Annotated in this window: 56 protein-coding genes and 1 pseudogene (1 of these 57 running past the window's edge); 31 read left to right on the forward strand and 26 right to left on the reverse strand. The window is 43.9% G+C overall.

Translation table 11 applies throughout. From position 1 onward, the window contains the following. Positions 1-3,130 carry the 3' portion of a pullulanase-type alpha-1,6-glucosidase gene (pulA, locus tag OCT63_RS00930; protein ID WP_161685094.1) on the forward strand. It extends 533 nt beyond the left edge of the window, so 3,130 of the gene's 3,663 nt are visible here — the last part of the coding sequence; its start codon lies beyond the left edge, outside the window; the stop codon is at positions 3,128-3,130. A gap of 534 nt (positions 3,131-3,664) precedes the next feature. Here pulA and OCT63_RS00935 read toward each other — a convergent pair. Continuing rightward, positions 3,665-4,495, reverse strand: a complete 831-nt coding sequence (locus OCT63_RS00935) for a MalM family protein (protein WP_269983024.1) — start codon at positions 4,493-4,495, stop codon at positions 3,665-3,667. A gap of 165 nt (positions 4,496-4,660) precedes the next feature. Continuing rightward, entirely contained in the window at positions 4,661-5,869 is a 1,209-nt protein-coding gene (lamB, locus tag OCT63_RS00940) for a maltoporin LamB (protein ID WP_017057851.1), read from the reverse strand. Between the two features lie 434 nt (positions 5,870-6,303). Here lamB and glgX point away from each other — a divergent pair, with 434 nt between their 5' ends. The 3 genes from glgX (at position 6,304) to OCT63_RS00955 (ending at position 11,134) form a co-directional block, all read left to right on the forward strand. Beyond that, entirely contained in the window at positions 6,304-8,277 is a 1,974-nt protein-coding gene (gene glgX / locus OCT63_RS00945) for a glycogen debranching protein GlgX (protein ID WP_269983025.1), read from the forward strand. A gap of 228 nt (positions 8,278-8,505) precedes the next feature. Then, positions 8,506-10,248, forward strand: a complete 1,743-nt coding sequence (locus OCT63_RS00950; RefSeq protein ID WP_269983026.1) for a sensor domain-containing diguanylate cyclase — start codon at positions 8,506-8,508, stop codon at positions 10,246-10,248. Positions 10,249-10,405: 157 nt separating this feature from the next. Beyond that, the gene (locus OCT63_RS00955) at positions 10,406-11,134 is read left to right on the forward strand and encodes a tRNA (adenine(22)-N(1))-methyltransferase (protein ID WP_269983027.1); all 729 of its coding nucleotides are present in this window, start codon (positions 10,406-10,408) and stop codon (positions 11,132-11,134) included. A gap of 104 nt (positions 11,135-11,238) precedes the next feature. Here OCT63_RS00955 and OCT63_RS00960 read toward each other — a convergent pair whose 3' ends face one another. Beyond that, positions 11,239-12,183: an acyltransferase gene (locus OCT63_RS00960; protein ID WP_269983028.1), complete on the reverse strand. Its 945-nt coding sequence runs from the start codon at positions 12,181-12,183 to the stop codon at positions 11,239-11,241. A gap of 329 nt (positions 12,184-12,512) precedes the next feature. Between OCT63_RS00960 and OCT63_RS00965 the strand changes: the two genes are divergently transcribed. Together OCT63_RS00965 and OCT63_RS00970 are read left to right on the forward strand one after the other, a co-directional pair. Next, positions 12,513-13,316 (forward strand): ferredoxin--NADP reductase, encoded by an 804-nt coding sequence (locus OCT63_RS00965; RefSeq protein ID WP_269983029.1) that lies wholly within the window; start codon positions 12,513-12,515, stop codon positions 13,314-13,316. A 327-nt stretch (positions 13,317-13,643) separates the two neighbouring features. Beyond that, positions 13,644-14,636, forward strand: coding sequence for a 2-hydroxyacid dehydrogenase (locus OCT63_RS00970; protein WP_269983030.1), 993 nt, complete (start codon positions 13,644-13,646; stop codon positions 14,634-14,636). Between the two features lie 118 nt (positions 14,637-14,754). Here the strand turns inward: OCT63_RS00970 and OCT63_RS00975 are convergent, their stop codons facing one another. The 3 genes from OCT63_RS00975 to OCT63_RS00985 form a co-directional block, all read right to left on the reverse strand. Further along, on the reverse strand, positions 14,755-15,627 hold the full coding sequence (locus OCT63_RS00975; RefSeq protein WP_269983031.1) for a patatin-like phospholipase family protein: 873 nt from the start codon (positions 15,625-15,627) through the stop codon (positions 14,755-14,757). 215 nt (positions 15,628-15,842) lie between these two features. Next, a complete protein-coding gene (locus OCT63_RS00980) occupies positions 15,843-17,294 on the reverse strand; it encodes a catalase (protein ID WP_161671815.1) in 1,452 nt (483 codons plus the stop codon). 199 nt (positions 17,295-17,493) lie between these two features. Further along, a complete protein-coding gene (locus OCT63_RS00985; RefSeq protein ID WP_269983032.1) occupies positions 17,494-18,663 on the reverse strand; it encodes a glycerate kinase in 1,170 nt (389 codons plus the stop codon). 425 nt (positions 18,664-19,088) lie between these two features. Between OCT63_RS00985 and yiaK the strand changes: the two genes are divergently transcribed. The 13 genes from yiaK to OCT63_RS01050 all read left to right on the forward strand — a co-directional run bounded on the left by yiaK (position 19,089) and on the right by OCT63_RS01050 (position 30,453). Next, entirely contained in the window at positions 19,089-20,090 is a 1,002-nt protein-coding gene (gene yiaK / locus OCT63_RS00990) for a 3-dehydro-L-gulonate 2-dehydrogenase (RefSeq protein WP_161684904.1), read from the forward strand. Positions 20,091-20,114: 24 nt separating this feature from the next. After that, a complete protein-coding gene (locus OCT63_RS00995; protein WP_269983033.1) occupies positions 20,115-20,603 on the forward strand; it encodes a TRAP transporter small permease in 489 nt (162 codons plus the stop codon). Further along, the gene (locus tag OCT63_RS01000) at positions 20,603-21,883 is read left to right on the forward strand and encodes a TRAP transporter large permease subunit (protein WP_065679222.1); all 1,281 of its coding nucleotides are present in this window, start codon (positions 20,603-20,605) and stop codon (positions 21,881-21,883) included. Before OCT63_RS00995 ends, OCT63_RS01000 begins: the two co-directional genes overlap by 1 nt. Positions 21,884-21,904: 21 nt before the next feature. Then, the gene (locus OCT63_RS01005) at positions 21,905-22,879 is read left to right on the forward strand and encodes a DctP family TRAP transporter solute-binding subunit (protein WP_161684909.1); all 975 of its coding nucleotides are present in this window, start codon (positions 21,905-21,907) and stop codon (positions 22,877-22,879) included. Positions 22,880-22,975: 96 nt separating this feature from the next. Then, positions 22,976-23,686: an L-ribulose-5-phosphate 4-epimerase gene (locus OCT63_RS01010; protein WP_269983034.1), complete on the forward strand. Its 711-nt coding sequence runs from the start codon at positions 22,976-22,978 to the stop codon at positions 23,684-23,686. 10 nt (positions 23,687-23,696) lie between these two features. Next, complete coding sequence (locus OCT63_RS01015; RefSeq protein WP_161684913.1) at positions 23,697-24,524, forward strand: Cof-type HAD-IIB family hydrolase; 828 nt, start codon at positions 23,697-23,699, stop codon at positions 24,522-24,524. Between the two features lie 43 nt (positions 24,525-24,567). Beyond that, on the forward strand, positions 24,568-25,056 hold the full coding sequence (locus OCT63_RS01020; protein ID WP_161684915.1) for a YhcH/YjgK/YiaL family protein: 489 nt from the start codon (positions 24,568-24,570) through the stop codon (positions 25,054-25,056). Further along, positions 25,056-26,549, forward strand: coding sequence for an FGGY-family carbohydrate kinase (locus OCT63_RS01025; RefSeq protein WP_161684917.1), 1,494 nt, complete (start codon positions 25,056-25,058; stop codon positions 26,547-26,549). The genes OCT63_RS01020 and OCT63_RS01025 overlap by 1 nt, the downstream gene beginning before the upstream one ends. Then, positions 26,542-27,186 (forward strand): 3-keto-L-gulonate-6-phosphate decarboxylase UlaD, encoded by a 645-nt coding sequence (locus OCT63_RS01030; protein WP_161684919.1) that lies wholly within the window; start codon positions 26,542-26,544, stop codon positions 27,184-27,186. Before OCT63_RS01025 ends, OCT63_RS01030 begins: the two co-directional genes overlap by 8 nt. A gap of 7 nt (positions 27,187-27,193) precedes the next feature. Continuing rightward, positions 27,194-27,952, forward strand: a complete 759-nt coding sequence (locus tag OCT63_RS01035; RefSeq protein ID WP_161684921.1) for an IclR family transcriptional regulator — start codon at positions 27,194-27,196, stop codon at positions 27,950-27,952. Between the two features lie 9 nt (positions 27,953-27,961). Continuing rightward, a complete protein-coding gene (locus OCT63_RS01040) occupies positions 27,962-28,831 on the forward strand; it encodes an L-ribulose-5-phosphate 3-epimerase (protein ID WP_161684924.1) in 870 nt (289 codons plus the stop codon). Between the two features lie 10 nt (positions 28,832-28,841). Continuing rightward, on the forward strand, positions 28,842-29,165 hold the full coding sequence (locus OCT63_RS01045) for a hypothetical protein (protein WP_009845890.1): 324 nt from the start codon (positions 28,842-28,844) through the stop codon (positions 29,163-29,165). Between the two features lie 88 nt (positions 29,166-29,253). Further along, positions 29,254-30,453, forward strand: a complete 1,200-nt coding sequence (locus tag OCT63_RS01050; protein WP_161684926.1) for an MFS transporter — start codon at positions 29,254-29,256, stop codon at positions 30,451-30,453. A gap of 196 nt (positions 30,454-30,649) precedes the next feature. Here OCT63_RS01050 and OCT63_RS01055 read toward each other — a convergent pair whose 3' ends face one another. The 3 genes from OCT63_RS01055 to OCT63_RS01065 form a co-directional block, all read right to left on the reverse strand. After that, on the reverse strand, positions 30,650-30,787 hold the full coding sequence (locus tag OCT63_RS01055; protein ID WP_248402117.1) for a hypothetical protein: 138 nt from the start codon (positions 30,785-30,787) through the stop codon (positions 30,650-30,652). Positions 30,788-31,025: 238 nt separating this feature from the next. Next, entirely contained in the window at positions 31,026-31,697 is a 672-nt protein-coding gene (gene rpe / locus OCT63_RS01060; protein ID WP_161684928.1) for a ribulose-phosphate 3-epimerase, read from the reverse strand. Between the two features lie 37 nt (positions 31,698-31,734). Further along, positions 31,735-32,334: an HAD family hydrolase gene (locus OCT63_RS01065; protein ID WP_161684930.1), complete on the reverse strand. Its 600-nt coding sequence runs from the start codon at positions 32,332-32,334 to the stop codon at positions 31,735-31,737. 246 nt (positions 32,335-32,580) lie between these two features. Here OCT63_RS01065 and OCT63_RS01070 point away from each other — a divergent pair, with 246 nt between their 5' ends. Continuing rightward, positions 32,581-32,790, forward strand: a complete 210-nt coding sequence (locus tag OCT63_RS01070) for a hypothetical protein (protein WP_017092753.1) — start codon at positions 32,581-32,583, stop codon at positions 32,788-32,790. Positions 32,791-32,958: 168 nt separating this feature from the next. Here the strand turns inward: OCT63_RS01070 and OCT63_RS01075 are convergent, their stop codons facing one another. The 6 genes from OCT63_RS01075 to OCT63_RS01100 all read right to left on the reverse strand — a co-directional run bounded on the left by OCT63_RS01075 (position 32,959) and on the right by OCT63_RS01100 (position 38,500). Further along, positions 32,959-33,840 carry an L-ribulose-5-phosphate 3-epimerase gene (locus OCT63_RS01075; RefSeq protein WP_161684933.1) on the reverse strand — a complete coding sequence of 294 codons (882 nt, stop codon included), beginning with the start codon at positions 33,838-33,840 and terminating at the stop codon, positions 32,959-32,961. A gap of 8 nt (positions 33,841-33,848) precedes the next feature. Continuing rightward, positions 33,849-34,496 (reverse strand): 3-keto-L-gulonate-6-phosphate decarboxylase UlaD, encoded by a 648-nt coding sequence (locus OCT63_RS01080; RefSeq protein ID WP_161684935.1) that lies wholly within the window; start codon positions 34,494-34,496, stop codon positions 33,849-33,851. Positions 34,497-34,500: 4 nt separating this feature from the next. After that, positions 34,501-35,322: a pyridoxal phosphatase gene (locus OCT63_RS01085; RefSeq protein WP_269983035.1), complete on the reverse strand. Its 822-nt coding sequence runs from the start codon at positions 35,320-35,322 to the stop codon at positions 34,501-34,503. A 97-nt stretch (positions 35,323-35,419) separates the two neighbouring features. Continuing rightward, entirely contained in the window at positions 35,420-36,118 is a 699-nt protein-coding gene (locus OCT63_RS01090; protein ID WP_269983036.1) for an L-ribulose-5-phosphate 4-epimerase, read from the reverse strand. A gap of 10 nt (positions 36,119-36,128) precedes the next feature. Then, positions 36,129-36,596: a PTS sugar transporter subunit IIA gene (locus OCT63_RS01095; RefSeq protein WP_269983037.1), complete on the reverse strand. Its 468-nt coding sequence runs from the start codon at positions 36,594-36,596 to the stop codon at positions 36,129-36,131. 65 nt (positions 36,597-36,661) lie between these two features. Then, positions 36,662-38,500 carry a PTS ascorbate-specific subunit IIBC gene (locus tag OCT63_RS01100; RefSeq protein WP_269983038.1) on the reverse strand — a complete coding sequence of 613 codons (1,839 nt, stop codon included), beginning with the start codon at positions 38,498-38,500 and terminating at the stop codon, positions 36,662-36,664. A gap of 340 nt (positions 38,501-38,840) precedes the next feature. Between OCT63_RS01100 and ulaR the strand changes: the two genes are divergently transcribed. The 3 genes from ulaR (at position 38,841) to OCT63_RS01115 (ending at position 41,095) form a co-directional block, all read left to right on the forward strand. After that, positions 38,841-39,596, forward strand: coding sequence for an HTH-type transcriptional regulator UlaR (gene ulaR / locus OCT63_RS01105; protein WP_019827029.1), 756 nt, complete (start codon positions 38,841-38,843; stop codon positions 39,594-39,596). A gap of 120 nt (positions 39,597-39,716) precedes the next feature. Continuing rightward, the gene (gene ulaG, locus OCT63_RS01110; protein ID WP_269983039.1) at positions 39,717-40,784 is read left to right on the forward strand and encodes an L-ascorbate 6-phosphate lactonase; all 1,068 of its coding nucleotides are present in this window, start codon (positions 39,717-39,719) and stop codon (positions 40,782-40,784) included. Between the two features lie 68 nt (positions 40,785-40,852). Beyond that, entirely contained in the window at positions 40,853-41,095 is a 243-nt protein-coding gene (locus OCT63_RS01115; protein WP_269983040.1) for a hypothetical protein, read from the forward strand. 54 nt (positions 41,096-41,149) lie between these two features. Here OCT63_RS01115 and OCT63_RS01120 read toward each other — a convergent pair whose 3' ends face one another. The 5 genes from OCT63_RS01120 to OCT63_RS01140 all read right to left on the reverse strand — a co-directional run bounded on the left by OCT63_RS01120 (position 41,150) and on the right by OCT63_RS01140 (position 44,221). Beyond that, entirely contained in the window at positions 41,150-41,488 is a 339-nt protein-coding gene (locus tag OCT63_RS01120) for a Fis family transcriptional regulator (protein ID WP_161684950.1), read from the reverse strand. A 292-nt stretch (positions 41,489-41,780) separates the two neighbouring features. After that, positions 41,781-41,906 carry a hypothetical protein gene (locus OCT63_RS01125; RefSeq protein WP_269983063.1) on the reverse strand — a complete coding sequence of 42 codons (126 nt, stop codon included), beginning with the start codon at positions 41,904-41,906 and terminating at the stop codon, positions 41,781-41,783. A 34-nt stretch (positions 41,907-41,940) separates the two neighbouring features. Then, positions 41,941-42,588: a DsbA family oxidoreductase gene (locus OCT63_RS01130; protein ID WP_161684952.1), complete on the reverse strand. Its 648-nt coding sequence runs from the start codon at positions 42,586-42,588 to the stop codon at positions 41,941-41,943. Between the two features lie 197 nt (positions 42,589-42,785). Then, a complete protein-coding gene (locus OCT63_RS01135; RefSeq protein WP_161684954.1) occupies positions 42,786-43,583 on the reverse strand; it encodes a Cof-type HAD-IIB family hydrolase in 798 nt (265 codons plus the stop codon). Positions 43,584-43,660: 77 nt separating this feature from the next. Then, positions 43,661-44,221: a TetR/AcrR family transcriptional regulator gene (locus OCT63_RS01140; RefSeq protein WP_161684956.1), complete on the reverse strand. Its 561-nt coding sequence runs from the start codon at positions 44,219-44,221 to the stop codon at positions 43,661-43,663. 140 nt (positions 44,222-44,361) lie between these two features. Here OCT63_RS01140 and OCT63_RS01145 point away from each other — a divergent pair, with 140 nt between their 5' ends. The 3 genes from OCT63_RS01145 (at position 44,362) to arsB (ending at position 46,521) form a co-directional block, all read left to right on the forward strand. Then, positions 44,362-44,895, forward strand: a complete 534-nt coding sequence (locus OCT63_RS01145) for an HPP family protein (RefSeq protein WP_060469227.1) — start codon at positions 44,362-44,364, stop codon at positions 44,893-44,895. Positions 44,896-45,020: 125 nt separating this feature from the next. After that, positions 45,021-45,356: an ArsR/SmtB family transcription factor gene (locus OCT63_RS01150; RefSeq protein ID WP_161685096.1), complete on the forward strand. Its 336-nt coding sequence runs from the start codon at positions 45,021-45,023 to the stop codon at positions 45,354-45,356. 109 nt (positions 45,357-45,465) lie between these two features. Further along, positions 45,466-46,521: an ACR3 family arsenite efflux transporter gene (arsB, locus tag OCT63_RS01155; RefSeq protein WP_161684958.1), complete on the forward strand. Its 1,056-nt coding sequence runs from the start codon at positions 45,466-45,468 to the stop codon at positions 46,519-46,521. Positions 46,522-46,620: 99 nt separating this feature from the next. On the opposite strand, the gene OCT63_RS01160 is transcribed toward arsB, so the two are convergent. Continuing rightward, positions 46,621-47,508: a LysR family transcriptional regulator gene (locus OCT63_RS01160; protein ID WP_161684960.1), complete on the reverse strand. Its 888-nt coding sequence runs from the start codon at positions 47,506-47,508 to the stop codon at positions 46,621-46,623. Positions 47,509-47,635: 127 nt separating this feature from the next. On the opposite strand from OCT63_RS01160, the gene OCT63_RS01165 reads away from it, so the two are divergent. The 5 genes from OCT63_RS01165 (at position 47,636) to glpD (ending at position 53,847) form a co-directional block, all read left to right on the forward strand. After that, complete coding sequence (locus OCT63_RS01165; RefSeq protein ID WP_161671826.1) at positions 47,636-48,067, forward strand: PACE efflux transporter; 432 nt, start codon at positions 47,636-47,638, stop codon at positions 48,065-48,067. A 448-nt stretch (positions 48,068-48,515) separates the two neighbouring features. Then, a complete protein-coding gene (locus tag OCT63_RS01170; RefSeq protein ID WP_060469222.1) occupies positions 48,516-49,370 on the forward strand; it encodes an MIP/aquaporin family protein in 855 nt (284 codons plus the stop codon). A 59-nt stretch (positions 49,371-49,429) separates the two neighbouring features. After that, positions 49,430-50,956, forward strand: a complete 1,527-nt coding sequence (glpK, locus tag OCT63_RS01175; RefSeq protein WP_017057823.1) for a glycerol kinase GlpK — start codon at positions 49,430-49,432, stop codon at positions 50,954-50,956. A 260-nt stretch (positions 50,957-51,216) separates the two neighbouring features. After that, positions 51,217-52,008: a DeoR/GlpR family transcriptional regulator gene (locus OCT63_RS01180; RefSeq protein ID WP_029627181.1), complete on the forward strand. Its 792-nt coding sequence runs from the start codon at positions 51,217-51,219 to the stop codon at positions 52,006-52,008. A gap of 279 nt (positions 52,009-52,287) precedes the next feature. Continuing rightward, positions 52,288-53,847, forward strand: a complete 1,560-nt coding sequence (gene glpD / locus OCT63_RS01185) for a glycerol-3-phosphate dehydrogenase (protein WP_269983041.1) — start codon at positions 52,288-52,290, stop codon at positions 53,845-53,847. 228 nt (positions 53,848-54,075) lie between these two features. Here the strand turns inward: glpD and OCT63_RS01190 are convergent, their stop codons facing one another. From OCT63_RS01190 to OCT63_RS01210, 5 genes and pseudogenes are all read right to left on the reverse strand, one after another. Further along, entirely contained in the window at positions 54,076-54,312 is a 237-nt protein-coding gene (locus tag OCT63_RS01190; RefSeq protein ID WP_017057820.1) for a YdcH family protein, read from the reverse strand. A 300-nt stretch (positions 54,313-54,612) separates the two neighbouring features. Then, positions 54,613-54,983: pseudogene (locus tag OCT63_RS01195) on the reverse strand (radical SAM protein); the annotation flags it as partial. Positions 54,984-55,032: 49 nt separating this feature from the next. Continuing rightward, entirely contained in the window at positions 55,033-55,416 is a 384-nt protein-coding gene (locus OCT63_RS01200) for a hypothetical protein (protein ID WP_060469219.1), read from the reverse strand. A gap of 311 nt (positions 55,417-55,727) precedes the next feature. Next, entirely contained in the window at positions 55,728-56,423 is a 696-nt protein-coding gene (locus OCT63_RS01205) for an aspartate/glutamate racemase family protein (protein WP_161684964.1), read from the reverse strand. A 203-nt stretch (positions 56,424-56,626) separates the two neighbouring features. Next, complete coding sequence (locus OCT63_RS01210; RefSeq protein ID WP_269983042.1) at positions 56,627-57,610, reverse strand: HAD family hydrolase; 984 nt, start codon at positions 57,608-57,610, stop codon at positions 56,627-56,629. Positions 57,611-57,671: the final 61 nt, after the last annotated feature.

Below are 57,671 nucleotides of genomic sequence, written 5' to 3' on the forward strand. Positions count from 1 at the left end.
GGAACAACCAGTCAATATTGATGGTCAAAAAGCACACTGGCTAAATGCAACCACGATTGGTTGGGAAGCAGCGAGCAATGCTGATTCTGTAAAACTCTTCTATGCACTAGACAACAGCATCACAATGAACGATGACAAAGAGATTGTCGGCGGAACTGCAATTGAACTCAGCAAAGACGGAGAACTATCTTCTGAATTAAAAGAACGTTTCCGCCACCTTGCAAGCTTACCAGCAGTCGCGATTGATGTTGATAACACAACACTGCGCACCATTTTGAAGTCTCAGATAGTTCTTGTTGCCTACAACGCGAATGGCGACGTTACCTCTTCAACTGAGGTTCAAAAGCCGGGTGTGCTTGATGCGGTGTTTGCAAGTGAAGATGCTGGTAATGCGATAAGTGAAACACTCGGCGCTATTGTGGAAGGCAGCGCAGCGACCTTCAAACTGTGGGCCCCTACAGCGCAAGATGTTGAGCTCGTCCTATACAGCGAAGATCTACAAAGCTCACAAGTTATTCCTATGACGGAAAACACTGAAACGGGCGTTTGGGTAACAGATGCAGTGTCGAATGCAGTGAACAGTTATTATCGTTACCAAGTGAAGGTCTACCATCCAACTACAGGCAGCATTGAAACGCGCCTTGTAACGGATCCTTACTCACTCAGCTTATCTAAAAATTCAGCTTACTCTCAGGTCATCGACCTTGATGATTCAGCCTTGATGCCTGAAGGCTGGGTTGGATATGAGCGCCCGACTGTAGAAAAAGACGAAGACCACGTACTTTACGAATCTCACCTTCGTGACTTCAGCTTCAGCGATAAGCTAGGTACAGCGAACCTAAATGGAAAATACCTCGCTCTCACAGAAGCAGATCGTGAGTCGGTCAAACACCTACAAGCGTTGAAAGATGCGGGGTTAACTACGCTGCATATCTTACCGGCATTCGATATCGCTACCGTTAATGAAGACGAAGCGAGCCGTGTCGATATTACCGATACGGTCGGTAAGCTGTGTAATGTAAAACCGACTGCCACCTTATGTGATAAAGAAAATGAAAATAGAGTCATCGAAGAAGTACTCGATGGTTATGATCCTTCAACAGGCGATGCGCAAGCGTTAATGAACGATCTACGTATGCTCGACAGCTTCAACTGGGGTTACGACCCATTCCATTACACAGTGCCTGAGGGAAGTTATGCGACGGATCCAAATGGCTCTAAGCGTATTCTCGAATTCCGTCAAATGGTCAAAGCCACACACGACATGGATCTTAAGCTGATCATGGACGTGGTATACAACCACACTAATGCATCTGGTGTGAACGATAAGTCAGTACTGGATAAGATTGTTCCTGGGTACTACCACCGTCTTAACGTGAACACAGGTGGCGTCGAAAACTCAACCTGTTGTGACAACACCGCGACCGAAAACCTAATGATGGGTAAGTTAATGGTCGATTCACTCAAGGTGTGGGCTGATGATTATAAAGTGGATGGTTTCCGTTTTGACTTAATGGCCCACCAACCAAAAGACGTGATGGTTGAAGCATTGGAAGAAGTGCGCAAAATCGACCCAAATACCCTGTTCTACGGTGAAGGCTGGGACTTTGGCGAAGTAGCAAACAATGCCCGCTTCGACCAAGCGAACCAAATCAACATGGCAGGCACAGAGATCGGCACCTTCTCAGACCGTTTGCGTGACGCCGTGCGTGGAGGCAGCCCGTTCGATGGTGGCGTCGACTCTGAGGGCAACCACCCACTTCGATTTAACCAAGGTTTTGGTAACGCAGCGATTGCCAACGAAGAAACCAAAGTCGACCAAAACTCTATCAATGGTCGTTTACATAACCAAGATCTTGTTCGTTTGGGTATGGCAGGTAACCTCGCAGAATACGTGCTGATTGATTACAAAGGCGATACCAAACTGGGTAAGAACGTCGACTACAACGGTGCACCTGCGGGTTACACCAAGATGCCTTCAGAAAACATCTCTTACGTTTCAAAACACGATAACCAAACGCTTTGGGATAACAACGCCTATAAAATCGCTGCAGGTACGAGCTCTGCAAACCGCGCGCGTATGCAGTCTGTATCGCTCTCCACTGTGATGTTGGGCCAAGGCATACCATTCATCCACATGGGTTCTGAACTACTTCGTTCTAAGTCTATGCAGCGTGACTCTTACGATTCTGGTGACTGGTACAACCGAGTCATGTTCGATGGTACTGACAACAACTGGAACGTCGGCTTGCCACGTGAAGACAAAGATGGTGCCAACTGGGAGCTGATTAAAACCATCATTGCTGACAGCACCGCTAAACCAGACGCAGGAGACATTGACCTGACTAAACAGCAATTTCTAGAGCTATTAAAAATCCGTAGTTCAAGTGAGCTGTTCCGTTTAGACACAGCGGATGAAGTCATGAAGCGTGTCGACTTCCGCAATGTAGGCCAAGATCAAGTCGAAGGCCTGATTGTCATGTCTATCGATGATGGCGTGTCTGCAGGCGAAGACCTTGATCCTGCAAATGATGCGATTGTGGCAGTTGTAAACTCAACGAATGAATCTCAATCGTTCACAATCACAGGAGCAACAGGCTTTACACTACACGACGTTCAACAAAACTCTGCTGATGATGCTGTAAAAGGTGCAAGCTTCGCCACTGAAACCTTCACGGTACCGGCATTAACCACCGCTGTATTTGTACAAGCTCAAGGTGACGCACAAGGTACTGGTTTGCCGGTTGATAACTCAGGAAAAGATGTGTCTAGCATTCCACCATACGGTCAAACAACCGTGTATGTTCGTGGTGATATGAATGGATGGGGCGCAACTGATGATTGGGCAATGAGCTTTGTTGCTAATGGGGTTTACTCTTTGACAATGCAGGTACCTATGCCTGAAGAGGGTAAGAATGGACACAGCTTTAAGTTTGCAGATGCTGATTGGGTATCACCTAACTTGGGTTGTGACTCCGTTGAACTTGCTGATGGGTCAATCGACCTAGGTACTGATGGTAACTGCCAACTAAACGTAACAGAAGCTGGCAGCTATACCTTTACTCTGAACTCGATTCACGAGCTGGATGACAATGTGGAGAAAGCCGTAGTTTCAGTAACCAGGAATTAAGCCATAAAGCTTAGATTCTAATAAACAGATAATAAAACCAGCGAAAGCTAGCCTTTTGGGAGACGTCAGTCTCCCTTTTTTGCGCTCAAGAAACTCCAATCCAAATGCACAACATCATTCACTAACCGTCAATGTGAAGCGATCAACGAGCGGTCTTAGTTCTTAGTTCTTAGTTCTTAGTAGAAAGCATAACGACTTCGTGTAAGCGGCTAATTTAAGTGTGTTCAAATTTACGAAACCAAGTCTAGATCTGCAAATAGAATGACTACTAGTCAATAGAAATCGTATTCAGCTATTCAAGAAGAGTCAAAGAGACGAGAGTGTTTTTAATTAACACATGATCACCCAGAACTATAAATAGCCAATAAATTCCACTTATACTCGCTATTGATAATTATGTGTCATTCAGTAGTCATCTTAAAATCAAATATTCTGTGGATATAACTATTCTTATTCCATTTATCACAGGCAATAAAAAAGCTCCTATTTAGGAGCCCTTGTTCAAGTATCAATCAGTATTGACCAACTATCCGACTACTTTTTATTGACGGCTTTGACAAACACTTCTTGTGCGCCTTCAATACCAAGTGCTTTTGCTTCATCTAATAGGCTCAGAGCTTTTGGAATATTATCTGCGTCTACTGCCGTTTGAATCGCGTTGTGGTAGTAAGTTTGCGTCTCTGGTTGAATTGTCTCAACCTTAGCTGCTGCCGCTGGTTTAGCGTTAGATTCACTGTTTGATGAACCAATTGAGAAGAAGCTCGCTTGATCGATTGTAACTTCTATCTTACCCACGTTCGCATTTGGAATCGGGATATCTTTCACTTCAGGTAAATAATTACCACGGCCTTCCGCGTCCAAACGAGCAGGGTGGATAACATCAGTAAAGCCTTCCAGATCGTTTTGATCTGTATAGATAACTAAGTAAACCGATTCAGCCGTTGTTGGTGGGTAAAAATCATTTTCAGCAACCAAACGGTTCCCCAAGTGTAGTCTTGGTTTAGCGTATTCGAAGCTCTCTTTACCGTAACGCTCGAGCTCACGGCCGTTTTCGTCATAGATAACCGCATTAGGAACAAACGCTGTGTCGCCGATAATGCTAGTGATATTAATCGAGTACTCACCGCGATCTGCAGGCAGTTCAATCGCGACTACAGGGCTGTTTATGCCTTGATAGTTTAATACTTGGCTATCGGGTGTCACATCGAAAATAGCTGAACTTGGCAGCTTCATCGGAGCAAATTGAAGACCAGCAATAGAGTTAACTTGTTCAGCTTGTGCCACTTGCACTTGCTCGACAACTTGCGCAGATTGACAACCGGCCAACGCAACACAGCCACTCAACATTAGAGCTTTAAAATACATAACCCTTCCTTCTTGTTATTTTTTTAAGAAATTTACTCACTTTAATTACCACAAAGAGAACTATTCACCTAGGGAACGATCAACTTAATCGTACATTCCTTAAAAAAATAGCCGACGCGAGCCGGCTATGAATTAGGACAGTTTAGGATTTTTTACACTAAGTGTTTACCACCAAGCTTCAACTTGGATACCAACAACGAAATCGTTGTCTGCACCTTGACCAGTCACAACACCGTTTGCATCTTTAACCTCACCGAATGAATCACCTTCTAGATCCATCAAGTAGCTACCGTATACACGGATTTCAGGACGAGCCCAGAAGCTGTCACCCATTGCCCATGCTTGAGCAACAGTAAATTTAGCGCCACCGAAGTCAACGTCATCTACTTCACCAGCGTTATAGCCGGCTTCGAAGATAGTACGCATTGTGTCGTTCCACTTATACATTGGACGAGCCACGATAGAGTATTGGCTTGAATCATGCTTATCAACACCTAAGTCAGAACCTGCTAGGTATGCAAGTTGGTGACCCATTTCCCAAGATTCGCCTAGGTTCATTACACCCCAGTTCAGAATACGGTAACCAAAACCATCATCTTGCTCACCAGAGCGATCATAGTACGCACCTGAACCCCAGAAGTTAGCCATTTGAACGCCGTAACCAGCAGTACCTAGCTGAACAACAGTTTGGTTAAAGCCATTGCTCATATTTTGATGGATAATACCTGTAGCAAGAAGGCCATCATCGCCATCGTATTTGCCATTTTTGTTTTCAGTACCGAAGTTGTAAACAACACCAAGCTCTAAACTAGCATCTTCCCATAAACCGATATTAGCTAAACGAGCATCAGCCATGTAACCAGCACCGTTCTCATCTTCGCCATCTTGAATAATTGCTAAAGAAAGTTTTTGGTTACCAACTGAAATATTTTCAATACCACCACCAGTACCAGATGTATTTAGGAAGTAGAAGTCAGTGATGTGGATATCTTTACGTTGGTAGTATGTTTTACCAGCCCAAAGCGTCGCTTCTTCATCAAAAGATAGAACGCCTTTTGCTTTAACAGCAAACTGAGCGACGTTGAAGTCGCCGTCTTCCCAGCCATTTGCGCCATCAGCACCAGAAGCAATCATTGACTCAACTCGCCAAGTTTGCTCACCAGTTTTTAGCTCTTCAGCCAAGCCAAACTCAGAATAGTTGTCGCTTTCATTACCTAAACGGCCAATACCGTTCTTCATGAATGCAACATCACCACCGTCATTACCACTAATACCAGTACCAGCACGCATGTAACCATTAAAATCTACAGCGAACGCAGAGCCAGCAGCTAATGTAGTTGCCACTGCAGCAGCAATTAAACTTACTTTTTTCATTCTTAACTCCATTAAGGACGATTTATTTTAGGTTTTTATATTTTTGCTCTCTTGCGGCAACCAAAGGCAGTAATGGCGGACGTAAGATAGAGAGGTTTAGGGTTTCCCCTGATTCGTTTCAACGGGGTTTATATTAAGAGGGGATGACAAGTTTGGCTTCCTCCACCCTTAACTAAATTAAGGGGGATGAGAAGGGAGTAGAAAACATACAGAACGGTGTTTTAAAGAGGTAGATCACTTAATCTAGGAGGAGTAGACAGCACACAGATCTAATTATTCACCTTAAGTGAGATCTACTTCAAATATATAATTTGAACTTCATCGATGAATTATTTTTATAACCGTAATTATTTTATGAAGTTTCTTGACCTTACTGGGACAAAGCTTTTTACTTATAGTTCACTGATGTTGATCAACGAACAAGAAATCAATCAATGACTAGAACGCTCGCTCGCCCATACCCGCTAGGCGCAACGCTAGGTAACACTGGCTGCAACTTCTCTATTTATTCTCCTGACTGTGAATCCATCTCGCTCGCGCTTTTTGACGAGAGCGATGAATTCACCACTTATAAATTGGAATATGAATACGCTGATATTCGATATGTATTTATTGACGGAATCAAAGCGGGACAAAAATACGGTTTTGTCGCTGAAACTGAAGATGGACCTATCCTACTTTCAGACCCGTACGCGAAAGCAATCAGCGAACCGCTCGATTATGCAACGCCCTATACCAACGAAAAGAGCTTTTCGATGGCGAAATGTGTCGTTGTCGATGACTCGTTCGATTGGCAAGACGTAGAAAAACCGCGTATTAGCCGCGAAGAGACCGTTCTTTTTGAAACTCATGTAAAAGGCTTATCTCAGCTTCACCCAGAAGTCGAAGCCAACACCAAAGGTCGTTATTTGGGATTAGTTAGCCCTGAAATGCTTACGTTCTACAAACAGCAAAACATCAACTCGTTGCAACTTTTACCTATTGCGGCGTGTATGCATGAACCACACCTATTAGATATGGATAAGGTGAACTATTGGGGTTACAACCCTTATTTGTTCATGGTGCCAGACCCTCGCTACGCAGAAAAAGACGCAGTCTCTGAACTTAAGACTGCGATTCGTGAGCTGCACCGCAATGGCATCGAAGTTATTATAGACGTTGTATACAACCACACGGCTGAAGGCGGAGAAGGCGGTGCCACCTTCAACCTAAAAGCGCTAGATAGCCGCTACTACATCAAACATGGCAGCCATTATGCGAACTTCACTGGTTGTGGCAATACGGTTGACCTCACTCACCAACCAGCCTTGAACTTAGTGATGGATACGCTTCGCTATTGGGTGAGTGAGTTCCAAGTCGACGGCTTCCGTTTTGATTTGGCTGCGACACTGGGACGCGAAGGTGACAACTACAACCCTGAGGCTGCTTTCTTTAAAGCCGTTGCTCAAGATCCGGTACTCAAAGAGACCAAACTAATCGCAGAACCGTGGGATATCGGCCCCAATGGCTACCAAGTTGGTAATTTTCCGTTGGGTTGGAATGAGTGCAACGACAAGCTCAGAGACATCACACGCAGCTTCTGGCGGGGTGACCAAGGTTACTTAAAAGAGTTTGCAACGCGCTTGATGGGATCGCGTGACATCTACAGTGCAGCGCATTGGCCACACAGATTAACGGTCAACTACATCACTTACCATGATGGCTTCACCATGCAAGATCTTGTCTCTTACAAGCATAAGCACAATGAAGAAAATGGTGAGAATAACCGCGATGGACACGGTGACAATCGCTCTGAAAACTACGGTGTTGAGGGCGAAACTGAAAATCTGTTAGTTATCGCGACGCGTGAAAAGCAGAAACGCAACTTCATGGCGAGCCTGCTGTTTGCCTTTGGTATCCCGCATATCCTGACAGCAGACGTCTTATCCCATACTCAAAAGGGTAACAACAACGCCTACTGTCAAGATGGTGTGACAAGCTGGCTAAATTGGGAAGACTCTGAGCGCAAGACGTATTTCAAGACTTGGCTATCGGAAATGATCTCTGCTCGTCAACAATACATGGTGCCATTTATTAAAGCATTCAGTGGTGAAAAACGTAACTCTAATCGCATCTTCTGGAGCCGTGTTGATGGCACTTTAATGGGACATGATGATTGGAACCGTTTAAGCTCGGTTGCATTGCACTTGGGAATTGGTAAAGATGGAGACGAATTGATTTATCTAATCAATCAAACCAATGCTCCAGCTCGTTTTTCATTACCTAACGACCGTAAGCAAAGCTGGGTCACTATCTGTGATACCAACTTACGAAACGTAAAACCAGGTCATGCAGAAGGTGAAATGCTACTCTCTCCAACTTCAATGGCTATTTTGCACTATTCGCCAAAAAAGACGAATCCAGCTTAGTACAATATCGAAAACCTAAAAAGCCAGTCGTATTGAACACTGGTTTTTTAGGTTGAATATCACAAAACCCTTTTATTTATATGGAATCATTTGCATTGATGTGATTTTGAAAACTGTTTAGTATGGCCGTACTATAAAAATGAATCTATAACGTCTTTGGATATCATGGCTTTACCTAAAACACTTATTCGGCTTTTCAAACCATACATACTCTTGTTAACTGGAGGCATGTTTTACCTTGTAGTCGTTCAATTGGAAAAAGTTGAGAAAACTGCAGCTAATCAATCATCATCAAATATTCGAATCGCCAACTCCACCATTCGCTCTAACATCGAAGCGGTGTTTGGCAAGCTCTACCTCCTAGAAGCCAGCTTAGCCTTACCTAAAATTACTAGCATTGATGACAAAAGATTTCGCGAACTCAGTGACAATATTCTAAAAAGCACACCAAATTTCTCCGATATCATTCGATATCGACCTCAATCTAAGCGTTATATTTCCGCTCGAGGCCTTCCTCTTTCGAATGAACGAATCGCAGCAATACAGTGGCGTTCAATAGACAGTGTCGTTGAGGAATTTTACCTCTCTTCGGTTTATCAAAAGGCTGATGGTCGTTGGGTTTTCGCTGTCAAACACACAGCGGAAAGATTGAACGAAGAAATATGGATTGAATTTGACCTATTGCACACCACACAAGAGTTGAGTGATCTTAAAACACTAAACAACGGCTATGTATTCATTGTCGATCGAGCAACTGAAAGATTGGTATTCCATCCCAACCCTAAACGCATAGGCTCCAAGTCTATCAGCTACCATGCGGGCATAAGCCACCAACTTTCACAAGGTGAAACCAACGGTCAGAGTGAATACTACTATCAAGACAGCTTCAAGATATCGGAATTTGATGCGAACAACCGCTTAAATTGGGTATTCATTGCGAGCACTGATCGCCGCGATATTCTCACCAGCTCCCATCAATTTACGCTGACAGGCATCGTACTTGGCTCAATGCTTCTATTATGGATTGGAGCCCACTATCTCACTTATCAACTAAACATTTCACTTTCACGACTCAACAAGGTTGATGAGCTAGCGAGCTTCAAGCGTGAGCTAAAGTCCATATTTGATAGCTTTACGCACCACAAAGGCATCCAATTCTGTCTGTATCAGCCTGAAAATCACTCATTCAGTACCATCGACTATCACGGAAACAAATCAACAGTACATTGTGATGATGCCCTCGCCGAGCGTTTTTCACCAGACACCATAGCTTACAGATCTGGAAAATACGCCGATCCATTGGCGTGTAAACTAAAAATACACCAACGCCATTACTGCATTCCTCTGTACTCTCGTAAACAATTGATCGCGGTGATCTACGTAAACGTTACCTTACCAATCAGCCAGAGCATTCTGAGAATGATCAGAGATTACGCTGAGGTCTCGTTATCTAACTTGCTACTTCAGCAGCAACTGAACAGCAAAGACTTGATGACACAGCTAGACAATAGAAGCAGTTTCAACATTGCGATCGAGAGTTACGCAAGCGAGGCCGGTACCTATGTTGCTCTGCTTGATATCGACAACTTTGACCACGTAAACCGAGCTTACGGTGAAGCGGTTGGCGACAAGATGATCAAGCTGACGGCAGAAGCAATACACTCTTATTTTCCTATGCCAAAAGGGCTTTGTCTTGCTCGTATAGGGGGGAAAGAATTCGCCATATTGTTCCAAGCTAATGATGCCAAGGACGCTAAATTCCAGTTAGAACAATGTCGAATTGGCGTCGCAGAGAAAGCCATTGTGACACCAGACATCACATTATCACTAGGAGTCAGCATCGGATTCTCACAGATAGAAGGAGAACGAGATTCGGCTTTGGCACTTGCGGAACAAGCGAAGCTTATTGCGAAACAGCTTGGTAAGAATCGAGTGGAAGGCCATATCAAGGCTGTCGCCAAAGCCTCATAGGTATACGCTAACGCACTCGTATCGAACCGATTCATACAATACTGACAACATCAAAGCACCTAGGATTCATACCCTAGGTGCTTTTGTTTTTGTATAAAGTCATTACAATGCGCTTTCGATACGACAACGCCCTATCACTTTCTAACGACACAAACTTATGAAGCTCAGCAACCGACTACAAACTCTCCGCTCTCTTGTCAGTAATGACTACCAACACATTTGGGATTGCTGCTGTGATCATGGCTTCTTGGGTGTTCAATTGTTGTCGGATAACAAAGCCCCTCAGATTCACTTTGTCGATATTGTCCCGTCTCTGATGAGTGAGCTGGAAGGTAAACTTACGCGTTACTTTCCTCAAGATAACAACGTTGAGCAACACAAGCAGAGTCAATGGAAAGTCTATTGTTTAGATGTCGCAGCTATTCCACTGGATAAGCACACTGGCAGACATTTGGTCATCATAGCGGGTGTGGGTGGCGATCTGACTCAGAAACTAGTCGATGATATTCACCGTCAACACCCAGACAAAGCGATCGATTTCTTGCTGTGCCCTGTGCATCAACAATTTGAGCTAAGAAGCCATTTAAAAACACTCAAGTTCAATTTGATAGACGAAGTATTAATTGAAGAGAACCGCCGTTACTACGAGATTTTATTGGTCAGCAATAACCAAGGCAAAGCTGAAAAGAACCGAGCAGTGAGCGAAATATCAAACGTGGGTGACAAGATCTGGACACCGAGTTGTGAAACTCAGATGAAAGTATCTCAGCAGTACAAAGCCAAAACATTGCAGCACTACCTACGCATCCATCAAGGCCAAGAGAAGCAAGGTAAGCCTAGTGCAGTTAAACACATCATCGATGCTTACCAAGCGATTCAACTGTAGTAAGCACTAACTTTATCGCTTACCTCTGATAGAATCTGAGCAATAAAAAAGCCGATCGTTCAATGAACGATCGGCTTTTTTGATGCTATCGATTTGGTTTGAGCTTACTGCTCTTGTTGCTTATAAACCGCATCAGGTCCATCCACCGTTTCAACCTCACGGGGCATATCAACCTCATAAATTGTATCAAGATAGGCGTCTTTCTCTTTCCACGCGTTGTTCAACCAACTGTGAAAGCGACGTTTAAACGCTTTATCTTCAAAGTAATTGCCGTTTACGTTCTCATCCATTGGGTGCAGTTTAATACGCACCACCACCTTGGTCATTTTGCCTTTCAGCATATCTTCAAACGGAGAGATTTGGTTTTCTGGGTAAGCCAACGTGACATCCACGATACCATCTAAGATTGGGCCCATTGCCGAAAGAGCAAACGCCACACCACCGGTTTTCGGTTTGAGTAGGTGTCGATACGGTGTTTTCGCTGTCGCCAGTTTATCGTGGTTAGCACGCGTTCCTTCCACAAAATTAACCAATGTTGTCGGCGCTAGCTTGAACTTAGTACATGCCTTATTAATCGCTTCGAAATCATCATTACGACGCTCAGGGTTACGCAGCAAAAACTCGCGCGAGTGACGTCGCATGAATGGCATATCCAAGCCCCAACAGGCCAAACCGACAAATGGCACGTACAGAAGTTCATGCTTAAGGAAAAACTTCGTCATCGGCATTTTGTCTTTCAAGATAGAAGACAAAATTACAATATCCGCCCAGCTAAGATGGTTCGACATCATCAAGTACCACTGCTTGGTCGAGATATCTTTCCCACCTTCCACTTGCCACTCGATGTCATTATTCACGTTCAGCATCCAAAGGTTGAGCGAAGCCCAGCACCAAAATGTAAAATTCGCTAAACGAGTACATGATTTTTGAACAAAAGAGATTGGAAGAATCAGTTTGATGAGGCCAAAGAAACTCACAGTAAACGCAGTCATTGCGGTATTGATGGTCACGAACATCACGTTCAAGACCATACGAAGATTATCAAGCATAAAACACAGCTATATTGAGATCGAAAGCCGCCATTATACGCATCTGCAAATTATTCTCTGTAGTTATTAATGCAATACTTCAGGGGTCAAACCACTTCACAGGCCTTGTAAGAGCTAACTTTAAATCCGCGTTTACAACCTATCAAAAGACCACTTCGAGTCATATAGACCAACTCAATCATCAGTCTTTTTGACATGAAAAAAATTAATATCAACCACGAACCTACAATTGATAAGCATTCGTATTATTGGCATGACACATGCAACGCCAAAAAGTAAGATAGTTGAGTATCCTTAATGACATAGCTTATCTAAATAAAGGTGATGATATGACAGATATTCCCCATGGTTTGGTAACTGGTAAAGTTTTACACAAGACAGAATGGACAGATCAACTGTTCTCACTCCAAGTCAGTGCTCCCATCTCACCCTATCAGGCGGGCCAATTCACGAAGCTTGGCTTGCTTAACAGTGAAGGAGAGTTCGTCAGACGTGCGTACTCAATGGTGAATGCGCCAGAGCATGAGCAAGGGTACCAACATCTTGAGTTTTTAATTATTAAGGATCAGAGCGGCCAGCTCTCTCCTCAGCTTCATAAATTGAAGGTCGGCGATGACATCTTTGTCGGTAAAGACCCAAGCGGTTTTATGACATTAGATGAGATCCCAGAGATCGCCGACGATCTATGGATGCTTTCAACCGGAACTGCAGTGGGCCCATTTATCTCAATGCTTGAAAGCATGCAAATACAGCAACAGCATGGATCTAGTTCAAAAAAAGTGACCTCGTACAAAAACCTGATACTGGTTCACGCGGTAAGAACGGAGCAAGATCTAACTTACCAAGATCGTATCGCTCAACTCGTTAATCACTTTCAGGGGAAACTGAAATATGTGCCAATTATTTCTAGAGAATCAGTCACCGGAACTTTGCGCGGACGAATCCCAAGCTTGTTACTTAGAGGCGACCTTGAGCAAACCACGTCTGTCGCTTTCAATCAAACTCACAGCTTCTTCTACCTTTGCGGCAATCCGCAAATGGTTCGCGACACAAGTGAAGCGTTAATCAGCTTAGGGTTCGATAAACACTTACGCAGAAAGCCCGGCCAATTCAGTAGTGAGAACTACTGGTAAACATTAGGCCGCCACCAGTTACATAAAAGCACAAAAACATAGAAGCGCAGAAGCGCAAGCTTCAAAGAACAGTTAGAACTAGAGAAGAGGTTCAACCCGCGAAAGTAAGATTCATTCATATTGATGAACTTATGAGCAAGCGACTTCGTAATGTGATTTTCGGTATTCAGAAGTGATGATAAAAGCCAAATAACCATAGTAGTTACAATAACTAATGTTGATAGACAAGGTTATAAAACTCTAGCACACTGAACAGAGTTGTTAGCTTTAACCCCACATCAAATCAAAATAGTTGGGGTATTCATTTTTTAGGTAAGAGAGGAAGCCATGCTTAACATTGCTTTTTTTAGCTCAAAGTCATACGACGAAAAATCATTCAATCTGGCGAAAGGTGAACTCAACGCTGAGTTTCATTTCCATGATTTTCGCCTCACACCAACCACAGCGAAAATGGCGCACGACAACGAGGTCGTTTGTGCATTTGTAAACGACGACCTATCGCGAGACGTGTTAAAGGTTCTTGCACAAGGCGGCACTAAGCTGATTGCGATGCGCTGTGCGGGCTTTGATAAAGTAGACCTAGACGCGGCCAAAGCGTTTGGCCTACAAGTGGTTCGCGTTCCTGCTTATTCACCAGAATCGGTAGCAGAGCACACGGTTGGCATGATGATGTGCTTGAACCGTAAACTACACAAGGCGTACCAACGTACTCGTGATGCGAACTTCTCTCTTGAAGGATTGGTCGGCTTTAACTTCTATGGTAAAACCGTCGGTGTGATTGGTTCAGGTAAAATTGGCCTAGCGACGATGCGCATTCTCAAAGGTTTGGGCATGAACATCCTATGCTACGACCCATACCCAAATCCGTTAGCCGCCGAGCTGGGCGCTAAATACGTAGAGCTGGATGAGCTTTATCAAGAGTCTGACGTGATTTCTCTACACTGCCCGATGAGTAAAGAGAATTACCATCTATTAGACGCGACTGCATTTGAGAAGATGAAAGATGGCGTGATGATCGTCAACACCAGTCGTGGTGAGTTGCTTGATTCAACAGCCGCAATTGAAGCGCTCAAACAGAGCAAGATTAGTGCGCTTGGCCTTGATGTATACGACAACGAGAAAGAGCTGTTCTTCCAAGACAAGTCTAACGATGTGATTGTCGATGACGTATTCCGTCGCCTATCCGCTTGTCATAACGTACTGTTCACCGGTCACCAAGCTTTCTTGACCAAAGACGCTCTGTTCAACATTGCCAATACAACGCTAACCAGCGTCGATGCTTTCTTTGCAGGCAACAACAGTGGCAACGAACTGGTTTAATAACAGATTGGTTTAATAACAGACCGAGTTAAAACAGACTCGTTTCTAAAATATAAAGCCACGCTAATTCTTGATGAACAGCGTGGCTTTTTGGTTGATACCATTATCAGGAACAGAACTAAACACAAAAGTGACAATCCTCGGTATCCAAACCATAAATGCCTTTGCGAATGGCCAGATGCTCTGCGCCAGCCTTTATCCCCATCTCATAACCTGCATTCAAAATGGTTTGATCCATCGTTAAACGCTTAACTGCGAACGCTTCAGGCGGCGCAATCACTTTAATGATCGCATCCTTTGGTGGATGACGAATAAAATCGAGGGACTGATTATAATTCTCGGCACGAAACGCCATCGACTCAGCGATGTTCGGGTATTTCTTCAGCACCTTTTTCAGCATCCACTGGTACTTCTGCAGCTTCATTCTGTAGCTTAATGGGTGAGACAGAATCACGGTAATATCACGAGCACCACGACGATAGGCTTCACGAACAGGAATCGAATCGGCGACCCCACCATCGGTATAGCAACCACCGGAGAAACACGGTGTTTCACGGTAAGCGATTGGTAATGCGGTTGTAGCTTCAACCACATTAGAAAGGTTTTCAGGCTTAATGTGGTAGTAATCTGCACTGCCCGTATCAACATTAGTCACAGCGGCAATCAATGGGATACTTGAAAACATCTCACCACAATCAAGTGGATAGCGTTGGTTTGATTCATTCCATAGCCACTTCACGTCCACCAAATTGCCACCCTTGGCAAAGCGAGCGGGGTTGAAGAAGGTTTTGTCGGTCGCCATCGTGGTGATCACGTTATAGCTGCGTTTTGGTGCTTGAGATAAGTAACCAACCAGATTGGACACACCCGCAGATACGCCAATGGCAAAATCATAAGGGCGGAAATCGTCTTGCATAAAGGCGTCCAACACTCCGGCAGCGAAGATGCCTCTCATAGCCCCACCTTCAACGATTAATGCGCTTTTACTCATCTCAAACTCTACTATTTTATTAACTGATAACGGTAGGATAATCCTGTCCATCTTATAAAGATAATGGGATAAATTTATCAATTCGATAGGTAAAAACTATCAATATAAATAGTTCGATTTTTCAACATTCTAGGGGCTTGATGAACAGCGAGATCAAAAAAGGCCATTGAGTGAGCCACTCAACGGCCGTTCATTTAACTCATCAAGCTTATTGATTACGACTTAAATTCACTGACATCGATGTCAAGCAATTTACCAATCCCCTCACCGTATGCAGGGTCGGCTTTGTAACAGTGTCTTAGGTGGCGCAGTTGAATCTCTTTCGGCACACCGCCTAGGTTACGAGCTGTATTATCAAACAGAATCGCTTGTTTTTCTGGGGTCATCAGACGGAATAGGTCACCCGGTTGTGAGAAGTAATCTTCATCTTCGCGGTGATCCCAGTGCGCTGCTGCTCCATCAAGGTTCAGTGCTGGTTCTGCAAAGTCTGGTTGCTCTGCCCATTGGCCTTCGTTATTTGGCTCATAACCTAGTGTGCTACCAAAGTTACCATCAACACGCATTGCACCATCACGGTGGTAGCTATGTACTGGGCAACGAGGTGCGTTCACTGGAATATGCTGATGGTTAACACCCAAACGATAACGCTGCGCATCACCGTAAGCAAACAAGCGACCTTGCAGCATCTTGTCTGGTGAGAAGCTAATACCCGGAACCACGTTTGCAGGGTTGAATGCCGACTGCTCAACTTCAGCGAAGAAGTTTTGCGGGTTACGGTTCAATTCAAACTCACCCACTTCAATTAATGGGTAATCTGCGTGTGGCCAGATCTTAGTTAGGTCGAACGGGTTGTAAGGCACTTTCGCCGCGTCCGCTTCTGGCATCACTTGTACTTTCAGTGTCCATTTAGGGAAGTCTTGATTATCGATGCTGTCTAGCAGATCGCGTTGGTGACTTTCACGGTCATCGCCGATCACTTGTGCCGCTTCTGCATCCGACAAGTTCTTAATACCTTGCTGAGATTTGAAGTGGAATTTAACCCAGAAACGCTCGTTATCTGCATTAATAAAGCTGAATGTGTGGCTACCAAAACCATGCATGTGACGATAAGTCGCAGGGATGCCACGATCACTCATCACAATAGTGACTTGGTGAAGCGCTTCAGGTAGAGAGGTCCAGAAATCCCAGTTATTCTTCGCGCTGCGCATGTTGGTGCGCGGATCACGTTTCACGGCATGGTTTAGATCTGGGAATTTAAGAGGATCACGTAAGAAAAACACGGGCGTGTTGTTACCCACCATGTCCCAATTACCTTCTTCGGTATAGAACTTCAATGCAAAACCACGGATATCACGTTCTGCATCAGCAGCACCACGCTCGCCCGCTACTGTCGTAAAACGTGCAAACAAGTCAGTCTTTTTACCCACTTCAGAAAACAGTTTTGCCTTGGTGTACTTTGTGATGTCGTGTGTAACGGTAAATGTGCCATAAGCACCTGAGCCTTTCGCATGCATACGACGCTCAGGAATCACTTCACGATCAAAGTGAGCCAATTTCTCCAAAAACCAAACATCTTGAAGAAGTTGTGGACCACGTTTACCCGCAGTTTGAACATTCTGGTTATGAGCAACAGGGCAGCCTGCCGCTGTAGTTAGTTTTTTACTCATGATCTATTCCTTAGAGTTAAAGATGCAATCGTCTTACCACATCTTAGATTTGAGTGGGTTTCCCAATTAAAAACCACTAAATTACTATCAAAAAAGAATAGACCTGAGTTGGAATAAAATATAATCGTTTATATATATCGCTACTATTTATAAAACCTATCGAACTAGAATGTTAAGTAAGAGATTGTTTAACATAAATTTATTCAATGATTTCCTGGCCTAATTTTAATGTTGCAGCAATATTTCTCGCGGTTCGTGTTAGGTTAATATCCGCTTCTTGCAATACCTGATTGAGAGGTTGAGGGGAACGTACCGTACCGAACAGGCTGCTCATTTCACCGTAAAGCGCTTCAACTTCGGAGCCTAAAGATCCAGCAACCCCTATGGTTGGAATGCCTTGTAAGCTCGCACGTTTAGCAATGCCATAAGGTGTTTTTCCTTGTAGGGTTTGGTTGTCCATTTGCCCTTCACCTGTAATCACAAGGTCTGCGTCCTTCAATACTTCGTCAGCTTGTAAAACATCGAGTACCATCTCGATACCGGGCTTCATCTGCATATCAAATAACAAACCAAGCCCCATAGGAGCACCACCAGCCGCACCATAACCAGCACGCTTATGAACGGGGTCATCACCACCAACGTAACCTTGCGATTCAGCAATTTGTGCAAAATTCGCTATCGCTTTATCAAGCAGTAAGACTTGCTCAGGTGTCGCTCCTTTTTGTGGGCCGAAAATATAGCTAGCACCATTCTCACCACACAGTGGGTTATCAACATCGCATGCCACAATCAACTCGACATCAGCGCAGCGCGTATCTAGGCCTGTAAGATCTATTGATGCTAGCTTTGAGAGTGCTGCACCACCTCGGTTAAGTTCATGTCCTTTGTTATCCAGTAGTCGGCCACCCAAAGCTTGAACAATGCCGGCACCACCATCATTGGTCGCACTGCCACCCAATCCAATTATGATGGTTTGAGCACCCTCTTCTATCGCTTCTAAAATCAGCTGCCCTGTACCGAAAGACGAAGCTACCAAAGGAGCACGCTGATCTGGAGTCAGTAAATCCAAACCAGATGCGGCAGCAATTTCAATGAGTGCGGTTTTATTGGGGTTGCTACCTGAAGCTTCGAGCATCGCCCATTCGGCATTAATCTGCTCACCCAATGGCCCTTGCACTTGATGCGTTCGTTTTTGCCCAGCCAAACCTTGCAGCAATACATCTACCGTACCTTCACCCCCATCAGCCAAAGGTAAGGTCACATAATCAGCGTCTGGGAAGATTTCACGAAAGCCCTTTTCAATACACGCCGCCACCGATACCGCCGATAAAGATTCTTTAAACGAGTCTGGTGCAATAACAATTTTCATAGAAGTTGGCTCCAACACTTAACAAGATCTACCAAGAAATAATTCCAAAACCAAAAAACCACTATATAGAAGACAGTTCAACTGTGCGCATTTCTCCCCTGAATTTGACCACTCCCTCAGATTTCAACGCCACTATTTTATATTCAGTAAAGTTACGGTTTGCTCTAATTCCATAATTTGACAAGTTTATTCCGGCGAAATTATCGAATTTCATAAGATTTAGTCTTTAAAATCAGATCCTGAACACGCTTTTTGTTTCACATTGCGGAATTGTAAGATCTTTTTGTCCCATTTTTTAAGCCCTTAACACTTATTAGAGAAATACTTAATAAGGAAATATTTCACAACTTTGCTCACAGAATATTTTCGGAATTAAATTAATAATTAGTTCCGCATTATGGAATTTAACTTATCGGAGAGCACTGATGCCTTTAGTATCTATAGAAAAACTACAACAAGAATATGAACGAATCCTCTTGGCTCGTGACATGAGACCAGAGATGGCAACCAAGCTTGCAGCTGGTTTTGTTGAAATGGCAAACGAAGGTACATACTCACATGGCATTAACCGTTTTCCGGTGTTCATTGAACAAGTCGACAAAGGCCAAATCAAATTAAATGCTGAACCAGAATGCGTTAACAGCATGGGAGCTCTAGAGCAATGGGATTGCAACTACGGCCCTGGCGTTCTTAATGGTCTTATCTGTGCAGAGCGAGCAATGGAGTTAGCGCGTGACTACGGCATTGGTATGGTCGGCATGCGTAATTCAAACCACTGGATGCGTGGCGGTGCGTACGTATTAAAAATGGCTCGTGAAGGTTTCGCAGGAATTGCATCAACAAATTCAATAGCAGTGATGCCTGCATGGGGTGGTAAAGATCATCGTCTTGGTTCAAACCCTCTAATTATGGCAGTGGCTGGCGATCCACCCGTTGTTGTCGACTGTTCGATGACTCAATTCTCTTATGGTCAACTTCAAAATTTCGTCCTTGCTGACAAAGAACTGCCTGTCGTAGGCGGCTTCGATGACAACGGCAAGCTAACCAAAGACCCACATGTACTTTGGGAAAACAAACGTCTACTTCCAATGGGCTTTTGGAAAGGTTCATCAATGGCAATCGTGCTAGACATGATGCTAACAGCCATCACTGGCGGCCACTCTGTACCAGCCTTGACGGAAGATATGGGCGGTGAATTTGGTGTATCTCAATTCCTTATCGCTATCGACCTAAGAAAAACAATGGACCAAAGCACTTACGCACAAGAGATGAAGCGCATTCGTGATTACGTACTTGAATCAGAACCTGCAGAAACAGGCTCAGTGATGATTGCAGGTTCTGAAATTCAAAACTTCATCAAGAAACACGAAGCAGCTGGCGGCATTGAAATCAACGATGGAATTTGGGAACAGATTACATCTCTGTAATTAGCCAAAGGTAGGGAAAGCTTTATGCAAAGTGTATTTAAGAGTATTTGGAAAAGTATCGATGTCATCATGGCGGTCATTCTGACTTTTATGATTGTTCTCGTATTTACAAACGTAGTTTTACGCTACGGCTTTTCTTCTGGTCTTCGTCCCTCTGTTGAACTATCTCGCCTTGGTCTTGTATGGATTGTGATGCTCGGTGCAGCCGTTGTGTTGCGCCGAGGTGAACACCTCGCTGTTGCGGAATTTTCTGAACAACTTTTCCCAAAAGCAGTCCCCGTATTAAGACGCATCTGCTGGGTAATAGTACTGATTTCTGTAGGCATGCTTTACGTCGGCTCATACCGTCAAATGATGTCTAACTGGTCAGATATTTCTCAGCTTACAGGGCTTCCTTCAGCATTGTTTTACTTAGCCGGTGTGGTGTCAGGTTTGTTAATGGGCGTGATTGCCTTTATGCGAATCTTCAAGCCCGACTGGCAGCTAGATAGCTTAGATGAGGAGAAAGAATAATGACGTTAGCCATTTTCTTATCGGTATTGATTGTCTCAATCTTACTTGGTCTTCCTGTTGCGTTTGCATTGTTATTGTCTTCAATGGCGCTGATGCTTCATATGGACTTCTTTAGTGCAGACATTCTTGCGCAGTCTTTAATTAATGGTGTCGACAGCTTCACTTTGCTTGCCATTCCATTCTTCCTCATTGCGGGTGAAGTAATGGCATCGGGTGGTTTGTCACAGCGTATTGTTCGCCTAGCAACCACTTACGTCGGACACCGTCAAGGTGGCTTGGGTTACGTTGCTATCATGACTTCGGTACTGCTTGCTGGCCTTTCTGGTTCAGCTGTAGCAGATGCAGCAGCCTTGGTCAGTATTCTTTACCCAATGATGAAAGCAGCGAAATACCCAGAAGCACCTTCAATGGGCTTACTTGCTTCAGGCGGTATCATCGCACCCGTTATTCCACCTTCAATCCCTCTGATCCTTGTAGGTGTTGCTGGCGGTATCTCGATCAAAAACCTATTCCTAGGCGGCATAGTTCCTGGCCTGTTAATGGGTATGACATTGATGTTTGTGTGGCGCTGGACAGTTCGCAAAGAAAACCTAGCGACATCAGAAAAAGCAACAAAAGCAGAAAAGCGCGCAGCACTTAGAGAAGGTGTGTGGGCCTTAATGCTGCCGGTCATCATCATAGTGGGTATTCGTTTCGGCATCTTTACGCCAACAGAAGCCGCTGTAGTAGCCGCAACTTACGCAATCTTCATCTCTACGTTTGTGTACAAAGAACTCACCATTAAGAAGTTCTATCACATCGTACTGAACGCTGGTCGCTCGACCGCAATGGTTATGTTCTTGGTGGGTTGTGCCATGGTTGCAGCGTGGCTAATTACTGTTGCTCAGCTTCCTCAACAACTCGCAGAAATGTTAGGTCCACTGGTGGATAGCCCACGCCTATTAATGGCAGTAATTATGTTGCTCGTACTTTGTGTCGGCATGGTTATGGACTTGAGCCCAACGATTCTAATCCTTGTACCTCTTTTAATGCCTGTCATCAAGATGGCTGGAATTGACCCAACGTACTTCGGCCTACTGTTCGTTATTAACTGTTCAATTGGCTTGATTACGCCTCCTGTAGGCACCGTACTAAACGTAGTGTGTGGTGTAGCGAGAGTACCAATGTCGACCGCTGTGAAAGGTGTATTGCCCTTCATCGCTGCTTACATGGCTCTGCTCACACTGTTTGTCATCTTCCCAAGCATTATCACTGTGCCAATGTCGTTTGTCATTGGTTAATCCTCGACGGAGAAAATAATAATGAAAACCCTACTAAAACTTACTCTACTCGCTTCGACTATCGCAATGAGCTCTAGCGCTTTTGCCGCTACGACTCTAAAACTGGCGCACGCTGCACCAGAATCGGATTTGCAACAAGACCTATCTTTGTTCTTTAAGAAAGAAGTAGAAGCTCGTTCAAACGGCGAAATCAAAGTAAACGTCTACCCACAAGGTCAATTGGGCAGTGATAAGCAAATGATCGATGGTTCACGAGCTGGCATCGTTGATTTAGCGATGGTTGGCTTGAACAACTACAACGGCCTAATGCCTGAATCTGCGGCCTTCACTCTGCCGTTCATGTTCCCAGATCGTCAAACAGCATACAAAGTACTGGACGGCAAGCCGGGTAAAGAAGTGTTAGCGAACTTTGAAAAATTCGGTCTTAAAGGTCTTGGTTTTCCTGAAAATGGTTACCGCAACATGACCAACAACGAAAAACCTATTCGTGTACCTTCAGATGTTAAAGGCCTACAAATGCGTGTGAATGGTTCGAAAGCGCTAAACGACATGTTCAATGAGCTCGGTGCTAACCCGCAGCAGCTTCCAGTATCTGAGCTTTATACTGCACTTGAAACAGGCGTTGTTGACTCTCAAGACCACCCAATTTCTGTAACACTATCTTTCAAGTTTGATGAAGTACAAAAGTACCTAAGCCTTACACAACATGCTTACTCGCCACTGGTTCTTACTATGAACCTACGTAAGTTCGACAAACTAACTGAGGAAGAACAAAAAATCATCGAAGAAGTTTCTGCTGAAGCCGTGGCAATGCAACGTGAGCTAAGTATCCAGAAAGAAGACAAGATGATCGCTCAATTAGAAGCGAACGGTATGCAAGTAAACCGTGATGTTGATGGCGCGGCTTTCCAACAGGCGATTCAGCCGGTATGGAGCGCTTACATCGAGAAAAATGGCGATGTCATGATCAACAAGATCAAGCTAGCCGCTAAGTAACGCGATTGAGTGCGATTGCCTAGCGCGCTTTTTAGCTAAGGGATTTAGCTAGGCAATCAACTCGTACTTCACCTCAATACAACATAGGCAAATACCATGTCTCAAAAACCAAACGCGTATCAAGAATTAAAAGAACGAGTGTTCGCAGCAAACTTACAACTTCCTAAATATGGCTTAGTTACTTTCACATGGGGCAATGTCTCTGAAATCGACCGCGAACGCGGCGTTATTGCCATCAAACCATCTGGTGTGGAATACGATGTAATGACAGCGGACGACATAGTGGTACTGGATTTAGAAGGCATCCGTATTGAAGGCAAGCTAAACCCTTCAAGCGACACAGCAACGCACGTTGAGCTTTATAAAGCCTTCCCAGCCATTGGCGGTATTGTTCACACACACTCTCGTAATGCAACAATCTGGGCGCAAGCCGGCCGAGACATTCCAGCGCTTGGAACCACACACGCCGATTACTTCTACGGTGATGTGCCTTGTACTCGCCTGCTAGCGAAATCTGAGATCGAATCTGATTACGAGAAAAACACAGGCTTAGTGATCATCGAAGAATTCAACAAACGTGATATCGATCCACAGGCAATGCCAGGTGTCATCGTTGCTGGCCACGCACCATTCACATGGGGAAAAGATGGTTCAGATGCGGTGCACAACGCGGTAGTAATGGAAGAGATTGCAGCTATGGCAACCGCCACTCGCTCAATCAGCCCAGAAGTAGCGATTCAACCAGAACTGCTCGATAAGCACTACAACCGCAAGCACGGTAAGAACTCATACTACGGACAGAAGTAAGGCCTCGCAAATGCATAAGTCATCACCGCATAAGCTACTGGCTCTCGATCTCGATGGGACGGTGCTGAACTCGCAGCACACTATTAGCCAAGAGTTAGTCGAAGCCATCAAGCAAGTCGCTCAGCACAAGCATGTCGTTATAGTTACGGGCCGTCACCATGTCGCGGCGAAGCCTTATTACGACCAGCTTGGCTTATCGACCCCAATAATTTGTTGCAACGGCACGTACATCTTTGATTACCAGAACGATACAGTCATTCAAGAAAATGCCATAGACAAAGGTATCGCAGCCGAATTTATTACGCTTTCTCAAGCACATGACTTAAAGATGGTGATGTATGTTCGTGATGCCATGCTCTATTCAAGAGCTCGTCCAATTGAATACATGGAAGCGCTGTTGACGTGGTCTCAAACCTTTCCGGAAAGCCAACGGCCAAAGATTCAAAAAGTCGACGATTTCCAGCATGAGGCGCAAGACTCTGACTATGTGTGGAAATTTGTTGTGGAAGGTGAAGTAAACACGTTTGCCGAGATTCCTTTCGTAAAAGAGAACTTCAATGGCGAACGGTCTTGGATTGACCGTGTTGATTTCGCCGCAACGGGAAACAGCAAAGGTAATGCGTTGACTCGCTACATCGAGCCTCTAGGCATCAGTCTAGACAAGTGCATCGCCGTAGGAGACAACCATAACGATATCTCAATGCTTAAGATCGTGGGTCTCGGCGTTGCGATGCAAAATGCCGACGATACGGTAAAGGGTGCTGCTGACCTAATCACACAAAGAAATAACGATGATGAGACAGGGCTCGCTAAACTCTTACACCGCTTATTTATTTAACCTGCTCGTTTCTTGATAGCCGTTTATTTTATAAGAGAATTTTATGTTAGTCGGAAATACTCAACTTACGCAAATCAGTAAATCGTATCCTGTCGTTATCCAAAACGTGCTTGAGTACTTGAACAGCATCGACAAAGAACAACTCGCTCTTGGTCGCCATGAACTACCAGGTTTTGCTTCAAAACAGGCATGGTTTGTTGTGCTGGAATACGACAAAGAGCCACTAGGTAACTTCCAACCTGAAGTCCATAAATACCATTCTGATTTGCAGATCATTCTGGAAGGTTCTGAAGTAATGGCATGGGCAATTGACACAGGCGAACACAGCAACGCACAGCCTTATAACCAAGAACGTGACCTTCAATTCTACGAATATCCGGGAATTGAACTGAGCTTCATCCATGCAAAACGCAATCAATTTTATTTGTTCACGCCAAATATCGTGCACATCACCAATATTGAAAATGATGACAGCCAACCAGTCAGAAAACTGGTGGTGAAGATTCACAACGATTTACTGGAAGCAAAATAATGAATTACTACATTGGAATTGATTCTGGCGGCACTTTTATGAAAGCCGCGTTGTTTAACGCAAAAGGTGAACAGCAAGGCCTTGTTCGTGTATCGGCGAGCGTCATCAACGAGAAGCAAGGCTGGGTAGAACGCGACCTCGATGCCTTATGGGGAAACGCGGTCGACGTCATTAAACAGCTTTTAGAGACCACAAAAGTCGATCCATTAAACATCAAAGGCTTAAGTATTTCAGCCCAAGGCAAAGGCGTTTACCTTCTTGATAAAAAAGGAAGAAACCTTGGTCATGGCATTATGTCTTCAGACTCACGCTCCCTGCCCATTGTTAAAGAGTGGCTAGAACAAGGTAAAGCACAAGAGATCTACCCAACCACACTGCAAACACTTTGGACAGGTCACCCGGTTTCTATCATTCGTTGGATCAAAGACAACGATGCAGAGCGCTATAACAACATTGGCGCAGTGATGATGTCTCACGACTATCTTCGCTATCGTTTAACGGGCAAAGTGGCCGCGGAGCTGACCAATATTTCAGAAAGTAACTTTTTCAACGCCATCACTGGTGAGTATGACAAAGCCCTTCTAAAAACCTTTGGTATCGAAGAAATTTGGGATGCGCTCCCTCCGGTTGTGAAACCTCAGCAACAAGCAGGGAAAATCACCGCGGCAGTCGCAACAGAGACTGGCCTTGCATTTGGAACACCGGTATTTGGCGGGTTGTTTGATGTGGTATCAACCGCGATCTGTTCTGGAATCAACTCTTCTGAAGACACTTTGAATTACGTAATGGGTACTTGGGCGGTCACATCTGGTATCTCAAAGCAAGTAACTCAAGAATCGCACAACTTTGTCTATGGCCATTACGCTGTCGATGGTGAATACATCATTCATGAAGCGAGCCCTACCTCTGCGGGCAATTACGAATGGTTCGCCGATTACCTTGGTGACAATGGTCAACTCGACCACCAGCAAAACCAAGCATTAGTTGAAGCATTAGACACGGCATCAAGCAGCCTCTATTTCGTGCCATTTCTTTACGGTTCTAACCAAGGTCTCGGTTTGAAGTCAGGCTTCTATGGACTGCAATCGCACCATACAAAAGGCCACCTGATTCAAGCGATTTGGGAAGGTATTTTGTTCTGTCACAACATACACCTTGAACGTATGCGTCTGCGTTTTCCGAAAGCAAACGTATTGAAAGTGACAGGCGGCCCTGCGTCTAGTCCTGTATGGATGCAAATGCTGGCTGACCTAACCGGTATGACGGTTGAAATATCAGAAGTTGATGAAACTGGCTCATTAGGCGCAGCCATGATGGCGATGGTGGGAGCAGGCGAATTCACATCACTAGAAGAATGCACGCAAGCCATTACCAATTCTGCATCACGTGTTGAACCAAACCCTGAACATTACGACCTATACCAAACAAAATATAAGCACTATCAAAGACTGGTGCAGTTATTCAAACAATTTGAGGATGAAATGGATGCATAAGCCCTTATTACAAATGGCACTTGATGCCACTGATATAGACACTGCATTAGCCTCAATAGAGCATGTTGCAGATAAGTTAGATGTGATTGAAATCGGGACGATTTTAGCCTTCGCCCACGGCGTAGATAGCGTAAGAATCCTACGAGAAAAATACCCAAGCCACATCATTGTGTGTGATATGAAAATCACCGATGCCAGCGCTATTTTAACGCGTCTAGCAATGGAAGCGGGTGCCAACTGGGTAACCGTGAGTGCAGCGGCTCATATCGAAACAATACGTTCAGCAAAAAAAGTGACTGACGAATTTGGTGGCGAAGTACAAATTGAGCTCTATGGACACTGGACTCTAGACGACGCACGCGCATGGGTCGACATGGGTATTAAACAAGCAATTTATCACCGCTCACGTGATGCCGAGCTCGCAGGTGTGAGCTGGACCGAAGAAGATTTGATAAAAATGCAGAAATTATCGGATATTGGAATTGAACTATCCATAACTGGTGGTATTGTGCCAGACGATCTGCATTTGTTTAAGAATCTGTCTGCAAAGTCATTTATTGCTGGTCGTGCATTAGCCGACAGCAATGGCCGTGACATCGCAGAAAACTTCCATACTGAAATAGGTAAACACTGGTAGCACATATATGAGTGAGCAAATTAAATCGTTGTCTAAAGCACTGACCGTATTGGAATTCCTTGGGAACTACCCGAATGGCGTTTCTCTACAAAAAGTGTCTGAAGGGACAGGCTTCAACAAGTCTTCTGTCCACCGTATTTTAGCGACGTTTGAAGCCTCTGGTTATGTTGCTCAAATGTGTTCAGGTAAAGAATATCGCTTAACAATGAAGTTGGTTCAGCTAGGACATGCTGCTATCAACTCTGATGTCACAGGCACAGTTAAGCCATACCTATCTGAACTGCTCGACGATGTGAATGAAACGGTTAACTTTCTCTCTTTTGATGCTGACAACATCATTTTTAAAGACAAGTTCGAACCCGCTAATTCAGCCTTTAGAACTCGAACTTACGTAGGGTTACATTCTCCAATGTATTGCTCTGCGGCAGGTAAATGCTACCTCGCATTCAGCTCAGAGAACATTCGAGAGACCTACTGGCAACGCAATGTCAGCACTATGAAGCCGTTAACTGAGAATACGATTCTCGATAAGTCTCAGTTTTTTGATGTTCTCGATAAAATCAAAGCGCGCGGTTATGCGCTCGATGATGAAGAGAACGAAGCGGGTATATCTTGTGTTGCTGTCCCTATTTTTGACAAGAACAAATCTCCTGTATACGCGGTAAGTGTCTCGTCGCTTACGCCCAAAATGAAAGCACTCGGCTACGAAGAAATTGCTAGCAGAATTCAAGACATTACAACGCGTATAGAACAACAACTCTTTTAAGGAAAAAGAATGTTTGATTCTAAAAACAAATTCAGATTAGGTATTTACGAAAAAGCGATGCCAACTTCCCTTACATGGGAAGAGCGCCTGATTCACGCGAAAGAAGCAGGCTTCGACTTTGTGGAAATTTCTGTCGATGAAACCGACGAGCGTCGTGCACGTCTCGATTGGTCAGACGAAGAAATTTACGAGCTTCGCCGCCTTTGTGAAAAGCACCAAATGCCCTTCCAATCGATGTGTTTAAGTGCGCATCGTAAGTTTCCGTTTGGCTCAATGGATGACGCTATTCGCGCTGAATCTCTGATCATTATGGAGAAAGCGATTTCATTAGCATACAAACTGGGTATTCGTTGTATTCAAATGGCGGGCTACGACGTGTACTACGAGCCACAATCGGCTGAAACTCACGCTCGCTTCATTGAAGGCATGCAACAAGCCACCAAAATGGCGGAGCGTGCAGGCATCATGTTAGGTGTGGAGATCATGGATACCCCGTACCTTAACTCTCTGAGCAAGTTTGAAGTACTTAAGCGTGAAATCCCATCACCTTACTTCATGGCTTACCCAGACGTAGGTAATATTTCTGGTTGGAACTACGACGTATGTACCGAGCTAAAATTGAGCCGCGATCACCTAGTACAAGTCCACCTTAAAGACACGCTACGAGTTTCAGAAACCTGTAAAGGTCAGTTCAGAGATCTGGTTATTGGTGAAGGCCAAGTCGATTTCCCTGCTATTTTCAAAACACTCGCTGAAATTGACTACAGCGCACCATTAGTGATTGAAATGTGGGCTCAAAATGACGACTGGCTAGACGATATCAAACAAGCGAAAGCAACATTGAAATCTATCGCAAACCAATCTGGCTTTGAACTATAAGGAAACGACAATGACTATTTTTCGCACCGCTTTTTTTGAAGCTGATTTAACTGAAGAACAAAAACAAGACTTCTACCAATACATGGAAAACGAAGTCGCGCCTATTATTCGCACATTTCCGAATAACCAAGGGTTAACGCTAAATAAGCCAGAAGCGATTGAAGCTGAAAGCCATAAGAACCTACTCCTTATGATGCAACACAGTTACGAGAACGAGTCAGCAATGGCTGCCGCTTTGGATTCTGAGCAACGAATTAAAAGTATGCATGCGACCAAAGTGATTATTGAGAAATACAACATTCATGTTCATCACATCAATTTTGTACGTGACTAACGGCTCAATAGGCAATACACCGTAAAGTCTCAATCGAAAAGCAGAAGATCATCTTCTGCTTTTTTATCGCTATTGATAAGGAATCACTATGAGAGTATTTCCGTTAAAAGATGCCCCTCTGGTCTTACTATCTTTGATCTTTTTTATTTGGGGCCTAATTACCGTTTCAAGTAACTCCCTAATTCCCTATTACAAAGAAGCTTTCTCTCTCGACTATAAAATGGCCATGTTGTTTCCCATGGCCTTTTTTATTACGCGAATAACAGTGTCGCTTCCAACCTCATTTGTGATGGCGAAGGTGGGATATAAGCGTACATTAAAATTTTGTTTGATGTGGTGCCTCCTGGGCTGCCTAGCCATGGCATATTTGGTCCGCGGAGAACAACTAGTTTCAACCCTGCTTGGTATCTTGTTGATGGCCTCAGGAGTCTCGGCCATTCAAGTTGTGAGCTCACCTTACGTATCACTACTCTCGACGCCTGATAAAAGCGTTATACGTCAAAGTGTGGCAACGGCATCGAACTCGGTTGGTACTGTGCTTGGCCCGCTGGTGCTTACCGCTATCATTCTTGTGGCAGCAAGTTTTAACGTCGACAAAACCGCCGATCAAGTTTCGTTTCTGTTCTTGCTCATCGCCCTGTTCTTTTTCGGATTGCTGATATTTTTTTGCAGAATATCTCTTCCAGATATCAAACCGAAACAAATGACTGGCTTTTGGCGAGGGCTAATTCTTCTTGTTAAAAATAGGCAGTTCATGAAGTTAGCGTTGGTACTGTTGCTGTACATAGGTGTGGAAGTCAGTTTTGGCACGTTTACTATTACTTACCTTGCTGACCAACAATATGGCGACCTTGGATTGGTATCCGCAACACAAATTATCGCTCTTTATTGGATATTAATGTTTGTGGGAAGGCTGCTGTTCGCAAAATTCGGAAATACAATTAACAAACACGCTCTCTTCTCACTGTCTTGCGTGGTTGCCGCTTTGATTAGTGCCATAGCGATCTATCAAAATCATGTCTGGGTCGGTTATTTGATGCTTGTCGTGGGGCTATGTAATTCTACGCTCTACCCCATCATTTACGCACAAGCGCTACATACATCAGGTAGGCAAAACTCACAAGGGGCAGCAATTCTAATAATGTGTTCAATTGGAGGTGTTGTTTTACCATTCGTACAAGCGAGTTTGATTGATGAACTTTCGCTGAGCACGAGTTATATCGCGCCCGGATTAGCGTATGTATTAATGATATTTTTGTACTGGTCTAGTCTAAAGCATCGTGTTTAAACCGTTGGTTTAGATAAGTCACTTGATTCAGTAAGTAATTCAATGACTAAAAATTTGGCCTGACTGACCTAGAAGGTAGAGAAAGAGAAGTGGAGAAATAAAGGTAAGGAAATTAATTTGATACTTCTGACGTTAATTTGAATCAGTGAGTGGCTAATCACCACCACTGATCACACTTAACGCGGGTTATTAAAAATTAAACCCAAGCAGAAGCAACAAGTAGGATAATTGCACCCATGATAACGGTAGACTTAGCAAAAAATAGAACTTCATTCATTAATGAAGGTTTTGCTAGTGATACGTTGTTTTCATTTGTGATTACTGTAGCGTTCATACTGTGTTCTCATCGTTATGTGATCTGAGGTCAATTTTGCGCCGTTATGTGACCAAAGTCAACATTAACTGTAGTTTTATTACACGATAATTCAGGTACAGACCAACGAGAGAACACGATAAAGCCCTACTTTTCTTCTATACATATTTCCATTTAATCCATTGTCATTAGATACAAAAAAGCTCGAAACCTGATCTACAGAATACTTCGAGCCTTTATACAGCAGTCGATACACAACCTAATTCAATTGAGCCAATTCAGCTCGCATTGAATCGATAGCTTGCTGGTAATCTTCACTATCAAAAATAGCAGAGCCCGCAACGAACATATCCGCACCCGCTTCAGCAATCTCTTTTATGTTGTTAACTTTCACGCCACCATCGACTTCTAAACGAATATTTCGACCTGATTCATTAATGCGCGTTCTGATTGAACGAAGCTTGTCGAGCGTAGCTGGGATGAAAGATTGGCCACCGAAGCCTGGGTTAACCGACATAACCAATATCAGGTCAACCTTATCCATGATGTAGTCAAGGTAGCTCAATGGCGTTGCAGGGTTTAGTACCACTCCGGCTTGGCAACCGTGTTCTTTGATTAGCTGCAAAGTACGATCGATGTGCTCTGATGCTTCGACATGAAAAGTAATCATTGCCGCACCTGCTTTAGCGAACTCTGGTATCAGTTGATCCACAGGCTTCGCCATTAAATGCACATCGATCGGGGCTGTGATTCCATATTCCCGTAATGCCTTTAATACTGGCGCACCAAAAGTCAGGTTAGGAACATAGTGGTTATCCATAACATCGAAATGAATAACATCAGCCCCTGCTGCAAGAACGCGTTCTACGTCCTCACCAAGACGCGCCAAATCAGCAGAAAGAATCGAAGGTGCGATAAGATATTTTTTCATTGTTTTCCTACTAATTTTTTGTATTGTTAAATTCTGTTTAGCTCGCTGGAACAAACTTAGTTATCTGTCCATTTTCAACCATGTAGCAATCCATTCCAGCCGCGGTTGCAGCGTATTGACCAATGATCGTATCTTCAAATACCACACAATCCGTAGGATCAAGATCTAACTGGCTAGCGACTTTCAGAAAAGTATCAGGATTAGGTTTGTGATTTTCCACGTCATCTGAAGTAACAATCGTACGTATCATTGATGGGATGTCGGTCGTTTTTAAAATCGCCCTCGCATGCTTTGCCTGCGCACCAGTGCCAATGCCTATCTTTTTCAACAGATATTGTTGCTGTAAAAGTGCGTATGTCTCTGGGATAACATCACCTTTATGCTCAATGGCTTCGAAGTTGGCGATTTTGTCCGAAGTAATTTGTTGAGCATCAAGAGTTAGATCGTAACGCTTAAGGATCTCTTGAGTCACTTTTCGCGATGGCATCCCACCAAGTTGATCGAGCCATTCTTTGTCATAGGGAATACCAAACTTCTGACAAGTTTGTTCCCATGCATGAGCGTGTGCCACCATAGAATTGACCAGAGTCCCATCGAGATCAAAAATAATTCCTTTATATTTATCTAACTTTGGCATCGTCAATCTCTCATATTGTTTTGAGACTCATACTACTAATCACCATACATAAAACCTATTCATGATCGCCTTAATATGATCTTACTCAACAATCCGACAATTAAACGAATTGATGTAATAAAAGCCGTTGTTTTACTATTGAAATCATATTTTGAGCACATCTCACCCATTTTTACTTAAACCAAGTAGAGTTGCATAAATTGAAGATGATATAGTCCACCAAAATCAAATACCTTGGACACGACCATGCATTCTAGCGACATCATCAAATTGGCAAATTTAGGCGTTAATATCGAAATTTCAAAAGATTCTTCATTGCATCCTTCTGATGCGTTAGAAGTGGTAAAGATTGTTGCTGAAATCGGTAGCCAAATCATCATCAAGAAGAAGTACCACACGGACTACCTCATTCAGATGGCTGAAGTGGGTCGTGACCATGTGACGATCGCTGTTTAAACACTGTAGCTATTGCGAAATTGACATAACTTCTGCTGCTTTAAATAGCTTAAAGTGCCGAGTTGATATAAAAATGCAGCATATTGGGGGCAATATGCTGCATTTTCTCTTTTCGTTAGGAGCATGGAGAACGCAAAGAGAAACTGGTTAATCGTTACTAGATATGAACTAACGGTCGAATAATTTAGGCACACCTGTTTTCACACAAACATCATTCAATCGTTTTTGTGCCGTCAGAATATTCTCTTTCCAACGTTCATCTTGAGCCCACATTTCGATCACGAGTGGTACGACGCACTCAGTCTCTTTCAACGTTTCAAAAATGGCATTGAAGTCAACTTCACCATCACCAATCACTAAGTCTCGGAATTGCCCTTTGTACTCGTCAGTCACTTTATAAGTGTCTTTGAGGTGGATCTGAGTGATATGAGGCTTACTCAGTTTTAGCTCAGTCACTATGTCGTAATTCCAACCTGAGATATTGCCCACATCCGGATACGCCGTGAAATACGGTGAATTGACTTCGCGACTCAGCACTTCGAATTTACTCAAAGAGTTCAGGTAATCAGTATCCATGATTTCCACAGCGAGCATTACGCCCGACCTTTCAGCCAACTGCGCAGAAAGCTTCATTCCTTCAATGAACCTCTGGTGAGTCACCTTATCCGCAGGCTCATAGTAGACGTCATAGCCAGCGAGTTGGATGGTACGAATACCCAACTTATAAGCCAACGAGATCGCTTTCTGCATATGGATAACCGCTTGTTCACGAATCGCCGGATCTGCAGAACCAAATGGAAACTTACGATGCGCGCTTAAACACATGGATTGCAAAGGTACACCATGCTTTTCACACAGGCGACGCAAGGCATACACTTCCTCGTCATTCCAATCCAAACGGCTACGGCGCTCGTCTGATTCATCGACCGATATCTCAAGAAAATCAAAGCCGAGTTCTTTGGTTGTTGCCAGCTTATCTTCCCAGCTAAGTTCGTTAGGTAGGGCCTTCTCATAAAGTCCTACACGGTGGCGTAACAGGTTTTGATACATAACGCCTCCTAGTTCCAGTAGCGGTCGATCTGAGCTTTTAGTGCTTCTGCTGTTTCTTTACCTTTATCACCCGCAAGTGCGCGACCCGCGATAAAGGTTTTCGCTTTAATGCCTTCAAATAGGTATAGGTCTTCAGGCACGATGCCACCTGTGATAGAAAGCTCGATGCCCATTTCAGACAATGCACGCATCTTCACAAGATCTTCTTCTGTCCAACCTACACCGGCTAATTCAGCGTCACGAGAACGGTGGTAAATCGCTTGTGAAATACCTAAGTCAACCCAAGATTGAGCATCTTCCATGGTCCAGTTACCATAGATTTCGATTTGAATTTCACCGTTAAATTCGTCAGCGACTTTCTTACATGCACCAATGGTTGCGATGTGTGCAGCCGCAGACACCGTTATCCAATCAGCGCCGGCTTCGAATGCCATGCGAGCCAAAATCGCGCCACCATCTGTCGTTTTCATGTCGCACACAAGAATATGGTCTGGGTGATTCTTACGAAGCGTAGAAACCGCCGTCATTCCTTCTGCAAACGCCAAAATAGTGCCCACTTCAATCACATCAACGAAGCTTTCAACGTTGTTTGCCACTTCAATAGCAGCAGGAAGATTTGTTTGGTCTAGGGCGATCTGAATCATTGGTTTAGTCATGTTGTTATCCTTTAATTTGTTCACGTATTAGACGGGCTAAGCCATCATGGTTGTTATCTGTTGAGCACACGCATTGAACGTGTGACTTGACGATGTCATCAGCATTGAGCATCGCTACGCCTAATCCGGCGTACTTGAGCATGGATATGTCGTTGTGGTTATCACCGACAGCTATGACGTCGTCAGCTTGATAACCTAGGTCTGCGATGTATTCAGCAAGGCGTAGGCCCTTACTGTTACCTTTCGCAGCAAAATCAATTCGGTTTGACCAAGAACGTTCCCCGTTGAAGTTCTCTTCTATCCATGGGTGTTGCATTAAACGGTCTACTGAGTCTTGGCTACCTTCCACCACAAACTTCCAAACATGTTCGGCTTGCTGAGCCGCTTCAGTGAATGATTCCACTTGGTATATTTGAGGTCTATGTTGCTCCGGTGCGGTTTCCGCCCAGCTTTCCAACGCCAGCATGTAAGCAAATGGGTTGTACTGTGAGTACGTCATCGCATGTGTGATGTACATGACCATTTTGAGCTGAAACTCGTCAGCCATATCGATGAAGGTAAGCGCCTTATCTTTCTCTATGGCGTTTTGAGTCAGTACCGTTTCCGTCTGATAGTCATAAACATAAGTGCCGTTACAGCAGATGATTGGCGTATCTAACCCCAATTCGTAGTAATAAGGTCGCGCAGCTGTGTGATGTCGACCTGTAACAATCATGACATGACAACTTTGTTTGGCTTCTTGAATCGCCTTTTTTACCTCTGGATGAATCGTGTGATCATCCTTTAACACGGTTCCATCGAGATCTAACGCCAGCACTTTATACATAGAGTCCTCTCACTTATTCCCTGAAATCAGGCCTAATCAATATTGAAACTACTTAGAATCGAAACTCGTTAAACGGCTTACTTAAACAAAAGCCGATTTACTGTTGGCCGTAATAAGCATTTTCACCATGCTTACGCAGGTAGTGTTTGTCTGACAGCTCTGGCTGAATTTTGATGCCGCTGTTCAAGGTGCGCGTTGCCAATGCCATTGCAGACACTTCCTCTAGTACCACCGCGTTATGAACGGCGTCGTTTGCATCTTTACCCCAAGAAAATGGCGCATGTCCTGCGACAATCACGCTTGGAACAGCCATAGGATCAATTCGGCGTTGCTCGAACTCTTCAATGATCACAAGGCCGGTATTTTTCTCGTACTCTTCAGAGATTTCAGAGTGAGATAAACGACGCGTACATGGAATATCACCGTAGAAATAATCAGCATGAGTAGTGCCCAACGCTGGAATGTCGATACCGGCTTGCGCCCAAATCGTGGCACTGCGTGAATGCGTGTGAACAATGCCACTGACCTCTGGGAAAGCTTTGTACAGTTCTAGGTGAGTCGCGGTATCACTTGAAGGATTAAGCTTCCCTTCAACGATGTTGCCTTCTAGATCGACGACGACCATATCTTCAGCGGTCATGTCGCAGTACTCGACACCCGATGGTTTAATGGCGATCACACCGTTATCACGGTCAAACTCAGAGACGTTTCCCCAAGTGAAAGTCACCAAACCGTATTTCGGAAGTTGCAAATTGGCTTCTAAAACACGTTGTTTCAATTGGCTATATTTAGACATGGTTGCCTCCTTACGCCGCTTCCGCTTGAAGCAATGCAGCATCAATTAATCGCGCCACTTCTTCTGGACTTTTGCATGCGCGAAGTTTTGAGAAGTCTTCATCGAATTCAATCAAGTTCGCCACTTGCATGGTGCCTTCGATGTGCTCTTCTGAGTCTTTACCTGCTAGTGTGATCAACACATCTACAGGCTCATCAACACCTTCAAACATGATTGGTGTTTCAAGCACAGTTAGCGCAAACCCAGTACGAATAACACCGTCTTCAGGGCGGCAATGCGGCAGTGCAAACGCATCGTGAATACAGATATAAGGGCCTTCTTCACCAATCGCTTTGGTAATCGCGTCGTAGTAACGCTCTTCTGCAATACCCGCTTTCACCAATGCATCAGTCCCAAGCTTGATCGCCGCTTTCCAGTCAGACGCTTTAGCGTTGAGTAGGATAGAGTTGTTCTGGATAAGAGATTCTTTTAGGTTCATGTTATTGCTCACTTATATAATTGTTTTTATTGGCTCAGTAGCGCTGTGCCACTGAGCCATTTTCATTATTTGTGGAAGTTATTCTCGATGATGGAAACAAGTTCGTCGCCGAAGGTTTTCACCATAATCATGTTCTTCACTGCTAACTGTTGTTTGCCTTCAGGAAGACCCGTGATCTTCGCTGCAAGAGCGACCGAAGTAACGATGATGTCGAATGAGCCAAGGTGCGATTTGTAATCCGTGATAGCGCTGTTGAATGTCGTGCTTGGGATGCCTTTCTTGTCCAAGTACTCTTTGATTTTCTTAGAGCACATCATGGAAGAACCTTGCCCAGAACCACAGCACACTAATACGCGAACCGGTTTCTGATCAGCTGCTGGCGACACTCGATTTTCTGATGTTGTAGAGGCAGCCGTTGCAGAAGCCGATGGTGCCTCAGCAGTTGCTGTCGATTGTTGCGGTACCGCAACTTCAACCTCAATGCCTTCAGGCGTTACAGCAGTCATTGTTTCAGCAGCAGCTTCTGCGTCTTCTTCAGCTCGTAGTTGCTTAGAAGCGAAGTACATGTAGATGCCAGCCAAAGCCAAAATCACAAAGAAGAACATGCTAGAGCTTGAGATACCTTGCATGATTGGTGGGAATACCAGAGCCCAGTCAGCCATGCCCATCCAGCCATTAAACTCAGTACCTGATTGAGCGAAGATATGGATTGCCCATGCAGAGCCAACCACTTCGATAATGCCCATCACGAAACAGATCTTCATCACCGCTTTCCAGCCACCAAAGTGGTTAGCAAAAACGCCGATGGTTGCGTTCGAGAAGAACATTGGGATAAAGCCAGGGATGATCATGATTGGTGCGTCAAACGCGAGCATTGCAAGCACTGCTGTGAATTGACCCACAGCACCCCACATGAAACCGAATACCATTGCGTTCGGTGAGTAGGCATAAATAGCCGCACAATCGATTGCTAAAACAGCGTTTGGAATAAGACGTTGTGAGATACCGTTAAAGGCCTCAGACAATTCAGCTACGAACATACGAACGCCGGTTACGATAACTTGAATCGCAACTGCGAATTTCAAACCCGTTTCGAAAATGTAGATAAGCCAGTGAGTCTTGCCTGCCATATCTTGAAGGTTATCAAGACCGAACGAAAGAAGAATAATGCCGAAGAAGCCAGTCATCACTAATGTTGTTGCAGCGATACTGTCGTGGAAAATGTGTAACCACTTAGGCAGTTTGATGTGGTCAACACTGTCGTTCTTGTCGCCAAGCTTCGGTGCAACCTTGGTGGCTACCCATGAAGCAAACTGTTGTTGGTGACCAATCGAGAAACCCGCCCCGCCAGTGACTTCTTGAGTCGGCTTGAACATGATGTTTGACGAAATACCCCAGTACAACGCCATCAATATTGCAGAGTAAATGATGGTTTCCCACATACTTGCGCCAAGCACGAAGTAGAAAACAGCAATAAGGCCAGCTTGCTGGAACATGATATGTCCAGTCAGCATGATGGTTCTGATACCCGTAATACGACGGAAGGCAACAAGAAGAATGTTCAGCCCAAGTGCCAGTAATACTGCATACCCAACCCAAGAGTAATTGTCGCCCATGGTTTCCATGGTGGACATCATGGAGGTGTACGGGTCAATCACCGACCCCGTCAATCCATGTATTTCACTCATTTTTTCGATAACTGGTTTGAAACCCGCTACCAATGTACCCGCACCTACCTGCACTATCATGAAACCAACGATGGTTTTTATAGAGCCGGAGATAACAGTTGTTGCGTCACGTTTTAGAAGGATGTAGCCGAGACAAGTAACAAGACCGAGTAGCAACGGTGCTTTGGTCATTACCTGACTGTAAAAAATATAGAAAATATCATATAAGAATTCCATATCTTTACCCCTGGTTAGTTTTTAATTTTAATGATTTGTAGGATGTGATGATTCTAAGTTTTGCTCACGAACTAGACTTTACCAATCAAAAGTAATCATTCAATGCTCACTTGTGATTACTTTGATTTATATCAATTAACCATACTAGGAATACGCCTAATTGAGCTTGGGATCACACACAAAAACAACAAAACATTTAAAATCAACAACTTATAAAACATTGTGATTGAGATCCTATTTTTATACGGATGTGGTTTGACAATCATGATGGTGATTATTAGAATCAAAACAAATCAAAAGTAATCATCAAATTGTCACAACGACATAAAGAGTGATAAATATGAATGAAGTACAAAGACATAACGGCATCGTGTCGCTGTTAGAAGATATGCAGACAATAAACGTCTCACATATCATTGATAAATTTAGTGTTTCACCAGCAACTGCAAGACGTGATATCGCTAAATTAGATGAGCTAGGCCGACTTCGAAAGATTCGAAATGGGGCAGAGAGAGTAGAAACTCAGAAAAGAAAGTGGTCACCACTGAATATCAACAGCACTGAGTTCTATGAAGAGAAATCCGAGATTGCACAAGCAGCCGCTGGACTTTGTCAGTCGGGTGATACAGTCGTAATCAACTGCGGTTCTACGGCTTTTCTACTTGGACAGCAGCTATGTGGGGATGACGTTCAAATCGTAACGAACTACTTCCCACTCGCGAGCTACTTGATCAACGAGGATCATGACGATGTCATCATCATTGGCGGTCAATACAACAAAGCGCAGAACATCTTTTTGAATCCAGCTCCTAATTCACTAGGCGGTTATGCAGGAAACTGGATGTTCACTTCAGGTAAAGGCTTAACTGACGCCGGGTTATACAAAGCCGACATGTTAACAGCCGTCGCTGAACAGCAAATGCTTGAACAAGTCGATAAGCTCGTGGTGGTGGTCGACAGTTCAAAGGTTGGACAACGCACCGGAATGCTCTTTTGCAATACCAAGCAAATAGACATCGTCATCACCGGTAAAGACGCCAATCCAGAAGTTGTTAAGCAGATTGAAGCTCAAGGGACGCAAGTCATCTTAGTTTAAATCACGGGGCAAACTGCCCTCCCAATAATAATAAATTCAGCTCAGTGCCTTAATCCAAATTAAGGCGCTCGGCTCCCTACATCCAAAATTAATCAAATTATTGAAATAAAAGGTATTATCATGAGCAATGTAAACGAAATCACTCGCGAGTCTTGGATCCTAAATACATTCCCTGAGTGGGGTACATGGTTAAATGAAGAGATTGAACAAACAGTTGTGCAACCGGGTACGTTTTCAATGTGGTGGCTGGGTTGTACAGGTATTTGGCTAAAATCAGAAGAAGGTGCAAACCTATCAATGGACTTCTGGTGTGGTACTGGTAAAAAAACACAAGCCGTTCAAAAAATGAAAAACCAGCACCAAATGATGCGTATGGGCGGTGTGGAAGCACTTCAACCAAACCTACGTACCGCGATCTTCCCATTGGACCCTTTCGCTATCAAAGAGATCGATGCAGTTATGGCATCTCATGACCACGGCGACCACATTGACATCAACGTTGCTGCAGCCGTTCTACAAAACTGTGGCGAGCACGTTAAATTCATTGGCCCTAAAGCGTGTGTTGATTTATGGATGAAATGGGGTGTGCCAGAAGATCGTTGTGTTATCGCGAAAGTTGGCGACGAAATTAAGATCAAAGACGTCAACATCAAGGTTCTTGATGCATTCGACCGTACTGCTCTAGTAACACTTCCTGAAGGAACGTCTTCCCTAGACAAAGAAATTCTAGACGGAATGGATGACCGCGCAGTGAACTACTTAGTAGAAACAACTGGCGGCTCTGTTTACCACTCTGGTGACTCTCACTACTCAAACTACTACGCTAAACACGGTAATGACCACAAGATCGACGTTGCACTGCTTTCTTACGGTGAGAACCCACGTGGCGTAACAGACAAAATGACGTCTTCAGACATTTTACGTGCCGCTGAATCTTTGGATTGTGAAGTCGTAGTTCCTTTCCACCACGATATCTGGGCTAACTTCCAAAATGACCCACGTGAAATTGAAATGCTGTGGAACATGAAAAAAGAGCGTCTGCAATATGGCTTCGCACCTTTTTTCTGGCAAGTCGGTGGGCGATACACTTACCCAACAGATAAAGGTCGCATGCACTACCAACACTTCCGCGGCTTTGCAGATATCTTTAAAAATGACCCAGAACTGCCATACCGCGCATTCTTGTAATCATTAAAATCAACATTATTTAGGGAGCGATTCGCTCCCTTTTTTCATCATCGAATAAGGATATTAATATGGTATTACGCGAATTTAAGAATCACTTTAGTCGTGGCGATTTGAAAGCAGCTATTGGTGTTGTTTCACCTTGTGCTAATGGCTATTACTTAATGGTGAGGAGCAATCAATGGGGTGTGAATAGTTTTCTTGAATCCGACAGAAAGACGCAACCCAGAGTATTCAAGACTCAACAAGCTTTGTTGAACGCGGCTAAAGCGATCGGCTTTTCCTACCTCTCAATTGATATTCAGCATTTATAACTGGGATTTATTCTCTTTAGATCGCTTTCTAACTAGCACTTCAGATAAAAACCCTTAAAGCCTCTTGTTCCATTTCCCTTGGTGAACACGGTCACAGTTTTCTTGTGTATCATAACTGACATGCTTATCGATATTCTTCAGTTGGATCCCAACCTGATTAAACGCCTTTTGGATGGCCTCAGAGACACTCTGCTTGCCTTCGCCATTCAAAAAGTTAGTTCTATCCTGATTGGTATCGAATACGCAGATGATTTTTAAGCTTTGCGGGAAAGAGGAAAAGTTGACCACGTGCGTTACCCACAAAAAACCGTCATAGCTTTTCAACGTGTCTTCGCAAACGTCCGTTAGTACGTCTCTGATTTGATTCTCTATTTTCTTATCTGATTTTCGCATGAAGCGAGCTTCCTATTTAAAACCTTAAAAAATAAGCTTTTTCGGTCAATATTGTCTTAACCGACATTGGACACTGTGACTATTGCAAATGCAAAGTATTTATTGAGGATAATAGGTTTGAGGGATTAGAAAAACGCCTCATGCTTGATAACTTACGAGACTATCAAGTATGAAGCGTGTACACGATTTAGCCAAGAAACTAGCTCGCCTCTTGTTCCCATTCAGTCAGTAACTTCATGATTACGCGAGAGTCTTGATGAGTCGCTGTGATGTGAATGGCCTCGATGCTCAACTACGCAATACCCAAAGCAGTGAGCCGAAAAATAGCCAAAGCGCCACCATTACGTTGCTTCTTAGGTGGCAATTTTTGTGAAAGCAATACCATTTTTTGCGCTTGAGCGAGTGAAAGTGATTCCATGAAATTCAGACTCTAATTGATACCAATGATCGGCTTATGATTCGGCCATAAGCTCTTGAAGGATTTGCTTGTACGTTTCTACCGTCTGCGCGCCTGTCACCGCACTCTTGCGGTTGAATACCACAGTAGGGACCGCAGAGACACCCATGCGTTGCCATTCAAACTCTTGCGCTTCAATTTGCTTTAAGTTGTCGATGTTCTTTAGGCGCTTCAGTGCCTTCGTTGAGTCTAAGCCAACTGCTTCAAGTTCTTGCGCGATAACCTCCAGATCAGCCAGATCTTTCTGCTCTGAAAAATGCGCAGTGAAGAAGCGTAGCTTTAACTCAGTCTGTTTACCGTGTGCTAGAGCAAAATCAAGCAACACATGTAGGTGACGTGAATTCACCATTCTCATGCTGTCATAGAAGTTAAAATCGAACCCAACCGCTTTGCCACGGGCAGCTAGTTGTTCACGTGAACGTTGGCTCTCTTCTGCACTAGAGCCGTATTTTCTCATGATGTGATCACGCAGGTTTTCACCCTCTTGTGGCATGTCAGGGTTTAGCTCAAACGGTTGCCATTCAAGTTCAATCTGTTGTGCTAAGCCAAGCTCTGAAATGGCTTGCTCTAGGTTTTTGTAGCCGACCACGCACCAAGGGCACATTACGTCAGAAATAATATCGAGTTGAAGTTTGTTGCTCATCGTCATTCCAAATATCGTTGATAAGGCGTATCCAATACAAGTGAATACCCGTCTTTGTCGGTAAGACTACTAATTAATTACAAGCCACACCAATTAGAACATTCGTTCAAGTTTAGCTAAATGTACATGCAGCCAACAAAAAAGCCAACTCATGTTACGAATTGGCCTTCATAAAAGTCAGATAGAGCTTAACCGCGTTACGCTAGCAGTTTCTCAAGCACTTGGAATACACCAGCATCGACGTTACTTGGCGCGCCAAAACGTGCGATCTCTTTCAGCTTAGGGTGTGCGTTTTCCATCGCGTAAGAATGGTAGCTCTCTTTAAGCATTTCGTAGTCATTCAGGTAATCACCAAAGCTCATGGTTTGCTCGTAAGTGAAGCCGAGTGTGTTTTGTAGATACTTAATTGCTGCGCCTTTTGAAGCTTCAGCGTTCATCACATCAAGCCAGATTTTTGCGCTCACAACCACTTGGTAATTGTCACCGAACTTGGCATTGATACTTGGGTTCACTTTCTCTTGTGAACCGTCGAAGTGGCAGATAGCAACTTTGATGAATTCATCTTCTACCGCCAGTAAATCTTCTACTTGCTCGCGGCGATGGTAGTACTTAGAAATCTCTTTTAGAGCACGTTCGTCTTTGGTTTCGATGTATGCTGACTTCTTACCACACAGCACCACATGTGCACCTTCGATAGCACGCGCTTCTTTGATGATGTCTTTGATGGCATCAGTATCAAGCAAGCAGCTGTAGAGCTCTTGGCCTTTGTGCATCACTAATGTGCCGTTTTCAGCAACAAACATCATGCGATCTTTTAGCGGAGAAAATGTCTCCATCAAGCTGTAGTACTGTCGACCCGATGCCGCAGCAAAAATGATGTTTTGAGCTTCTAGTCGCTCATAGAGGTTGAAAAATTCAGGGTCTAGCTTCCCGTGTTCATTAAGCAGAGTGCCGTCCATATCAGCAGCGATAAATTTGATGTTCTGTTGTGGCATTTCAGGGCTTACCTATAAGTAAAAATTAAAGTGTCAATTATGATTTTCGTTATCTTGTGTAACGGTTCTATGTTCGATTATATCGTTAGATCAGCCAAAGCATGCAAAGCTTTTCGATAAGGTTCTTTGTTTAAACCTAATTTTCCAAACTCGCTCCTCACGATAAGGCCTTCAATAAAGATCATCACCGATTCACTGCACAGCTCCAATAACGTATCATCTCCATTTTTATCATGATTTATTACGCGACGAATCGTGCTTTTAAGCCACACCTTATGTTGCTGGGATAGCATCGCTATATCATCTTCAGACGCTTTAAACTCCGCTAAGGCATGCATGAACATGCATCCTTTGAAATCAGGTTGCTCAAACCAAGCAAAGTGCCAGTCTAATAACGCGTCAAGTTGACCCTGCGCGCCAGTACCCGATATAAGAAACGTTTCTAGGCTAGATTCAAACCTCTGATGACGTCTAATCAATACCGCCTCAATTAGCTTGGTTTTGGATCCAAAGTGGCGATACATCGATGTCTTAGAAACTCCAGCTTCATCTCGGATCATATCCACACCAACCGCGGTATAGCCAAATTGGTTAAACAAAGACTCAGCTACATCCAAGATCTGCTCTTTCTTACTCATGCCTGCCCCTATTTCAAATCGGATAAAATTTAGTGTTGCTAAATTTGCTGTTGCCAACAGTGTACAGATCTGTATCATTCAACTCAATACGTACAGATCTGTACACTTTGTATCCTTAATCTTAAATGAAGGAAATCGTGATGATTAAAAAGCTAACCGGCGGAGGTGAACTTCCTCCACGCGCAACGATCAGTCAGCTGTTAAAAGGCTTTATCGGAGGGACAACAGGGGTATTCGTATTGTGCTTACTCGCAGAGCAATCTGAAATACCTTGGCTAATGGCTCCGTTTGGAGCAACGTGTGTTCTATTGTTCGCAGTTCCAACATCGCCGCTAGCTCAACCCAGAAACATCATCGCTGGTCATTTTATCTCTGCCGTGGTTGGGTTGATCGCACTGTATGGGTTTGGTGATTCTTATTTAGTGATGGCGTTGGCGGTAGGATCCGCAATTATGTTGATGCTGTACTTTCGCGCCGTTCATCCACCAGCGGGAGCCAATCCAATCGTAATTACACTGGCAGGTACAGCATCCGTAGATTGGACTTTCTTATTCACTCCTGTTCTGGTCGGCAGCATTGCACTGGTTTGTATTGGAGCCATGCTCAATAACACGTCGCCGCAACAAAAATGGCCATTGTATTGGGTAGGGAAATCAAAAATCGAAAACGGCTAATAGCTGGTAGAGCCAAGTAATGAACGTCCATGCTAGCTAATGAATAAATTCGCATTGACCCCCAGAAGAAATAGTCTTACTATCAATCGTCTTTTAACGATTGATAGTAAATGAGCCACTTAAGTATGACCACAACATGCCAAGTAACTGAAAGCTGTTCTCTTCCGCCGAGTAACGCTGAAGCAGAAAAAGAGATGGCTACGTTAGCAAAAGCACTCGCTCATCCAGCAAGAATTCGCATACTTAGTATCTTGTCCGCATTAGAAAAATCGGGCGGCTGCTTAAACAGTGATCTGGTAAGTGAATTGGGTTTGGCTCAATCAACGGTTTCAGAACACCTAAGAATATTGAAAAGCTCAGGTTTTATCACTGCTGAGTCTATCCCGCCGAAGATGTGTTACCGCATCGACCGCGACAATATTCAACGCTTCGAATCGGTATTTAACAGCATTTTAAAATAGAAGTTCACGCTTGAGGGATCGGCTTTGATAGCCTTTACTTTTAAGCGTGTTTTTTTGCCACAGTCAATCGTTTTTCGACGATTTACGATATCAACAAAGAGAGATTACCATGAAACCAAAGTTAGGTTTTCTAGATCGCTACTTAACACTCTGGATCTTCATCGCCATGGGTATTGGTGTGCTGCTTGGCACCGTATTCCCACAAATCGAACAGTGGAACGAATCTATGTCTGTTGGTACAACCAACATTCCACTCGCGATCGGCCTTATCTTAATGATGTACCCACCTTTGGCTAAGGTTAACTACAGCCTATTGGGCACTGTGGTAAAAGATAAGAAAGCCATCAAACTGTCTCTGATCATGAACTGGTTGGTTGGCCCTATCCTAATGTTCGTATTGGCATTGACGTTCTTGGGTGATCACCCAGGTTACATGGTCGGTGTGATTCTAATTGGTCTTGCTCGTTGTGTGGCAATGGTTCTGGTTTGGAACGACATTGGCGGCGGTAACAAAGAGTACGGCGCGGCATTGGTTGCTCTAAACAGTGCATTCCAAGTGGTAAGCTACAGCTTCATGGCGTGGCTATTCATCAGCGTTCTTCCACCAGTATTTGGTTACGAAGGCATGATGGTTGATATCTCGATGATCGATATTGCACACAGTGTTCTTATCTACCTAGGTATCCCATTCCTAGCGGGCTTCTTAAGTCGTAAAATCCTAGTGTCGATGAAGGGCGAGCAGTGGTACAACGATGTGTTCATTCCACGTATCTCACCAATCACGCTGATTGCACTATTAGCGACTATCGTTTTGATGTTCAGCCTAAAAGGCGAGATGATTGTTGAACTACCAATGGATGTATTGCTGATTGCTATTCCACTGACCATTTACTTTACGTTGATGTTCTTCGTCAGCTTCTTCATTGGTAAAAAGATGGGCATTGAATACGATAAGAACGCGTCAATTGCATTTACAGCGACAGGCAACAACTTCGAGCTCGCAATTGCAGTATCTATTGCTGTATTTGGCATCAACTCAGACCAAGCTTTCGCAGGAGTGATCGGCCCACTGATTGAAGTGCCCGTATTGATTTACTTAGTTAACATTGCTCTAAAAATGAAGACTAAGTACTACAACGGTCAAACGGTAAAACCTAGCATCTAGCACTAACAAAAAGCAGCATCACATAAAACAGAAAGGCTCACACGGTAAGCGGTGAGCCTTTTCTTTATGACGTTTCATCCAATTTAAGCCTCGTCCAGTTTATGTTTCGTCCAATAAGCCTTTCAAAGCTTGTTCAAGCCAAAGCAATGCTGGGCCTTTCGAGCGTGTTTTAGACAAAACAAGATCGACAGGCGGTGACCATGTTTTGTGATCAAAGGACACATTAATCTCCACTAAACGTTGCTTATTCAGCTCCTCTTCGACAAGGTGCTTGGGTAAGTATGCCCACCCAATATCGCTGCCAAGCACCATCTCTTTGATAACAATAAAGCTGTTTGACCACCATACCTTACCGGCAATCAGCGGAAACTGATCCATCACTTTGCCTTTGTCTCCCCTCAACATCAACTGACGATGCGGGAGTAAATCAGAAAGTTTTGCGACACTTAATTTTGCGAGCAAGTGGCTAGGATGACACACGGCAATAAACGGTAAGTGGCCGATAAAGCAAGGCTCAGAGCCTACATCAAACGCCAAGTTGGTAAACATCAATCCAATGTCGGCTCCCTCTTCTATAACCAACAGATTAACCTCAGTTGTGGTACAGGCAACCAATTCAACTTCAGTAGCAGGGAAATAGTTACTGAATTCACTCAGGATCTTAGATAGGTTCGGGACCAATAATGAATCATCTAATGCAATTTTGATGAACCCCTCTTCACCGCTACCCATCGCACTGACCGCCACATTCAGATCTTCAACCTGAAGCACAATTGCTTTCACCTGTTTAAATAATTGCTCGCCCGCTTTGGTTAGTGAAGGCTTTCGAGTCGAACGATCAAACAGCTCGACATTAAAATCAATTTCGAGATTACTGATACCTTGACTCACCGCCGACTGCACCTTCCCCAGTTGACGAGCACTAGCAGAAAATGACCCTAGTTCAACGGCATACACAAACATCTTCAGCTGTTCTATGTTGTACATTCAGCGTCTCCCAACACTTACTATCACTATATGTGATGCTAACTATCTTTATATTATCACTTAAATAGATATTATCTAACCAAGTCATTAGCCCATAGAGGCTAGAAAAACATAAAGAGAGTAAAAAATGTCACATAAAGAACGCATGTTGCACATGGTGCTATTTGAATTAGTTGCTTTGGTGTTGATGGCGGGGCTTGCAACGTATATCACAGGAAATGGTGCAGGAAAAATGGCGGGCTTAGCACTTGCGATGTCATTCATCGCAATGGCTTGGAACTACGTTTACAACTATGGCTACGATAAAGTATTCGGAGCCGACCGCAGCAAACGAACCAAGAAGACTCGAGTTTTACACGGGTTAGGGTTTGAACTCGGATTAATGACGATGACTCTTCCTGTTCTAATGTGGGTCCTACAACTCGATTTCCTAACCGTACTGGTTATGGATATCGGCCTAGTGATTTTCTTTGTACTTTACGCGATTGCGTTCAACTGGGCATATGACTCGATTCGAGATCAATTGGTAGCGAAAGGAAAAGTGGCCGCTTTGGTTTAAAGTGGTAAGTTTCTATCGTATAACAAAAACAAACACCCAAATTAAAACTGCCAAACTACAACATAGTTGGCAGTTTATTCATTTATGCATATAAGCTCATTTGTTAACGCCCCTGTTACATAGCAAAAACATCACATAGCCCTCCCTAATTAAGTCTAATAATCAGCCACTCACGAAGTAGCGTCACAAATCCAAACATAAACTCCTCGTACCAGTTGCGCATTCATTTACATATAGGTAGTTTGAGCGGCTTCGCAACCTATCATTCGAGCAATGACGTTCATGCGAGTATCTTTTCCGAGTAAAAGTGTTCGGATTAACATTTCAAGTGACTTTAATTAACAATTTTATGCTCAAACGCTCACTTTTCATGTTCGTTTATTTTCGAGTTCGCAAATATATGCACAATACACGTGCTAGATAAGCAAAAACTAAAAAGGACTCGAACATGACAACAAACAAACACCCTTCTTTATTTGGGCAATGCTTGGCTGAATTTATCGGTACAGGATTACTCATATTCTTTGGCGTTGGCTGTGTGGCGGCACTGGTATTAACCGGTGCAACATTCGGACAATGGGAAATCAGCATCATCTGGGGCTTAGGTGTTGCTATCGCAATCTACTGTACTGCCGGTGTTTCTGGCGCACACATTAACCCTGCAGTCACCATCGCACTGGCAATGTTCCATGGCTTTGATAAAGCGAAAGTTGTGCCTTACATCATTTCTCAGCTACTTGGCGCATTTTGCTCTGCGGCATTAGTTTACAGCCTGTACAGCAACCTATTCACTGACTACGAAATTGCACATAACTTCGTTCGTAGTAGCCAAGACGCACTATCAACTGCTGGTATCTTCTCAACTTACCCACATGCTTCACTTTCTTTCTTTGGCGCTTTTGCTGTGGAGTTCGTGATTACGGCTGTGTTGATGTTTGCAATTTTGGCACTAGGTGATGAGAACAATGGCGCATCTCGCGGTGCAATGAACCCACTGCTAATCGGTATTCTTATCGCGGTAATTGGCGGTTCTTTAGGCCCACTGACAGGCTTTGCAATGAACCCTGCTCGTGACTTCGGACCAAAACTCTTTGCTTACTTTGCTGGCTGGGACTTCGCTCTGACTGGTGCTCGTGATATCCCTTACTTCATCGTACCAATTCTCGCTCCAATTGCTGGCGCGTGCTTTGGTGGTTGGTTGTACCCAAAAGCTATCGGTGCTTACTTACCAATAGAAGGCCAAGGTTGCACAATTCCAAACCAATGTGAAACAGAAGAAGAAGCTGAACAAGCTCAAGCTTAATCCCTAAGCGATCGTACATTTACTAAAATATAAATAACAAGACAAAAAGGATTCTTACCATGACCGAGCAAAAATACATTGTTGCCCTAGACCAAGGCACCACAAGTTCTCGCGCTGTAATCCTCGATCACGATGCAAACATCGTAAGTTCTTCTCAACGAGAATTCACTCAGATCTACCCTAAAGCAGGTTGGGTTGAGCATGATCCAATGGAAATCTGGGCGTCTCAAAGCTCTACATTGGTTGAAGCCCTAGCGAAAGCGGGGATTCGAAGCGATGAATTGGCAGGTATTGGTATCACTAACCAACGTGAAACCACCATTGTTTGGAACAAAGAAACTGGCAAACCGGTTTATAACGCAATTGTATGGCAGTGTCGCCGTACAGCAGATATCTGTGAAGACCTTAAAGCACGTGGCCTAGAAGACTACGTACGTGACAATACTGGCTTAGTCCTTGACCCGTATTTCTCAGGTACCAAAGTAAAATGGATTCTAGACAACGTTGAAGGTGCTCGCGAAGACGCTGAAGCTGGCAAGCTATTGTTTGGTACGGTTGATACTTGGTTGGTTTGGAAAATGACTCAAGGACGTGTACACGTTACGGATTACACCAACGCGTCACGTACTATGTTGTTCAACATCAATGACCTATGTTGGGATCAGAAGCTACTTGACGAAATGGGTATTCCAACGTCAATGATGCCAGAAGTGAAGCGTTCTTCAGAAGTATACGGTCAAACAAACCTCGGTGGTAAGGGCGGTACACGTATCCCAATCGCGGGTATTGCGGGTGACCAACAAGCTGCACTTTACGGTCAAATGTGTGTAGAAGCAGGCCAAGCTAAGAACACTTACGGCACGGGTTGTTTCCTTCTAATGAACACTGGCCAAGAGAAAGTAACGTCTAAAAACGGCCTACTAACAACGCTAGCATGTGGTCCTAAAGGCGAACCTGCATACGCACTTGAAGGTGCAGTATTCATGGGAGGGGCATCAATCCAATGGTTACGTGATGAGATGAAGCTACTGGATGGCGCTGAAGACTCTGAGTACTTCGCGACGAAAGTAGATACTTCAAACGGCGTTTATGTGGTGCCTGCGTTTACTGGTTTAGGTGCGCCATACTGGGACGCTTACGCTCGCGGTACGATCGTTGGCCTCACTCGTGGCGTTAACTCTAATCACATCATCCGTGCAACACTAGAAGGGATTGCCTACCAAACTCGCGACGTACTAGACGCGATGCAAGCAGACTCAGGCATCAAGCTAGCAAACCTACGAGTTGATGGCGGAGCAGTAGCGAACAACTTTCTAATGCAATTCCAATCAGACGTGCTGGATACTGAAGTTCATCGCCCTGAAGTAACGGAAGTAACGGCGCTTGGTGCGGCTTACCTTGCTGGCCTGGCGGTTGGTTTCTGGGACAATATTGACGAGCTTCAATACAAAGCCGTTCTAAACCGTACATTTATGCCTCACCACGATGAAGAGAAGCGTAACCGCCGCTACAAAGGTTGGAAACGTGCAATCAAGTGTGCTCAAGTTTGGTCTGAGCTTCACACTGAAGATGAAGGCGAAGACTAAGGTATAAGGTACGAATAGGCCATCTCGGACAGGCACAGTTGTTCGAGTCGCAGTAAACGAAACTAAAAAGAGCACTTTATTGTGCTCTTTTTTGCGTTTCAGCGTTTGTTTTTGTATTTTGAGCTTCGTTTTTGCGGTTTAGACATGATTCCTTACCATCATTACTTCTCTCTACGTATCAATTCGAGCACAATAGCGCGAGGTTATGTTTAGAATTAGGTGCGCTAGAACACAGCAGCGCGCAGGGAGTGGTAAGTAAAGTGAAGCAAATACCAAGACACCAGCAAATAGTCGACCTGGTTAAAACACAAGGATATGTGAGTACTGAAGAGCTAGTAGAGAAGTTCGATGTCAGTCCTCAAACTATAAGACGCGACCTAAACGAACTCGCCGATAACAATAAGATTCGTCGCTATCATGGTGGTGCAACTATTCCTTTAAGCTCAGAAAACACCTCTTACAGCACTCGTAAAGCACTCAACTTCAACGAAAAAGATGTGATAGCGGATCAACTGGTTAAGCATATCCCTGATGGTGCTACCTTGTTTGTTGATATCGGCACCACACCAGAATCGGTAGCCCGAGCTCTCAACAAAAATCATAAGCAACTTAGAGTTGTCACCAACAACATCAATGTTGCGAGCATTCTTCTGTCTAATCCAGAGATCAAAGTTATATTGGCAGGCGGCGAAGTACGGAATCGCGACGGCGGTATCGTGGGTGAAGCCACTCTCGATTTCGTGAAGCAATTCCGTCTCGACTTCGGCATCTTAGGGATCAGTGGCATCGACTTCGATGGTTCACTGCTCGATTTTGATTACCATGAAGTTCGTGTGAAACAAGCGATCATCGACAACAGCCGTAGCATCTTGTTAGCCGTCGACCACAGTAAATTTGGTCGTAATGCGATGGTTAAGCTCGGAAATATATCTCAAGCACACATGGTGTTTACCAATAAGCAACCACCAGAAGAGATTACCAATATACTTAAGGACTTCTCCATACCGCTCGAAGTTATCAATACGGCTCAAGTAACGGCTGAAGAATCGTAGCGTAAGAAACTCGTGAACAAGGAAATCACATAAACGCGCTCTTTATAAAAAACGCGATTATTGATTAGCACTGAGCGAGTATACCTTGCTGTTTCTCTGTACCAATTCTATGCTCGAATTAGACTTATTTAAACCTCTGCTTTCATAAGCAGAGGTTTTTTTATGCTCAAATCACATAAAACGCGCATAAACGAAAATAAATAATGACCAAAAACGAAAGTTAATATAGGATTCAATTATGTTCTAAAATGCTCGTTCGCTCAGAAAGAGGTCAAAATCATGAGTGCTCAACAAAATAATTCAAAAAATAGTACACCGTCCACTTTAGACTTGATCGTGATCGGCGGCGGTATCAATGGTGCAGGCATCGCGGCAGATGCAGCAGGTCGTGGTCTTAACGTTGGCTTATACGAAGCAAATGATTTCGCGTCTGCGACGTCTTCTGCTAGCTCAAAGCTTATCCACGGTGGCCTACGCTACCTTGAACATTACGAATTTCGTTTGGTATCGGAAGCACTTGCTGAACGTGAAGTATTGCTAAGAAAAGCGCCTCATGTTGCTCAACCCATGCGTTTCCGTTTACCCCATCGACCATTTTTACGCCCTGCTTGGATGATTCGTTGTGGCCTATTTCTTTACGATAACTTAGGTAAGCGCACCACGCTTTCTGGAAGTAAGACAGTCAACTTAGCGAAATCTGGCCTACTGAAACCAGAAATGAAGACAGGATTCGAATACTCAGATTGTTGGGTTGATGATGCGCGTATGGTATTGCTTAACGTTCTAGCAGCCAAAGAGAATAACGCTGAAGCACGTAACTACTGCCGTGTTGAGAAAGCACACCGTGAAGGTGGAATCTGGCACGTAACGATCCACGACGTAATGACGGGTCAACGTTTCGAACGCAAAGCAAAGGCACTGGTCAATGCAGCAGGACCTTGGGTTAAACAATTCTTCGATGATGGCTTAGAGCAGGCTTCACCCCGTAATATTCGTCTTATTAAAGGCTCGCACATTGTTGTACCGCGTATTCACGACGAACCCCAAGCGTACATTCTGCAAAACAAAGACAATCGCATTGTGTTTATGATCCCTTACCTAGATAAGTTTTCGATCATTGGTACCACCGACCTTGAATACAAAGGTGATCCACGTGAAGTGGCTATCTCTGATGACGAAGTAGATTACTTGGTCGACATTGTTAACCAGCACTTTGTTCATCAACTAACTCGTGAGGATGTAGTTTGGACATACAGCGGCGTTCGACCACTTTGTGATGACGAATCTGATTCTCCACAAGCGATCACTCGCGACTACACACTAGAGTTAGATGCAGAGCTAGACCAAGCACCACTACTTTCAATTTTTGGCGGTAAGTTAACGACCTACCGTAAACTCGGTGAAGCGGCACTTAAAAAGCTTGAACCATACCTGAAAAACATGGGGGCTCCGTGGACGGCTAACGATACTCTGCCCGGTGGTAACTTCAGCTGCAGCAGAGAACAGCTGGCGAAGATGATCCACACTAAATACCCTTGGGTGTCAGAAGCACTTCTGCTGCGCTATGTGACTCAATTTGGTACTTACACTTGGAAGCTGCTGGAAGGTGCAACGAGCGAAGCTGATCTGGGAGTTAACTTTTCAAACGAAGCACATGGCGTTTATCAAGCTGAGATCGATTACTTGATCAACGAAGAGATGGCAATGACAGACGAAGACATCTTATGGCGCAGAACGAAACTTGGCCTGTACTTAAACGAAGCCGAGCAACAAGCCGTTTCTGATTACTTGAAAGAGAAACTTCAAAGCAAAGTGGTGAAGTTTTCTCAAGTAGGATAATTATTCTTATAGAATTAATCGTTCATGAAAGTCACAAAGCTTAGCGCTACCCACGCTAAGCTTTTTTATTATCTGATTAAAAAAATATTAATAATCGTGTGCAAGTCACTCACATTGGCAGTTGGCAGCATTAGAGCGCTTTATGAACATGCCATTGCTCTACATTGAACCAAAATAATTAAACTCTCGAAGGAGTTTAATTATTTAAAACTAGAGCACGTCAACTAACTAAGCAGATAAACGAATATGCAATGAGTCTTTAAGCACAGAGCGCTCATGTTTTAGTAGCTGCATCGAACTGTCATCAATGGGTGAATCTTTCAGCTCTAGTTTACGAATCTCTTTATCAAGGTTGTCGTATGTCTTCATGTCTGTTGCAAAGCCATCGTCAGTTTTAGCAAGCTCAGCAATTTTGTCTTTCATTTCAGGAAATTCGTGAACAAGAGAGTGATTTTCACCTAGCATAGAAACCTCTTCAGTTGAGTAAAGTGATTGGGTATGTCTACTACATATTCACTAATTACCTTAGCAATTGACAGGAATAACAAATGGGATCCAGTACACAGCATAGAATATCGACAATTCAGATTCACAAATTTACAACATGTACCTAGAAAATAACCTTGTTGATTTTAAATTGTCTCAATAACAAAAGTAGGCTCAAGACGGGTATTTCACCTCATAAGCACTACTCTTCTCTCTTTGTTTATAGGTATCGATTTTCAATAAACGTTACCAAGCAAACGTCTGAATCACGCTATCTTTAGCCATTAGCGCTATTTGCTCAGGCTTCATGATGTTCAATAACCTGGTAGTCTCGACATGTGTTCACGTGTACGATCACGTCCGCCAAGGCCGAAGATAAACGAAAGCAAGGTTTTAATACCGGCTTCTTTTGCCAGAGCCATACCTTCGAGTGCTTGTTCTGGTGTCATACGCTTTTTAGTGTTCTCGAGTACAACTGTATCACCCGACTCAAGACCTGCATAAGCCATGGTTAGACCAGCACTCTTAAGCTCTTTAAGTTCGCTCAAGCTTTTACGAAGGAAATCGTTCAGGCCACTATAAAGCGGTACTTTTCTGCTTTTAGGAAAGGTATGACGCAGCTTATCCAAAATCTTAAGAAGGTAATCCGTGCACAACTAATAAAAAACTTCAATCTCATGTGGGAAGATCGAGAAACGACTATTTAGGTTCATATAATCTTGTAGGGACTTCCGTTTCACAACGCTCAAGATCATAATCTTGCGTCGTGCCACCACTACCTAGGAATTTCATTCTCACGATCATACCTCGATCGACAAACCAGCGAAGGTCTTGGCAAGAGTAACGATAGCTCGATTCCAAAATATGCACTTTTAACCATCGAGAGCTACCCGGCAGTGACGCAACATAATAAATCACGCCATTTTCTGTAATTGTCATTCCTTTTATATCGCTTAGATGCTCAATAGCGGTATCAATTGTTTCTTGATCCGCCGTTGGTTGTAACTCTTCAATTGGAACTGTCAAACAGCCAGACAGAGCAGTTGCAGACAGACAAGCCAAGAAAATAGATTTCAATTTCATTTTTATTCTCATTCGATTACATAGCCAAAATAACACTAGGCCGAGATTCTATTCATGAGACAAATAAATGTGTACTATCACATCTTAAAATTTATAGAAATTGTGATATAGAGTGCTTATTAAACTTAATTTTGGGCTTCATTAGGAGAAAAGCTACTCGTAATTCGCTCTCAGAGAACCATCAATAACCTTATGAAAGTTATATACTTTTAACTGTGCATCACCCAGCGGCCAATAATTGGCACCACCAATCAGCTTATGGTTGTAGCATGATCGAAAGACACGCTTAACGATCTGAAAGTGATTATAAGCTAATCAGTCGTCGCCAAGCGCACTGCCGCTTCAGCATGGATGGCAGTGGTATCAAACAACGGAACATCGGTGTGTTGTTGCTGAATCAACAAAGCAATTTCAGTGCACCCAAGAATAACCGCCTCAGCACCTTGCTGGCTTAGCTTCTCGATGATTTGATGATAAACAACTCGAGACTCTTCTTTTATTTCGCCTCGGCACAACTCTTGGTAAATGATGTTGTGCACTTGTTTTCGGCCACTCTCATCAGGAATCACAACATCGATACCGAATTTATCGGTTAAGCGCCCTTTGTAGAAATCCTGCTCCATCGTGAAAGCCGTACCAAGCAGTCCTACTTTTTGCACACCTTGCTCTATCAACTTCTGCGCCGTGGTATCAGCGATATGTAAGATAGGAATCGTGATCTTCTCTTCGATCTCAGGAACGACCTTATGCATGGTATTGGTACAAATCAGGATGAAGTCCGCCCCGCCTTTTTCAACCAATAAAGCCGCGTCCGATAAGATGTCTGCTGTCTCAGCCCAACGACCTTGGTGTTGCAGCTTTTCTATCTCATCGAAGTTCACACTATACATACAAACCTTTGCAGAATTGAGCCCGCCGAGTGTGGCTTTCACTCCTTCGTTAATGGATTTATAGTAGCTCACTGTCGACTCCCAACTCATGCCACCAAGCAAACCGATCGTTTTCATTATTCTCTTCCTGTAATTTCTGACTATCCCGATTAAAGCGTGAAGCGTTGAAAATTTATAGTACGTTCTTGCTTAAAGGGAGAGATTAAGCCTCCATGATTTGCAAAACCGCTCCCCTCACCCTGATTTAAAAACATCCGTTCCCAAAAAAGCTCGAATTAAAAATCCGAGCTTTTTTGTTTTAGTGAAGAGTTAGCTAGGTGTTAGTACACCTCACACCAATCGGATTTCATGTCGATCAGCGTCCAATCATCTCTAGAGCTTGCTTCATCGAGTGCTTTATCAAGCTTACCGACATGAGATTCGCGATCGTACTTCCACTCGCGCTCGGCGTCAGTGTGGTGAACAATCATTGCCATTGAATTTGGTTGACTGGTTGCCCATTGCATCATCGCTTGATCACCGTCTGAGTTACCCACCGCCAAAATCGGCTTCTTACCGATAATATGCTGAATATTAGTGACTTTTCCGGCTTTATCATCAATCGTCAAAATGGACGAGTCTTTGGTCACGGTCGGCTTACCATCGTTGTAGCTATAGTTGTATTTAAGCGCGCTGCCGATGATCTGCTCTGGCGGAATGTTATACGCTTGCGGAGCCCACGCTCTCATAAAATCAACACCACCTCCCGACACGATGTAAGTCTTAAAGTCATGATCTTGCAGATAAGTCAGCATCTCTTTCATTGGCTGATAAGTCAGGTCTGTGTAGGCTTTGTTGAAACGCTCGTCTTTTGCTACCGCCAACCATTGCTTAACATCTTGTTGATATTGCTCAACGGTCATACCTGAGTGTGTCGCCATAATAATTTTCAACAACCCTTCTTCACCGCTGCCCAGAGCGCTCTCAATATCCCCTTCAAGTACAAACTTAAACGGCGCTTCTGTTTTCCATTCGGGGTGTTCAGGCGCCATCTCTTTTACACGATCTAGCGCAAAGGCCAGTTGGAAGTAATAAGGTTTTTCTGACCATAGCGTCCCGTCGTTATCGAACACAGCAATACGATCTTGAACCGCCACAAAAGTATCAGACTCTGCTTTGGTGGCTTGACCAACGAAATCCACAATGGCTGATTTACTCTCACCATCCTTCCAAGAAGGCAGCAAATTGGGATTACAATCTTTAGCAAAAGATGAGAAAGAGAGGCTGGATAAAATTGCAACTGACAAAAGGGTTATTTTCTTCATAGCACTACCATGTGGTTGAATTAATTATCGGGTTTAATGTAATTCATCCTAGTTGGTCTGC

The sequence above is a fragment of the Vibrio sp. RW genome, assembly GCF_027587105.1.
Lineage (GTDB): Bacteria > Pseudomonadota > Gammaproteobacteria > Enterobacterales > Vibrionaceae > Vibrio > Vibrio toranzoniae.

Coding starts and splice junctions, on each gene's coding strand:
- OCT63_RS00935 (WP_269983024.1), bottom strand. CDS start 4,495: ATGTATTTTAAAGCTCTAATGTTGAGTGGCTGTGTTGCGTTGGCCGGT.
- lamB (WP_017057851.1), bottom strand. CDS start 5,869: ATGAAAAAAGTAAGTTTAATTGCTGCTGCAGTGGCAACTACATTAGCT.
- glgX (WP_269983025.1), top strand. CDS start 6,304: ATGACTAGAACGCTCGCTCGCCCATACCCGCTAGGCGCAACGCTAGGT.
- OCT63_RS00950 (WP_269983026.1), top strand. CDS start 8,506: ATGTTTTACCTTGTAGTCGTTCAATTGGAAAAAGTTGAGAAAACTGCA.
- OCT63_RS00955 (WP_269983027.1), top strand. CDS start 10,406: ATGAAGCTCAGCAACCGACTACAAACTCTCCGCTCTCTTGTCAGTAAT.
- OCT63_RS00960 (WP_269983028.1), bottom strand. CDS start 12,183: ATGCTTGATAATCTTCGTATGGTCTTGAACGTGATGTTCGTGACCATC.
- OCT63_RS00965 (WP_269983029.1), top strand. CDS start 12,513: ATGACAGATATTCCCCATGGTTTGGTAACTGGTAAAGTTTTACACAAG.
- OCT63_RS00970 (WP_269983030.1), top strand. CDS start 13,644: ATGCTTAACATTGCTTTTTTTAGCTCAAAGTCATACGACGAAAAATCA.
- OCT63_RS00975 (WP_269983031.1), bottom strand. CDS start 15,627: ATGAGTAAAAGCGCATTAATCGTTGAAGGTGGGGCTATGAGAGGCATC.
- OCT63_RS00980 (WP_161671815.1), bottom strand. CDS start 17,294: ATGAGTAAAAAACTAACTACAGCGGCAGGCTGCCCTGTTGCTCATAAC.
- OCT63_RS00985 (WP_269983032.1), bottom strand. CDS start 18,663: ATGAAAATTGTTATTGCACCAGACTCGTTTAAAGAATCTTTATCGGCG.
- yiaK (WP_161684904.1), top strand. CDS start 19,089: ATGCCTTTAGTATCTATAGAAAAACTACAACAAGAATATGAACGAATC.
- OCT63_RS00995 (WP_269983033.1), top strand. CDS start 20,115: ATGCAAAGTGTATTTAAGAGTATTTGGAAAAGTATCGATGTCATCATG.
- OCT63_RS01000 (WP_065679222.1), top strand. CDS start 20,603: ATGACGTTAGCCATTTTCTTATCGGTATTGATTGTCTCAATCTTACTT.
- OCT63_RS01005 (WP_161684909.1), top strand. CDS start 21,905: ATGAAAACCCTACTAAAACTTACTCTACTCGCTTCGACTATCGCAATG.
- OCT63_RS01010 (WP_269983034.1), top strand. CDS start 22,976: ATGTCTCAAAAACCAAACGCGTATCAAGAATTAAAAGAACGAGTGTTC.
- OCT63_RS01015 (WP_161684913.1), top strand. CDS start 23,697: ATGCATAAGTCATCACCGCATAAGCTACTGGCTCTCGATCTCGATGGG.
- OCT63_RS01020 (WP_161684915.1), top strand. CDS start 24,568: ATGTTAGTCGGAAATACTCAACTTACGCAAATCAGTAAATCGTATCCT.
- OCT63_RS01025 (WP_161684917.1), top strand. CDS start 25,056: ATGAATTACTACATTGGAATTGATTCTGGCGGCACTTTTATGAAAGCC.
- OCT63_RS01030 (WP_161684919.1), top strand. CDS start 26,542: ATGCATAAGCCCTTATTACAAATGGCACTTGATGCCACTGATATAGAC.
- OCT63_RS01035 (WP_161684921.1), top strand. CDS start 27,194: ATGAGTGAGCAAATTAAATCGTTGTCTAAAGCACTGACCGTATTGGAA.
- OCT63_RS01040 (WP_161684924.1), top strand. CDS start 27,962: ATGTTTGATTCTAAAAACAAATTCAGATTAGGTATTTACGAAAAAGCG.
- OCT63_RS01045 (WP_009845890.1), top strand. CDS start 28,842: ATGACTATTTTTCGCACCGCTTTTTTTGAAGCTGATTTAACTGAAGAA.
- OCT63_RS01050 (WP_161684926.1), top strand. CDS start 29,254: ATGAGAGTATTTCCGTTAAAAGATGCCCCTCTGGTCTTACTATCTTTG.
- OCT63_RS01055 (WP_248402117.1), bottom strand. CDS start 30,787: ATGAACGCTACAGTAATCACAAATGAAAACAACGTATCACTAGCAAAA.
- rpe (WP_161684928.1), bottom strand. CDS start 31,697: ATGAAAAAATATCTTATCGCACCTTCGATTCTTTCTGCTGATTTGGCG.
- OCT63_RS01065 (WP_161684930.1), bottom strand. CDS start 32,334: ATGCCAAAGTTAGATAAATATAAAGGAATTATTTTTGATCTCGATGGG.
- OCT63_RS01070 (WP_017092753.1), top strand. CDS start 32,581: ATGCATTCTAGCGACATCATCAAATTGGCAAATTTAGGCGTTAATATC.
- OCT63_RS01075 (WP_161684933.1), bottom strand. CDS start 33,840: ATGTATCAAAACCTGTTACGCCACCGTGTAGGACTTTATGAGAAGGCC.
- OCT63_RS01080 (WP_161684935.1), bottom strand. CDS start 34,496: ATGACTAAACCAATGATTCAGATCGCCCTAGACCAAACAAATCTTCCT.
- OCT63_RS01085 (WP_269983035.1), bottom strand. CDS start 35,322: ATGTATAAAGTGCTGGCGTTAGATCTCGATGGAACCGTGTTAAAGGAT.
- OCT63_RS01090 (WP_269983036.1), bottom strand. CDS start 36,118: ATGTCTAAATATAGCCAATTGAAACAACGTGTTTTAGAAGCCAATTTG.
- OCT63_RS01095 (WP_269983037.1), bottom strand. CDS start 36,596: ATGAACCTAAAAGAATCTCTTATCCAGAACAACTCTATCCTACTCAAC.
- OCT63_RS01100 (WP_269983038.1), bottom strand. CDS start 38,500: ATGGAATTCTTATATGATATTTTCTATATTTTTTACAGTCAGGTAATG.
- ulaR (WP_019827029.1), top strand. CDS start 38,841: ATGAATGAAGTACAAAGACATAACGGCATCGTGTCGCTGTTAGAAGAT.
- ulaG (WP_269983039.1), top strand. CDS start 39,717: ATGAGCAATGTAAACGAAATCACTCGCGAGTCTTGGATCCTAAATACA.
- OCT63_RS01115 (WP_269983040.1), top strand. CDS start 40,853: ATGGTATTACGCGAATTTAAGAATCACTTTAGTCGTGGCGATTTGAAA.
- OCT63_RS01120 (WP_161684950.1), bottom strand. CDS start 41,488: ATGCGAAAATCAGATAAGAAAATAGAGAATCAAATCAGAGACGTACTA.
- OCT63_RS01125 (WP_269983063.1), bottom strand. CDS start 41,906: ATGGAATCACTTTCACTCGCTCAAGCGCAAAAAATGGTATTGCTTTCA.
- OCT63_RS01130 (WP_161684952.1), bottom strand. CDS start 42,588: ATGAGCAACAAACTTCAACTCGATATTATTTCTGACGTAATGTGCCCT.
- OCT63_RS01135 (WP_161684954.1), bottom strand. CDS start 43,583: ATGCCACAACAGAACATCAAATTTATCGCTGCTGATATGGACGGCACT.
- OCT63_RS01140 (WP_161684956.1), bottom strand. CDS start 44,221: ATGAGTAAGAAAGAGCAGATCTTGGATGTAGCTGAGTCTTTGTTTAAC.
- OCT63_RS01145 (WP_060469227.1), top strand. CDS start 44,362: ATGATTAAAAAGCTAACCGGCGGAGGTGAACTTCCTCCACGCGCAACG.
- OCT63_RS01150 (WP_161685096.1), top strand. CDS start 45,021: ATGACCACAACATGCCAAGTAACTGAAAGCTGTTCTCTTCCGCCGAGT.
- arsB (WP_161684958.1), top strand. CDS start 45,466: ATGAAACCAAAGTTAGGTTTTCTAGATCGCTACTTAACACTCTGGATC.
- OCT63_RS01160 (WP_161684960.1), bottom strand. CDS start 47,508: ATGTACAACATAGAACAGCTGAAGATGTTTGTGTATGCCGTTGAACTA.
- OCT63_RS01165 (WP_161671826.1), top strand. CDS start 47,636: ATGTCACATAAAGAACGCATGTTGCACATGGTGCTATTTGAATTAGTT.
- OCT63_RS01170 (WP_060469222.1), top strand. CDS start 48,516: ATGACAACAAACAAACACCCTTCTTTATTTGGGCAATGCTTGGCTGAA.
- glpK (WP_017057823.1), top strand. CDS start 49,430: ATGACCGAGCAAAAATACATTGTTGCCCTAGACCAAGGCACCACAAGT.
- glpD (WP_269983041.1), top strand. CDS start 52,288: ATGAGTGCTCAACAAAATAATTCAAAAAATAGTACACCGTCCACTTTA.
- OCT63_RS01190 (WP_017057820.1), bottom strand. CDS start 54,312: ATGCTAGGTGAAAATCACTCTCTTGTTCACGAATTTCCTGAAATGAAA.
- OCT63_RS01200 (WP_060469219.1), bottom strand. CDS start 55,416: ATGAAATTGAAATCTATTTTCTTGGCTTGTCTGTCTGCAACTGCTCTG.
- OCT63_RS01205 (WP_161684964.1), bottom strand. CDS start 56,423: ATGAAAACGATCGGTTTGCTTGGTGGCATGAGTTGGGAGTCGACAGTG.
- OCT63_RS01210 (WP_269983042.1), bottom strand. CDS start 57,610: ATGAAGAAAATAACCCTTTTGTCAGTTGCAATTTTATCCAGCCTCTCT.